A 57671-nucleotide genomic window follows, 5' to 3' on the forward strand; every position below is an offset into this window, starting at 1 on the left:
CTGCCTAGGTTTGTCTATGGATGGCGAAGGTGCATTAGAAATTGCCCGTCGAGCACGAGGAACACCTCGTATTGCTAACCGTTTATTACGTCGTGTCCGAGATTATGCGGAAGTTAAGGGTAACGGGCACATATGTGATGACACCGCAGACAAAGCATTGAATATGCTGGATGTTGACAATCAGGGCTTTGACTACATGGATAGAAAGCTGCTTCTCGCCATTATGGAGAAGTTTTCTGGTGGCCCTGTTGGTCTTGATAACCTTGCAGCGGCAATAGGTGAAGAGAAAGATACCATCGAAGATGTTATAGAACCGTATCTAATTCAACAAGGTTATTTACAAAGAACACCACGTGGACGTATTGCTACTGACCGCGCCTATCTGCATTTCGGTTTGGATAAATAAAGTTACAATTGTGTTTGATTAATTTGTAGTCATACGCTTTGTGATCGATATCACAATTCAAAAATCTTAAAAGGTTATAAAGGGTTATCAAAGTTTGTGTGCTTGTTAATCCTTTGTTCTTCAAAACTCCCTTCTTCTGATTATTTTTACCTAATGCTAACAATAAAGTTCACTTTCTGTTGATCTGGGACATTTTGTTGTTCTGTTGTCTAAAATTCACGCAGTTAATTTGATTTAAGTCAAAGCGCTTTTCTCTGAGAAATCTTTTGAAACGTAGGTTTTTTCTCAGTAGTATTAGCTCAAGCTATATTAGCTGTTACTTAACAATTAACTAACCACAAAAGTACATAAATGCAACAACTAGCTGTTAAATAGCAACATGTTGGCGTTATTCTTAACAGGTGTTGTGTTGTTGTAATATGTCATAAGGTGTCATTCAGCCGGCACAAAGGAGTTACTATGATTGACGTAGTTGATCTGTCGCGGTTGCAGTTCGCACTGACAGCGATGTATCACTTCTTGTTTGTTCCATTGACCCTCGGTATGGCTTTTTTACTAGCCATCATGGAGTCTCTATATGTAATGACTGACAAGCAGATCTACAAGGACATGACTAAGTTCTGGGGTAAGCTTTTCGGTATCAACTTCGCATTGGGTGTGGCAACAGGCCTGACAATGGAATTCCAGTTTGGTACCAACTGGTCTTATTACTCTCACTACGTAGGCGACATTTTTGGTGCACCTCTTGCTATCGAAGCCTTAGTAGCCTTTTTCCTAGAATCTACCTTTGTTGGCTTGTTCTTCTTTGGATGGGACCGATTAACCAAGCGTCAACACTTGGCGGTTACGTGGTTAGTAGCACTAGGTTCAAACTTCTCTGCACTTTGGATCTTGATCGCTAACGGCTGGATGCAAAACCCTGTTGGTGCTGAATTCAACTTCGAAACCATGCGTATGGAAATGGTGAGTTTCGCTGAAGTTGTATTTAACCCTGTAGCTCAGGTTAAGTTTGTTCACACCGTGGCTTCTGGTTATACGACTGGTGCAATGTTCATCCTTGGTATCAGCTCATACTACCTGTTGAAAGGACGTGACGTTGCTTTCGCTCGTCGTTCTTTTGCCATTGCTTCTTCTTTCGGTATGGCGGCAATTTTGTCTGTAATCGTACTGGGTGACGAATCTGGTTATGAAGTTGGTGAGGTTCAAAAAGTGAAGCTGGCTGCTATCGAAGCAGAATGGCACACAGAACCTGCTCCTGCAGCGTTCACCATGTTTGGTCTTCCAAACCAAGAAACCATGCATACTGATTACGCAGTTAAGATCCCATATGTAATGGGCATCATCGCGACTCGTTCATTTGATACTGAAGTAAAAGGTCTACGTGACCTTCGTGATGAGCACGTTGATCGTATTCGTAACGGTATGTATGCGTATGAACTTCTAGAAAAACTTCGTGCTGGTGATAAATCATCAGAAAACATGATGGCATTTGATGAAGTGAAAAATGACCTAGGTTATGGCTTGCTGCTTAAACGCTACACTGACAAAGTCACTGACGCGACTGAAGATCAAATTCAGGCAGCGGCAGATGACTCAATTCCAACAGTATGGCCTCTATTCTGGTCATTCCGTGTGATGGTGGGTGTTGGCTTTATCATGCTGTTTGTATTTGGTATGGCATTCGTACAGACATGTCGTCAAAAAATCGAACAGAAGCCTTGGGTTCTCAAAGCGGCACTGTTTAGTATCCCGCTACCTTGGATTGCAATTGAAGCTGGTTGGTTTGTGGCTGAATATGGTCGTCAACCATGGGCTGTTGGTGAAATCTTACCAACCAACGTCGCCGCTTCTGCGTTAAGTGCGGGTGAAATCTGGACGTCTCTGTTCGCGATTTTGGCTCTGTACACAATATTCCTGATTGCTGAAGTATATCTAATGGTTAAGTTTGCTCGTAAAGGCCCTAGTAGCCTGAAAACTGGTCGTTACCATTTTGAGCAAGACGCTAACTCTGTAGAAGACAAAGTTAGTCGCCAAGTAGAAGCATAAGCAAGGAGAGAACACATGTTTGATTATGAAATCTTGCGACTAATCTGGTGGGTACTAATTGGTGTATTGCTGGTTGGTTTCGCAATTACAGATGGCTTTGACATGGGCGTTGGTGCTCTTGTCCCTGTTATCGGCAAAAGTGACAATGAACGTCGCGTAATGATTAACTCTATCGCTCCTCACTGGGATGGTAACCAAGTTTGGTTAATCACAGCGGGTGGTGCTTTGTTTGCGGCATGGCCTTTGGTTTACGCAACGTCGTTCTCTGGTTTTTACCTAGCGATGATTGTGACTTTGGCGGCGCTTTGGTTACGTCCGCTGGGTCTTGATTACCGTTCAAAAATTGAAGAACCAAAATGGCGTAATACATGGGATATCTGCATCTCAATCAGTGGTTTTGTTCCGCCAATCATTTTTGGTGTGGCATTTGGTAACTTGCTACAAGGTGTCCCATTCCAACTGAATGAGTTCCTGATGCCAACTTACCATGGTTCATTCTTTGGTCTGCTAAATCCGTTTGCACTTCTGTGTGGTCTAGTCAGCTTGTTCATGATCCTTCTGCAAGGCGCTTCTTGGCTACAAATGAAGACTACAGATGCCGTTCATGCGCGTGCGCGTGGTGTGGCTCAGCTTATGGGTCTACTAACAACGGTTGCATTTGTTGCGGCTGGCTTCTGGGTTCAAGGTATTGAAGGCTATGTTATTGCTGGTGGCATTGATGGCAATGCAGTGTCTAACCCTCTAAACAAAGAAGTCGTGCGTGAAGTGGGTGCTTGGATGAACAACTTTGAGCAATATCCGTTAATGTGGGCTGCGCCTGCATTAGGTGTGGTAATGCCACTACTTGCCGCTTTAGCTTCTCGTTTTGAGAAAGGTGGCTTTGCGTTCTTGGCATCAAGCTTAGGTAACGCGGGTGTTATCTTTACTGCTGGTTTGGCTATGTTCCCGTTTGTAATGCCATCAAGCTTAGATCCGAAGAGCAGCTTAACCATGTGGGATTCTACATCGAGTGAACTGACTCTGAATCTAATGACGGGTGTCGCATTTGTAATGGTGCCAATTATTCTGGCTTACACTTCATGGACTTACTACAAGATGTTTGGTCGTCTTGACAACAAGTTCATTGAAGAAAACAAGAACTCACTTTACTAAGGAGCAAAAATTATGTGGTACTTTGCATGGATTTTAGGCGTATTACTCGCTTGTGCATTTGGCATCATCAATGCTCTTTGGCTAGAGCACACTGAAATGATGGATAAAGATAGTGAATAACTTGTCGACTCAGGTTGCCAAGTTCCACTCTCCAATGGATAAAGCCTTATTCAAGGCTTTATCCTTAGTTCTGGGTTTCTACCATCTGTTTTCTATTATGTGGAACCCAGAATCTTACGCTGACAGCATTGGTGGTTTTAATGCCATTGTTGCTCCATTGATCATTTGGGCCATGTGCTCGAGCATGGTGTATGGCGTAGGGTTTAAACCACGTTTTTGGGTTTGGCAGCTATTGTTTAGCCCTTACATTTCACTTCCGATACTGATTATTTTCACTGGGATACGACTTCTCAGTTAAGTGATTGAAATTGCAGTTGGTGAAGAATTAAACGAATTAGCGCTTTCTCTTTGAGGTAGCGCTAATTTTTTTGACACTCTGTTACGAATTACCTCATTCCCCCTTGTACTATCGACAATGAGTTGCGTTATAGTAAAACCTCATTCGGTAAATCAATTAATCCAAAATTATGAAAGCGTTTCATTGGCCAATCACCATTTACTACGAAGATACGGATGCAGGTGGTGTCGTTTATCATTCAAACTACCTCAAATTTTTTGAAAGGGCTCGCACTGAGATGCTGCGTGCAATTGGCGTATCTCAACAAGTATTGTTGGAACAACGCATAGGATTTGTTGTCAGACATGCCGACATCGATTTTATACAAGGTGCTCGATTGGACGATCAGCTTAATGTTGTCACGACTATTTCTGAACTAAAGAAAGCATCGCTAATATTCTGTCAGGAGCTCGTCAATCCTGATAACAAGGTGTTGTGTAAAGCAATAGTTAAGGTAGCATGTATCGACAATGAGAAGATGAGACCTAAGGCCATGCCTCAATTAATTATTTCGGAGTTAACCAACAGTGCAAGCTGATATTTCAATTCTCGACCTTTTCCTTCAGGCCAGTTTGTTAGTCAAAATGGTCATGCTTATTCTTTTGGGAATGTCGATTGTTTCGTGGGCGATGATCATCAAGCGTTATAAAATTTTGTCAAAAGCCACAAAAGACGCTGAGGCGTTTGAAGATAAGTTTTGGTCAGGTACAGATTTAGCTGTTCTTTATCAAGATGTGAAAAAGCGCAAAGATGAAATCATGGGTACAGAAGAGATTTTCTATTCAGGTTTCACTGAATTTGCTCGTCTACGTAAAACGAATGCTGACTCACCTGATTTCGTGATGGAAGGTACAGGCCGAGCTATGCGCGTGTCTGTAGCTCGCGAAGTAGAAGAGTTAGAAACAAACTTACCATTTCTAGCAACGGTAGGCTCTATCAGTCCTTACATCGGCTTGTTTGGTACAGTTTGGGGTATTATGCACGCGTTTATTGCGTTAGGTGCAGTAAAACAAGCAACATTAGCAATGGTTGCACCAGGTATCGCTGAAGCGTTAGTTGCTACCGCAATGGGTCTGTTTGCAGCAATTCCTGCGGTAATGGCATACAACCGTTTAAGTAATACAGTTGGCAAGCTAGAGCACTCTTACGCAACGTTTTCTGAAGAATTCCATAGCATTTTACACCGTCAAGCAATGGCGGGTAGGGAATAATCAATGGCCGGTTATCAGCCAAAAAAGCGTAAACTCACTGCTGAAATCAACGTTGTCCCTTACATTGACGTTATGTTGGTGTTGCTGATCATCTTCATGGTTACCTCACCGTTTGTTACGCAAGGTGTCGATGTAGAGTTACCTAAAACATCAACGGCTAAGCCAGCGTCTGAGATGGCTGGCGATAGTGATGCAAGCTTTATCATTGTAGAAATTGATAAAGAAGGTAACTTAGGCTTGAGCGTCAACGATGAAGAGGTGCAGCGAGGACTGTCGCTACAAGATATTATCGTCAGAGTGAAAGCAGAACTATCACTTAAGCCAAACTCTCCGGTTGCCGTAGGTGGTGATGCTGCCACACCGTATGCAGAAGTGGTACTTGTGTTAGATGAATTAAGTCGAGCCGGTATACCAAAAGTCGGGTTGTTAACGGATATCAAGGAATAGGCTTAACATCGTTCATGAAAGATCATAAGTCGAAAAAGAATTCATATACCAAGCCGATAGCGATTTCTGTCGGCCTTCATGCCGTTTTGATTGCCGCTTTGCTTTGGGGGACGGACTTCACTATGTCTAAACCTGAACCTTCTGGCCAAATGGTGCAAGCGGTAGTGATCGACCCAAATGTGGTCAAGCAGCAAGCGGATAAAATCCGTAGTCAACGTGAAGCTGCATCTAAAAAAGAGCAAGAGCGTTTGGATAAACTGCGCAGAGAAAGCGAGCAGTTAGAAAAGAATCGCAAAGCGGAAGAAGAACGCATTCGTAAGTTGAAAGAGCAGCAAGCCAAAGAAGCTAAAGCAGCGAGAGATGCAGAGAAGCGTCGTCAAGAGCAAGAAGAGCAGCAAAAGATTGCTGCAGAGAAAGCGCGCGTAGCAAAAGAACAAGCGGCGAAAGCAGAAGCAGAACGTAAAAGCAAAGAAGAAGCGGCGAAGAAAGCGGAAGCTGAACGTGTAGCGAAAGAGGCTGCGGCAGCGAAAGCAGAGCAAGAAAGAGTAGCGAAGGAAAAAGCAGCTCAGGAAGCTCAAGAAAAAGCGCGTCGTGAACGCGAGGCTGCGCAGAAAGCTGAACAAGAAAGAATAGCGAAAGAAAAAGCGGCAAAAGAAGCGGCTGAAAAAGCGAGACTAGAGAAAGAACGAGCAGAAAAAGCAAGGCTAGAGCGTTTGGAACAGGAAAAAGCACTGAACAGTATCTTTTCAGGCTTAGAAAGTGAAGCTCAGCAAAACACTTCAGCTCGTTCACAATACGTAATGAGTGAAGCCGAACGTTGGGGCGCAATATATACCCAGATGATTCAGCAAAATTTGTTACTGGAAGACAGTTTTAAAGGAAAAGAATGTAAGGTGAACTTACGTTTAATCCCAACAGGCGCAGGCGCAATAGTGGGTGAGTTATCGGTTATGAACGGTGATTCGCGCCTATGTTCTGCGACAAGACGTGCAGTAGCGAAAGTCGGAACATTTCCATTACCGAAAGAAGATTCTGACGTAGTCGAAAAACTGAAAAATATTAATTTAACCGTAGTACCTGAGTAAAAAGGATAAAGCTTGTGTTTAAGCGATTGATTTTAGGATGTGTACTTGTCATCACAAGTAGTCTGCAATTTGCCAATGCAGCGTTGGAGCTGGTTATTACCGACGGTATTAACTCTGCACGCCCAATTGCCATTGTTCCATTCAAATGGGAAGGTTCCGCTCCGTTACCACAAGACGTTTCGGCTGTTATTTCATCAGACCTACAAAGAAGTGGGAAATTCAGCCCAATTCCTACAAGCAAAATGCCGCAAACTCCGTACACTGAAACACAAGTGAAATTTGATGCTTGGACCAGTATCGGTGTCGATGCGCTGCTTACAGGAAGCATTACCCAAAATGCTGAAGGTAACTATGTTATCAATTATCAACTAGTAGACGTTGTACGTGGGCAACTGACTCAGGGGCAAGGTAAATCGTTGAGTTCAGATGGCCAGTTGGTTCTTTCTAAAGATCATGTACTGTTCAACAAGGTTGCGACCGTACCTGCGAAGCGACTACGTGAATACGCGCATAGAATTTCAGATCTTGTCTACGAACAACTCACCGGAGAAAAAGGTGCGTTTTTAACTCGTATTGCTTATGTGGTCGTGAACGATAAAGATCCGTACCCATATCAATTACGTGTTGCAGATTACGATGGTTACAACGAAAGACTGGTTCTTCGTTCTAAGCAGCCTCTTATGTCGCCTTCATGGTCACCGGATGGCAAAACACTGGCTTACGTTAGCTTCCAAAATGGTCAGGCAGAAATTTATCTGATGAACATCTACACCGGAACTCGTGAAAAAGTGACGTCATACCCACGTCATAATGGGGCACCAAAATTTTCTCCAGACGGAAAACAGTTGGCGTTAGTACTGTCTAAAACAGGCAGTCTACAAGTGTATACCTTGGATTTAGCTTCCCGTAAGCTGACGCAAATAACGAGTGGTCGCTCAAATAACACGGAGCCATTTTGGCATCCGAATGGTGAATCGCTCATATTTACATCAGATCGGGGTGGTAAACCACAGATATATCAAGTAAATTTGTCAGACCGTGCAACGACGCGTTTGACTTGGCAGGGCAGCCAAAATTTAGGCGGTCAGATTACTCCGGATGGTCGATTCCTCGTTATGGTGAATCGTTCAAACTCTGGCTTTAACCTGGCAAAACAAGATTTGGAAACGGGATCAGTACAAGTTCTTACAAAAACTTTGCTTGATGAGTCTCCAAGTATTGCGCCGAATGGTGGTATGGTTATATACAGTTCCATCTACAACAAGACCAACGTATTGTCGATGGTCTCAATAGACGGAAGATTTAAAGCTAGATTACCGGCAACCAACGGACGTGTACGCGCTCCTGCCTGGTCTCCGTTCTTATAGCGAAAAATACAAAATAAAGGAAAACAAGATGCAACTTAATAAAGTTCTTAAAGGGCTACTAATTGCGCTACCTGTACTAGCAGTGACAGCTTGTAGTTCAAGCGATGACGCAGCAAGCAACGCTGGTTCAGAAACAACTAACCAATCAACTTCAGGTTCAGCTAACCAAGTTGACACAACTGTTGTTTCTCCAATGGATCAAAACGGTCAGCTTTCTGAGCAAGAGCTTAAAGAGCAAGCTCTACGTGAAACTTCAACAATTTACTTCGCATTCGATAACGCAACTATCGCTGGCGACTACGAAGAAATGCTAGCGGCTCACGCAGCTTACCTAAGCAAAATGCCAAGCCTTAAAGTAACTATCGAAGGTCACGCTGATGAGCGCGGTACTCCAGAGTACAACATCGCACTTGGCGAGCGTCGTGCACAAGCAGTAGCTAAATACCTAGAAGCACTAGGTGTTCAAGCTGACCAAATCTCTATCGTTAGCTACGGTGAAGAGAAGCCTCTTCTTCTTGGCCAATCTGACGAAGTATATGCTAAGAACCGCCGCGCAGTTCTAGTATACTAATTCGGGGATGAACCTCATGTTCAGTAACTTAAAGCGCCTGATCACGCTTACGTTACTGGCAAGTGCAGCGAACAGTTCGTTCGCTGCACCAGCTCCAGTATCTGATCTCAGCAATAATTCATCTAGCCAAGCCTCTTCTACTCGAACAGCTTCTTCAGAATCGGAAGTTCAGCGATTAGAGCGTCTGCTTGAAACTCGTGCGCGCCTTCAAGTGCAAATGCAGCAGCAGCTAGACACCATGGCTCTCGAAATCAATGAATTACGTGGGCAGATAGAAAAAAATAACTACGATATGCAGCAGATGTTACAACGCCAAAGGGAGTTGTTTGTCGAGCTTGACCGTGTTCGTGGTGAAATGAAAAAGCCTGCACCTGCGGCGGCTGCATCTAACGATGAAGACGTTCCTCAAGGCACATTCAGCAGTGATGCAGATGAACAAGCGGCTTATCAAAATGCCGTAGACCTAATTCTGAAGAAACGTGACTACGCTGGTGCGATAGCCGCCTTCCAACAATTCCAAAAAGATTATCCAAACTCGAACTTTGCACCAAATGCGCATTATTGGTTGGGGCAACTGTACTTCGCTAAGAAACAAGATAAAGAAGCTGCGACCAGTTTTGCTGCAGTAGTTTCTTACAAAGAATCTAACAAGCGAGCAGATGCTTTAGTGAAGTTAGGCGATATTGCTAAACGAAACAATAATGAAGCTCAGGCTAAAAAGTACTATCAACAAGTGGTTGATGAATACCCAACCAGTGCTTCAGCGAAAGTCGCCAGTGAAAATCTGAAGTAATAAAGCAGATGATAGGAAAGAGGTTGCCAAACGGCAGCTTCTTTTTTCTTTCACTTTTAGCTAAAGCAACGGATATCGCTCTTGAGCCGGCAAATTTACTGTCGCTGCGCAAAAGAATCATTTTTGCCTATCTATTCTATGTCGGTGTACAATGCCCGAATTAAAGGAAGTTGCATAGAGCATGAGCAATGAGCCATATATTAGATAAAATCGATACGGTTTACCCATTCCCTCCAAAACCGATTCCATTATCGGCGGAAGAGAAGCAAACCTACCTTGCGAGTATTAAAGAGCTGCTAAAAGAGAAAGACGCAGTTTTAATCGCGCATTACTACACCGACCCAGAAATCCAGGCCCTTGCGGAAGAAACAGGCGGCTTTGTTGGTGATTCTCTGGAAATGGCAAAATTTGGTAACCGCCACCCAGCAAGCACATTGATTATCGCTGGCGTACGTTTCATGGGCGAGTCTGCGAAGATTCTTACCCCAGAAAAACGTATTTTAATGCCAACGTTAGAAGCAGAATGCTCGCTTGATTTAGGCTGTCCTGCTGATAAGTTTTCAGAGTTTTGCGATGCGCACCCAGACCATACTGTGGTTGTGTACGCGAACACTTCTGCTGCTGTAAAAGCGCGAGCTGATTGGGTAGTAACGTCGAGTATTGCACTTGAGATCGTAGAGCAACTTGAATCAGAAGATAAGAAAATCATCTGGGGACCAGACCGCCATCTTGGCTCTTATATCGCTAACAAAACTGGCGCAGACATGCTGCTTTGGCAAGGCGAGTGTGTGGTACATGATGAGTTTTCAGCAGATGCACTGAAGAAGATGAAGAGCCTTTATCCTGAGGCGGCAATTTTGGTGCACCCAGAATCACCTTCAAGTGTTGTTGAACTGGCTGATGCAGTAGGTTCTACAAGTCAGTTGATCAAAGCTGCGAAAGAACTCCCTCATCAGAAAATGATTGTCGCAACAGACAAAGGCATTTTCTTCAAGATGCAGCAGTTGGTTCCTGAGAAAGAGCTAATTGAAGCGCCAACAGCAGGTGCAGGTGCGACTTGTCGTAGTTGTGCGCATTGTCCTTGGATGGCAATGAACGGCTTAAAAGCGATTGAAAAAGCATTAAAAGATGGTGGCAGCGAACACGAAATTTTTGTTGATGAAGAGTTACGTGTTAAGTCTTTGATCCCACTAAATCGTATGTTGGATTTCGCGGAGCAGCTTAATATCAAGGTAAAAGGCAACGCTTAAGCGCGGCTAGCAACGAATTGATACGCCAATCAAAATGAAAGAAGCCAGCATAATGCTGGCTTCTTTGTTTCTCATAGAAGATGAGTACTACTGTGCCTCAGCAAGAGCAACACCGCGCTGAGTTAAGCCACATAGCATGACCGGAATCGCTGCGTAGATCTCTTCAAACTGATCTAAGCCTTCCATACCTTGTTCATTTAAAGTCGTCAGCGCTGTCTCTGGATCGTAAAGCATGCTGAGAGAAAGAAGAACGCCGCCCAGTAGGGCATTATCTTGGCTCTCTTCTGGCATTAGCACTTCCCAGTCATCGCGGGCAAGCTGCCAACCCTGCAATACACCTTCACAGAAATCACGTACTGAATCGGTAACGATTTCTTCTTCGTCAAGGTCATAACCTTCAGGCCAAACCCAAGTACCTTCTAAAAATGAAGAGCGATATTGGTTCCACATATCAATAATATGTTGGATGTAAGTTTCTAGTTGCTCACCATCACTAAAAGGTGCGACTTCTTCGCCCCCCAAAGGAAAGGTAACCATTCCTGCGGAGGAAGAATGTTTGGCGCACAGGCCATAGCAGCAACAAAGCCACGTGACTTAGCTTCGTTAAGCAACTTATCTTCAAATTCAGGTTGGGTAAGGATATCGTGTAAGGTCAAAATAGGGTTCCATACTTTACTGCAAAAATTAGCACTATCTTACCCTTAACCGTCTTTTGATGCGAGTTCACAGAAGACCCCGTTTTTTAACAAACAAAATGCGGTTTGGATTAACATTTGCAGCCTTCTTATGAGTAAATTCCCATATAATTTCACTATACTGTTGCTAAAGGATTTTTTATCAAAGGCTTATGGAAATACGTTCATCATTAAAGCGCAAGAGCATGTTCGCTCTCATCGTGTATTTGTGCTTTTTCCTGGCCACAATTGGCTCGCTGACTTATTTGGCTGTGGATTCCCCTTTCAGAAAAGAGTTGAAGCAGTATTTGGACTTGCGTGCTGAGCTTCTTTCGTCGCAAGTTTTAGACCCTCTCAATCGTTCGGTGGGCGTTCTGCAAAGTATAGTTAGTATTGCTCAAGCATCAGAAAGCCAAGAAGAGGCTTCACGCATGCTACGTTCGATATTTTCTACTGTCGATGACGTTGTCATCAGCGGTGGTATTTGGCCTAAGCCGTTCAGTGTTGACCCTTATATTAAGTACAAAGGCTTGTTCTTTAACAGAGCCACAGATGGCAAAGTCGACCAGCTCCACTCTTGGAATAATCCAGAATCAGGCGGATATGACAGTGAAGTTTGGTATGTGGCAGGAATGGAAGAACCAAGCGGTAGTATATTTTGGTCTCCTGTTTATGTGGATTCATTCACTCAGATCCAAATGATCACAGTGACTTCGCCGTATTATGTAAACGGTGAATTTGCTGGGGTAGCCACGGTTGATCTATCTTTGCAAAGTTTGACTGCACTGATTTCACTTCATGCAGAGAGATACCAACTGGGTGTTTCGCTGCGAGACTCATACGGTTCAACTATTACAGAGCATAATTTCCGGTTGCGGGATGGAGCGTATGTCAGTAAATACGCCTTTGGTGACTTTAACTGGAAGCTTGATGTAGTGAACTCGCATCGCTTGGTCGACGATGATGTGTTTGACTTAGTGATGAGTGTCGAGAAGGGGATCTTGCCACTACTACTTTTCTGTCTGATGTTGGGTTACTACTTAATTAATCGCTACCTGATTAACCCAATTGTGGTGATTGCACAAAAAGTCGATGATTCAAAAGAGGGTGGCATCATTGATGTTCCTTACCGCAGCCAGGATGAGATTCGTTATTTGATTGATACCTTCAATCAAAAGACTGTGTATTTGGAAGCGGAGAAAATCAAAGCGCAAGCCTCGACAAAATCTAAAAGTATTTTCCTTGCTACGCTGTCTCATGAGATTCGCACGCCAATGAACGGCGTTCTCGGTATGGCTCAGATACTACTGCGTGGGGACTTAAAACCTCAGCAACGTAAACAGTTGAAAAGCCTGTATGAGTCTGGCGAACACATGATGTCACTGCTTAATGAGATGCTCGATTTCTCTAAATTCGAACAAGGGCACATGGAGCTTGATAATAGCAAGTTCCCACTTGAATTTATTATTGGCAGTGTCACTAGTGTTTACTCCTCCCTTTGTCATGAAAAAGGTTTGCAATTTAAGGTCTACTCAGAAGTACCTGCAAATCGCTGGTACTTTTCCGATAAGGCGAGAATTCGTCAGATTTTGTTTAACTTGTTAAACAATGCGGTGAAATTTACCTCGCGTGGTTTTGTGGAAGTGTTTTTCAGCGAAGTGAAGCTCGATGGCCAGCTTTATCTCAGTATCAGAGTCCGTGACACTGGTATTGGTATCGAGAAGGCGGCTCAGGAGAAAATATTCCGACCATTTGAACAGGCCGAATCTTCAACCACCCGACGGTTTGGTGGCACAGGCCTAGGCTTAGCGATTGTTAAACAGATCGCTGAACTTATGGAAGGAACGGTTTCCGTTAACAGTAAGGTGGATATTGGCACCAGTTTTCAAGTGAATCTGAAGATTGATGTTTGTGAGCCTGAATTGGTCGAGAGTAATCACTCACGTCATTTAAGCTATTCTGGTTTGAAAGTATTGATAGTGGAAGATAACCGCACCAATACCATGATCATCGAAACGTTTATGAAAAATAAAGGTTTTGAATGTGAATGTGTCGAAAATGGTGAGCTTGCAATACAAGCAGTTGCGAATGGGCAATTTGACCTCATTCTTATGGATAACCACATGCCCGTCAAAGACGGCGTTGAAGCTATACATTCAATCCGCCAACTGGAAGGCCCTCAATCTCAAGTTCTGATCCTCGGCTGTACTGCAGATGTGTTTAAAGACACAAGAGAAAGCCTGTTGAATGCCGGAGCAGACTCGATAGTCGCGAAACCTATCAATGCAGGTGAGCTGGATGATGCTCTCTATAAGCACATTAACAAGCTTTACCAGTACCATTCAGAAATGCCTAAGTTGGCTTTTAGTGGCAGCGCTGAGGAGTTGTTAGTCAAACTCTATATTGCTATCGAAAATAAAGCCGTCGGTGAAGCGTTGGACATAGTTGAGTTATTAGAACATTCCTTGGAACTGCCTAGTGACAGCCAATTGGTCACAGCGCTGACAGCGGTAAAATCTCATCTAGAAGAAGGTGAGATTCCTCCTAAAGAATCTATCGATTTAGTAACCATATTGCTTTCAGATTATTAGGTCATTAGAAGAGACCCACGTTTTAAAATTTAAACCTTTAAGCATAGTTGAATCATTTGTTATAACTGTGTGAAATAAGAGAGAGATGCTACTTTGCATTTCATTTATGGTTGTTTATTTAGTAACTGAATAAAAATACGAGATCAAAAACTATATAAGTTGTGCTCTAATGGCGCCATTAACTGCCTGATCTTTTTATGGTGGTGATATGTGTTATGAGAGCGCTAATTTTGCAGTTTATTATCTTGTGAGGACATAAATGAAAGCTCGTGGCCCTTTTTGTATACGTCATGCTGCTGCGGACACTTTTGCAATGGTTGTTTTCTGCTTTGTATCGGGGATGATTATTGAAATATTTATCTCTCAGATGACATTCGAGCAGTCACTAGCGTCGCGAACTCTTTCTATTCCCGTAAATATCGCCATCGCTTGGCCATACGGCGTATTTAGAGATTTTATGCTGAGACAAGGTCGACGTATTTCAGAAACCAGTTTGATGAAAAACGTGTCAGATCTCGTGGCTTATGTGCTTTTCCAATCACCAGTATATGCTGCAATCCTATACACCGTTGGTGCTTCTACAGACCAAATAATGACAGCCGTTGCGAGTAACGCTGTGGTTTCTTGTGGTATGGGGGTGATTTATGGCTACTTCCTTGATATGTGTCGCCGCTGGTTTAAAGTGCCCGGTTATTATCGTGCGATGTGATACAGCGAAATAAACAAAACACAGTTGTAGGGAAAATATTCAATTTAGCCAATTAGTAAGCAAATAACTTAGTTAGAACGCTTTTTTTGGGATTTTTCCTTGACGATCATTAGCTGAATCATTAAATTAGCGCCTCGTTAGCCGTTATGGTTAACCTCCGGTGAGTTGTCCGAGTGGCTTAAGGAGCACGCCTGGAAAGTGTGTATACGGCAACGTATCGAGAGTTCGAATCTCTTGCTCACCGCCAAATTAATGTTAAAAGACGCCTGATGGCGTCTTTTTTCTTATCTGAAAAAGAAAGGTACGCATTGCGTACCTTTCTTTGTATCTAGCCTTTAGGTCTGCTTAACCTAAAAACGATATGTAGCCCTGCAGTATGATCAGGTTAACAATGTCGATGAAGAATGCGCCGACAATCGGAACCACCATGAACGCCTGGGGTGATGGTCCAAAACGGTTAACGATAGAACCCATATTCATCACCGCTGTAGGCGTTGCTCCTAAACCGAAACCGCAGTGTCCCCCCGAAATAACCGCCGCGTCATAGTTGCTGCCCATGACTTTAAACGTCACATAATAGGTAAATACCGCAAGCATGGCTGACTGAACCGCCAAAATGACTAAGAATGGAATAGCAAGGTCGAAAATGTTCCACAGTTTAAGGCTCATTAGCGCCATGGCTAGGAACAAGGCTAAAGATACTGTACCCAACATATCGATGGTTTCAGCGTCTAATTTTCGGATTTTAGTGACTTCTAAGAAGTTGGTAATGATGACACCAATAAACAAAGCGTAGACAAAGTCGGGAATCATCAGCCATGAGATTTCATAAGAGCTGACCCAAAGTTCCAAATACTTTGCTCCAGTCACGCAGATAAGTAGAAAGAACAGCTTCTCAATGACTTTCTTTGCTGTCACTTTATCTTCTTCATACTCATTGTAGGTAACCAATTCTGGGAATTTCTCGTGTGTTTTAGAACCTCTGCCGTACTCAGACTCAATATTATTCTTTTCCACCAGACGTTGTGCAACAGGGCTACCGATAATGCCGCCGATGATCAGACCAAAAGTAGCCGATGCCATTGCGATTTCGAGAACGTTATTCATGCCATAGACATCTTGGAAAGTCTGAGACCATGCTGCACCTGTACCGTGTCCGCCAGACAACGTGATTGAACCTGCTATTAAGCCCATTAGTGGCTCTAAACCCAAGGCCGTTGCCAGTGACACCCCCACGGCGTTTTGGATGATGATATAGACGGATGCGATAGCTAAGAAAATAAACACTTTTGCTCCGCCTTTCATCAGCTGTGTATAGTTGGCCGCAAGACCCACCGTGGCGAAGAACATCAACATGAATGTGTTTTGTAGTGGTAAATCAAACTCCAAATCGACGCCATAAAAATGCAGTACTGTAATAGCGCAGGCGATAATCAAGCCGCCAACAATTGGCTCAGGAATGTTAAATTTGTTGAGAATTGGCAACTTGGCATTAATGAAATGCCCTAGGAAAAGTACACTGATTGCAACTAAAAATGACTCAAGTGCACTTACTGATATCAAATGATTCATATTGCCCCTTATTCGTGGTTATATTCATCGTTCTTGAGGTGAGAGTGTTATGCGTCTTGTAGGGTAATAGCAAGCCCTTACCAGCATTTTCCGAAAAAATTGATGGCAAATGTAAGACTTTCATCGGTTTTATCATCAGATGAGAAGAAAGGAATCAATAAATGACCAGAGAAGAGCTTTTAAATGAACTCACGAACGCTGAATGCCTAGACTTGGTAAAGCTCTATCAAGCTAACCCTTCCCAACATTTTTACACTCTGGTCGAACAGCTATATACATTACGTGATGAACACGATTTAACTACTCGAATTTCGAGATTTAAAACAGACGTTGAGAAGCTAACCCAATCACTTGAAGATTTCAGTATTGCTCCAGAGCAGTTTAAGCAGATAGCTCAGTCGCTCGATCTTAATCAACGTACTCAAAAGGTGATCCGATTTATGCAAACCCAAGATAACCACATAGCTTTTGCTAAACCTGTCGAACTGGTGATGTATGGTGATTCCATAACAGAATGGGGGCCTTGGCACGATGGTATTCAAGGCGTGACGTTAGCAAACCGTGGTTTGAGTGGCGATACAACGGATGGAATGAAGTATCGAATCGAAAGCACCACCGCCTGTCAGCCGAAACTCATCTGCATGATGGCTGGAATTAACGATTTGTCTCAAGGCTATAGTGTTGACGAAATTATGGAGAACTATAGCCAGATGCTGAACTACTGGCATCAGAGAGATATCGAGGTATGGGTACAATCGACGTTATTTGTTGGTCAGCGACTAAACGAGTTAAATCCTCTGGTGGCACAGTTGAACCAAGAACTCATTAAACTGTGTAACAACACTGGAGCAAAGTACATCGATTTGAATGCGGTAATATGCCCGCAAGGTGTCTTGCCATTAACTTGCAGTGCAGACGACCTCCACCTTAACTCGTATGCGTATGGCAAGTGGCTATCACTATTAACGCCAATGCTGGACGATTACTTTGAGCATGTTTAGCAATGAAATCAGAATGAAGTTATCTCTGTGTTGAAAGTGGATAGAAGGTATTAGCTAATTAAAAATTTGCAGCAGTATCTAACTTCAGTGACTTGGATATATCACAATTGAGTAATCAAAGATTTCATCGATTTTTCGGTTAATGCTCTGTGTAATTATCCGGCTTTTCTATTAGTGAACAGGGATAAACAATGAAAAAAACGCTAGTGGCTGCTGCAATGATTCTTGCTTCAATGAGCCAAGTTCAAGCTTCTGATTGGGGATATCACGGGGAGCATGCGCCTGAGCATTGGGGTAAGGTTTCAGCGATATGTGCTCAAGGGCAAAACCAAAGTCCTGTCGACATCAGCGCTGTAATAAAAGCAGAACTGAAAAACCTTAAGTTTGATTATTCGGGTCAGGCAGTGTCTATCACTAACAATGGTCACACTCTGCAAGCATCTGTTTCTGAGCAGAATACATTGTGGGTTGATAATAAGGCTTTTGAGCTAAAGCAGTTCCATTTTCATACCCCTTCAGAAAACCACATTGATGGGCAGTCTTATCCGTTAGAAGCACATTATGTTCATGCTGATAAAGATGGTCACTTAGCGGTTGTTTCTCTGTTTTTTAAACTGGGTGAGCAGAATGCTGAGTTAGCAAAACTGCTGGCTGTAGCGCCGAAAGAAGAAGCAAAAGCGGATCTGTCGAAACCGTTTGACGTGACGTCTCTGTTACCAAAAGAAAAGCAGTACTACCGCTTTAATGGCTCATTAACTACACCGCCGTGTTCTGAAGGTGTACGTTGGTTGGTATTGAAACAGCCACTGACCATTTCAGCCGATCAGGTTGAGAAGTTTGAACAGTTGATGGGGCATAACAACCGTCCGATTCAAGCAATTAATGCTCGTGTAGTCATGGGGCAATAATTATCTCGAAGCCTACTTTGATCGGTTTGGTATCGAGTAGGCTTCTTCATCTCACACATTAATCACTCTTTGTGAGACTTCTTTTCATTGTTGAGTTGAACCCACTTTAACTGCCCGTTAGTTTCAAAGTTGTTTGCTGCTTGGCAAATCATGTATAGCTCTCCGACCTGCAATAGTGCACCTTCTGAATAAGCTTGGTCTTGATAGTAGCAAACGCGTTTACCTACATTGCCATCGACAACTACAGGGACGGGAGTCGCCGGAGTTGAGATCGTTTTAGCCATCGAGATAGGGCTAAAAAGTACTAACAATAGGGCAAAATATTTAGGCATAAAGCTGTTCCTTATAGGTCAAATTGGCGTTGGTAACGAGGAAGCATGCTCTCATTACCTAACAGACCACCCTGATGAATATAGATGAGTGCAGGGCGTTTTTCAGTTTGTATATCAGCGTTTGCAAATGACTCTTTTTGCAGCCAAGAGATTAAGCAGCGCCACATTAGAGGGTCATAGAGCAAATCAAACTCTACATGAGTTTGTTCATGAAGCTGTTGCCAGATATCAAAATCTTCACGATAGAGATGGCCAAAGTAGTGTTTGCTATCAAGTTGCAGTATCTCTGGATGGCTTGTTTCACCCAGCTCGTGGAACTGTTCCGTAAGGTATTCGGCACCACCGACACAAGGGCAGGTGACAACTTGGACTCCATGAGGTTGAAGTGCTTTGTGCAAAAAGAGCGCCGTAGTGCCTGTTCCCGAAGGAAGTGCGACACACCACTCTTGTTTAGGTTGCATGCGAATCCATTCCAGTATCTCTGATGCCAGTTGTTTGACACCGGCTTCGGCTAATTTTGAACGTCCACCTTCAGGTACAGACAAACAGCTTTCATCTGGCTGTCGAATCTGTTCAATATACTCTCTTGGATGCAGACCAAATGGACGGGTTTCTATGATGTTAGCGTTAAGTTCCAGAGCGCCACGGTAGTTGCCAATTGGGCGCTGTTTTAGCCATGCAGGAATATGGTCAACATAAAACTCTAGTTGCCAGCCACGAATGCGAGCTAAAGCTGCCATAGAGTACAACGAGTTAGCCTGCGCAGAGCCATAGCCAATCAGTGTTGTTACATGAGGCAAGTCAGCGTCCAGTAGAAACATGAATTTTCTGGCTTTATTACCACTAAACTGTGAGTGCAACTGGTCATCACGTTTGAGATAAAAATGATGACCGTTGAAATGGTGCTCAGTAATAGGGCTGTTTGCGAGTTTCATAACTCTTCCTGTTGCAATGAAATAGCCAAGGGAAGCGCATTATAACCTTAACAACTTCGCTCACACGTAAGTTTATTGCCCAAAACTGATTAAGGCTTCGCAGCCAGTAGTAGGACGATTCTTAATCGAAAAATGCCAGTGATATCGGCGACATAAGTCTTCTACTATCAGTAAACCTAAGCCATGCCCATCTTGATTTTTTGCTTGATTAAGACCGGGGCCATTGTCTCTGACGCACAAAGAGTCAGCAGAGACTTCCAGCGTGATCTCTCCTTGATGTGTGGCGGCTATGGCGTTTCGCAGCAAGTTTCCTACCACCATATTTAAAACAGCGGGTGCCGCTTTGAGCTGAGGCATTTGGTGGAAAACCAAAGCAATGTCGATATCTTTGTCTTTAGCCTGAGCACTGTTGAGTTCAATAATGGTTTCAAATTCAGTTTTACTCACTTCTCTGACAACGGCTTCCTCTTCACTGCGTTCATAGCGCACAAGGCCAAGCAAAGCGTCAACCATGGTGCTCATCTGAGCGGTGGCTTCATTGATACGCACGATTTGACGTTTCTGGAAATCATCAGAGGCATTGCGTTCCAACAATTTGCTAGCACCTTTTACTATGGTTAACGGTGTTCTTAGCTCGTGGCTGGCATAACGGGCAAATGCTTGCTCACGTTTGATTAGACTGTGAATTTCATGGCGATATTGATTGAGCTCGTCGGCTAGAATTTTAAATTCACTCGCACCGCCGCTAGGTATTTCAAATACGTGAGCAGCGTTGCCACTGTGTTCTGTCAGTTGCTGTGTGAGGTTATTAATTGGTTCAATCAAACGTTGCGAGAGTCGTAACAATAGGCCGCCAAAGATAAGCAGAAGTCCCGCGACACTGGTAACAACAATAAGACCTGAGAATAAGGTTTCATTTTTCCCAAACTCTATCTGGTTGATATCCGACAGTAAGATAACGGGTTTTCTTGAACCATCTTTATAGTAGTAGCTGAAAAACACCATACGTGAATCTGGGTCGCTTCCGACTTCACCGACAAAGCTATCTCTGCCTTCAAAATACTTATGGTATTCGGCTGGAACTAGGCTGATATCGTTATAGGCAGTGGTAAGGACATCAATGGTGATTTTGCCTTGTTCACCATTCATAAAGCGAGTGATGGCTTCGTTCTTATCTATCTCGATACGTCGTTCACCCACTTTGTCTTCTGACCAGTGCAGGGCGGTATAAAAAATAATGTAACTGGCTAAGCCCATAACTAAAGCAACACCAGTAAAAAATAGGGCCAACTGACCAGTAAGAGTACGGGTATTGGCAAAACTAATGGTGTTCATTATACCTTCTCCAAACGGAAGCCAATTTTAGGCACGGTGACTAGCATAGGAGACTCGAAAGGCTTATCTAACTGGTTACGTAGTTGGTAAATATGGCTACGCAGTACATCGTTGTTTGGCTCGTTATCCTGCCAAAGCATATCCGTAATTTCTTCGCGAGTGACTACATCGGGAGCACGTTGGCAAAGCAGTTCCAAAATGGAATAGGTGGTTGGATTTAATGAAAGCTTGATGCCGTCTCGATACGCCTGATGCGTTTTTTGATCGATGCGTAGGCTAGCGAATTCGAAAGACGTTTCAGTTACTGTCCTTCTATAACGCTTAATTAACGCGTGCAGGCGAGCTTCAAGAATTTCGAGATCAAAAGGTTTGGTCAGGTAGTCATCGGCGCCGTATTTAAAGCCGCTCAACATATCTTCACGGCTATCCAAAGCAGTCAGCATTAGCACAGGTGTGGTATTACCGGCCTCTCTGAGTTTCTCACAGACGGTTAATCCATCCATACGCGGTAGCATCAGATCTAAAATGATGGCGTCAAACGGGGTTTCTAAAGCCAGCTTGAGGCCTAGCTCGCCATTGTCGGCATAGTCGAGCTCCATCCCTTCACTTTCAAAGTAATCAAACAATATTCCTGCCACTTCTCGATTATCTTCTACCAGCAATATTTTTTTCATTTCAACGCTCGTTCATTTGCATCGCTTACCGCCTAAAGCAACAAGCCTAGACCTATTTGGTTCTATCTTGCATCTATTCATCGTTGAAGAAAAGTCATATCCCTTAGTGCATTTAACCCGTGGGTGTTTGAAATGAATAAAAAAAGCCCAGAACATAAGCGATCTGGGCGGATACAAAAATGGAGTTAAATATGAAAAGCAGTGGTGTTCGTGTTGTTAGAAGAAAAACAGTTTGACGGCCTGTGAAACTCTTAATGCGCTAACAACGGACACTAATTAGGACTATGCATTTTGGGTTTAGTTCCTTGGGGAATGAAAAAAGATTAAGTTTTTTGTTTTTCTCTATCGATGACAAGGGGATGCAAGGAAATGGCAAAGTAAGATCAAGAAGTGTGATGTTAATCTGTTGTTAATTTTGTGTATCAGAAGTATATTTCAAACAGGTGTTTGATTTAAGTGTTTCCTGTGAGTGATGAATGGCGTCGAGAAGTAGTACCAAAGAAAAAATACTGGATGTAGCTGAAGGGCTTTTCGCTGAACAAGGTTTTAATGATACCTCGTTAAGAACGATTACCGGCAAAGCCGGAGTCAATTTAGCTTCAGTGAATTATCACTTCGGTGATAAGAAAACTTTGGTTCGCGCAGTGCTGAACCGTTACTTAGAGGCATTTATGCCTGAAGTACACAAAGCTCTGATTGCGTTGAATCAACGTGAGTCTTACTCAATGGAGGAAGTGTTTGAATCGTTGCGTGAACCTTTGAAGAACCTAAACAAGGTCAGTACACACGGTACCAGCCGTTTTATGTTGTTGATCGGAAGAGGTTATACAGATGTGCAGGGGCATCTGCGCTGGTTTATCACCACTCGTTATCAAGATGTATTGAAATTGTTTACAGACTCGGTAATGAAAGCGAACCCTGAATTAACACGCGAAACTCTGTTTTGGCGTCTGCACTTTACCTTAGGCACATGTGTTTTCACTATGGCTTCAAGTAAGGCGCTGGCAGAAATCGCAGAAAATGATTTTGGAAGTAAGGTCGATGCAAAAGTCGTTGTTGACCAGATCATTCCATATCTTGCTGCTGGCGTTGCAGCGAAAATATAAGCTAAAAATAATAATAAAGTCCCGTGAACAAAAGGATCTGAACAATGAGCTCTCTACGACAAAAATGGATAAGTGACCCTGCCTTTAAGTTGTTTAAGAAGGTATTGCCACCGTTGTCTAGTACTGAAAAAGAAGCAATGGAAGCGGGCAGTGTTTGGTGGGATGGTGAGCTGTTTTCTGGTCAGCCAGATTTTCAAAAGCTTCACCATTACCCAAAACCGTCGTTTACTGCTGAAGAACAGTCATTTATGGATAACGAGCTGGAAACCCTGCTTGAAATGCTTGATGACCATAAAATAGTAAAAGAAGACCGCGACTTGCCAGAGGATGTCTGGACATTCATGCGCAAAGAGCGTTTCTTCTCTCTAAACATCTCTACTGAATATGGCGGTCGTGAGTTCTCTGCTTTAGCAAACTCAACCATCGTTTCACGCATTGCGACACGTTCAATTAGTGCAGCAGTAACCGTCATGGTTCCCAACTCTTTAGGTCCAGGTGAGTTACTTTCTCACTACGGCACTCAAGAGCAAAAAGGCTACTGGTTGCCGCGCCTTGCTGACGGTACAGACATTCCATGTTTCGCACTAACAGGACCAGAAGCCGGTTCTGATGCGGGTGGTATTCCTGACCAAGGCGTAGTGTGTTACGGCAAACACGAAGGTAAAGAAGTTCTGGGCATTCGTTTAAGCTGGAACAAACGCTATATCACGCTTGCACCCGTGGCAACAGTGGTTGGCTTGGCATTCAAACTGAGCGACCCTGAAAAGTTACTCGGTGACAAAGAAGATATCGGTATTACCTGTGCGTTGATTCCTGCGAGTCACGAAGGGGTAGAGATTGGTGAACGTCATGATCCGCTCGGGCTTGCGTTTATGAATGGACCAACACGCGGTAACGATGTGTTTATCCCTATGGATTGGCTGATTGGCGGCTCAGATTACGCAGGTAAAGGTTGGCGTATGCTGGTGGAATGCCTGTCAGCAGGTCGCGGTATCTCGCTTCCTGCATTAGGTACAGCGATTGGTCATCTAACAGCTCGTACTACAGGTGCTTATGCCTACGTTCGTAAGCAGTTTGGTATGCCGATTGGTAAATTTGAAGGTGTTGCTGAATCTCTAGGCCGAATTGGTGGTTTAACTTATCTGCTAGAGGCGACTCGAACACTGACGACCACTTCTCTGGATCTGAAAGAGAAACCGGGTATTGTTACTGCAATTGCAAAGTACCACATGACCGAAATCGCTCGTACCATTTTGAATGACTCTATGGACATTCATTCTGGTCGCGCAATTCAAGACGGCCCGATGAACTATCTGGCGAGCCATTACTTAGGTATTCCGGTCGCAATTACCGTAGAAGGTGCAAACATTCTTACTCGTAACCTGATGATTTTCGGTCAAGGTGCGACGCGCTGTCATCCATATGTATTGAAAGAGATGGAAGCGGCGGCGGACCCTGATGAAAAAGAAGGGGCGAAAGAGTTTGATAAGTTGCTGTTCAAGCATATCGGTCATGCAACGAAAAACTCGATTGGTGCACTTACTGCGGCGTTAACAGGTTCTGCATTTGTTAAAGCGCATATGAGTGGCCCAACAAAAATCTACTACAAACAACTTACTCGCCTAAGCCGCGTGTTGGCAGTGAGTGCTGATATGGCGATGTTAACGCTTGGCGGTGAACTGAAACGTAAAGAGATGATCTCTGCCCGTTTGGGTGACGGCTTGAGCTATTTATACATGGCGTCAGCGGTACTGAAGAAGTACGAAGATGACGGTCGTCAGCAGTCTGACCTAAACTATGTTCATTATGCAATGCAACACTGTTTGTACCATGCTGCGAAGTCTTTGAACGAAGTGTACCGAAACTACCCGACTAAAGCGGTAGGTAAGCTGCTGAAAGGTCTATTGTTCCCGCTGGGTAATCATTATCAAGCGCCTAGCAACGATTTAACGCTTGCTGTGGCTGAAAGCTTAATGATTCCAGGCGCTCATCGTGACCGCCTGACACATCTTTGCTATATCGGAAAGAGTGAGGATGACAGTGTTGGCTTGATGGAAAAAGCATTCCTGTCGCTTTACGCTATTCAAGGCCTTGAGAAGAAACTCTATCGCGGCGTGAAAGAGGGTAAAGTGGCTCGTAAAGGTTTACTCGCAGACCGTCTAATTCAAGCCAAAGAAGCGGGTGTGCTCACTGCTGATGAAATTGATGCCATTTTGGCGGCTGAAAAACTGCGTTATAAGGCGATTCAAGTGGATCACTTTAGCCATGATTTTTCAAAAGTTTTGACCAATCAGACAGTGAAACCTAAGCTAAACAACGTAGCTTAAGGATAAGAGTGATCACTTATATAAAGGCTTCCATAGTGAAGCCTTTTTTATGTCGCTTGGAAAATGTTGATGGAAAGTGATCCAACCACTTGCTAAATCGGACTATTTTTACAGAAATAGGGTGCGAATTGTGGTTGAACCTTTTATCCTAGCGAAGATTTTTGAAGGAAGTTGAATATGATCATCAAACCTAAAATTCGCGGATTTATCTGTACAACAACGCACCCAGTGGGTTGTGAAGCTAATGTAAAAGAACAAATTGCTTACACTAAAGCACAAGGTCCAATCAAGAATGCGCCTAAGCGCGTGCTTGTTGTCGGTTCTTCTAGTGGCTACGGTATGTCTTCTCGTATTGCTGCTGCGTTTGGCGGCGGTGCTGCAACCATCGGTGTTTTCTTCGAAAAACCGGGTTCAGAGAAGAAGACTGGTACTGCAGGTTTCTACAATGCAGCAGCATTTGACAAACTTGCTCACGAAGAAGGTCTATATGCGAAAAGCCTGAACGGCGATGCATTCTCAAACGAAGCTAAACAAAAAGCTGTAGAGCTTATTAAGCAAGACCTAGGTCAAATTGACCTAGTTGTTTACTCTCTTGCGTCTCCAGTTCGTAAAATGCCTGAAACAGGCGAAGTGGTTCGTTCTTCACTAAAGCCAATTGGTGAGACTTACACTTCAACAGCGGTTGACACCAATAAAGATGTCATCATTGAAGCAAGCGTTGAGCCTGCAACTGAAGAAGAAATCCAAGACACGATTACTGTAATGGGTGGTCAGGATTGGGAACTTTGGATGCAAGCGCTTGAAGAAGGTGGTGTTCTAGCTGAAGGCTGTAAAACAGTTGCCTATAGCTACATCGGTACTGAACTAACTTGGCCAATCTATTGGGATGGTGCGTTAGGTCGTGCGAAGATGGACTTAGATCGTGCAGCAGCAGCTCTGAACGAGAAGCTATCTGCAACAGGCGGTACTGCAAACGTAGCGGTTCTTAAATCTGTTGTGACTCAAGCAAGTTCTGCAATTCCGGTAATGCCTCTGTACATTGCGATGGTATTCAAGAAAATGCGTGAAGAAGGCATCCATGAAGGCTGTATGGAGCAAATCTACCGCATGTTCAGCCAACGTCTATATAAAGAAGACGGTACAGCGCCAGAAACAGACGAGAAAAACCGTCTGCGTCTAGATGACTGGGAACTTCGCGAAGATATCCAAAAACACTGTAGCGACCTATGGCCTCAAATTACCACTGAGAACCTAAAAGAGCTGACAGACTACGAACTCTACAAAGAAGAGTTCTTAAAACTGTTCGGTTTCGGTGTTGAAGGCGTGGATTATGATGCAGACGTTAACCCAGAAGTGGCATTTGACGTTATTGATATCTAATCCCTCGGATTCGAAATAAATAAAAGGCGCTTATTAAAAGCGCCTTTTTTCTTTCATCGATTTTTTTGTTTTGCATTCATCGTTTAGGTCATCGCTTTAAACCGCTGCCTAAGCAGCGGTATTTGAAAGCTAGAACAAGAGAATAACGATGGTACCTGTCAGTGTCATCAGAACGTTGGCAATCGCATAAGTGCCTGCATAACCCAGTGCTGGAATGGTCGACTTAGCGTAGTCGTTCACGATATCCATCGCAGGGGCACAAGTACGTGCGCCGATGATGGCACCGAAAAGAAGTGCTCGGTTCATCTTAAGCAAGTAAGCACCAACGAGATAAGCAAACACAACGGGTACAAAGCTAACCAAGAACGCAAGGCCAAGCACTTGCACACCTACTTCAGATAAATGCTGGAACATGTTTCCACCGGCGCTTAAACCTATGCCAGCCATAAAAAACATCAAGCCTAAGTCTTTCACCATGTTCAGTGCACCCTGCGGAACATACCCGAAGGTAGGGTGGTTTGCTCGTAAGAAGCCTAGCGTAATACCTGATAGTAAAAGACCGACAGCATTACCTAAACCAAATGAGACCTGACCGAAAGTCATGGTAACTAAACCGAACAGTATGCCCAAGATGAAGAAGCTACAGAATGCCAGCAAATCTGCCATTTGGCTGTGAATCGAAATGAAACCGATTTTGTCAGCTAAACCTAACACTTTGCTTTTTTCGCCACTCACCTGAAGGATGTCACCTTTGGCAAGCACGATATCTAAATCCATCGGCATTTCTACCTGCGCACGGACAACTCGGTTTAGGAAACAGCCGTATTCAGATAAATTCAAATCGGATAAACGCTTCTGAGCATATTTGTCGTTCTTAACCACGATTTCTTCTTCAGAAATACGCAAATCCAGCAAGTTACGGTCAAAGACTTCTTTACCTTCGCGGAAACTGGAATCAAGACGAGCGTGGCTATCAGGGTAACCAACCAGTGCAATTTCATCGCCTTCTTGCAAAATAGCTTCACCGTCTGGATGGGCTAGAATACCATTACGACGGATTCGTTCGATGTAGCAGCCTGTTTGACCATAGATGCCTAACTCGCGAAGGTTGCGACCATCTACCCATTTAATCAGTTCAGGACCAACTCGATATGCACGAATAATTGGTAGATAGACTTTGCGTTGGCTGTTACCGCCAATGCCTCGTTCTTGAGCAATTTGTTGTGCGGAGTCGGATAGGTTCTGCTTTTGCAGTCTAGGTAGCAGCTTGGCAAACAGAATCATACTGATTAAACCAATCAGATACGCCATCGCATAACCGACAGACATATTCTCCAGAATGGTTGATAGTTCCATATTACGTGGTGCGGTAGCTAACCCTGAGTTCAATGCGTCTTGAGCACCGACTAGCACGGGTGTAGAGGTGAGGGCGCCTGCCATCATACCGGCAGCGAGTCCAAAATCGAGGTTGAGATAATAACCGCCGAAATAGGTGATCCATGTTGCTGTCGTCAGTACGACGATACTGAGAATGAGATAATCTTTACCGTCGCGGAAGAAGATACCGAAAAAGTTCGGTCCAGCTTCAATACCGACACAGTAGATAAAGAGCATAAAACCGATAGTTAACGTTTCAGGGTTAATGTAAAACCCTAAATGTCCCATCAACAAAGAAGTGATGAGTACACCGATTGAGTTGCCTAACTGCAGGCTGCCAAAACGAATTTTGCCGATAGTTAAGCCAAGTGCTAATACGACAAAAATTAGCAATATCGGATTTTGTTCAAGTAAAAGGACGACGTCGATGTTCACAAATTATCTCAATTATTACATGTGCAACAGTAGAACTATAAAGTGTGACGATTCTAACGTAATAACAAAAAAATAAGTAAATTCTTGAGCAAACCTGTCGATTATCAATAAAAAAAGCCCGCTTAATATTGCGGGCTATTTAGTCATCGTTTTTATGCAGCAATTTGCATTGTTACTCGTCGAAAAGACCTAGGTGTTCTTTCGCGTAAGCTTCAAATTCTGTACAGCCACCAATGTGTTCTTGGTCAAGGAAGATCTGAGGAACCGTTTCTACTGGCTTACCTACAGTCTTTTCTAAATCTGCTTTTGAGATACCTTCCGCATGAATATCAACATAACGGTAGTTAAAATCGTCACGTTTTGCTTTTAGCGTTTCAGCGTGCTCTTTAGCACGAACACAATAAGGGCAGGCTGGGCGACCAAAAATAACTGCGAACATATCTTTCTCCTATAATTCATTTGAGACTACTATGCCCGATCCCACATAGAAAATAAAGCTGCATTTATCACTTGTTTTAATAGTTAAAACCTATCGAAAGAAGTGCGTTTTGAACGCGTTACTGATGAACTAAAAAAATGCCTAAAAAGACGACTTTTTACGATTAATTATTATTCTGTTAATGCAGAGCTGAAAGTAGCATTCACCATTGAGTCTTGGCATACGTGATTTGGAGCATATTCTTAGGTAAAAAAAGTGGTTATTGCTTATGAATTGCCCTGCGTCAAAAAAAACCGTTTTGGATAGGGGCAATCTAGTTGCAACTTATTGTAGCGGAATGGAGTTCCACTATGTTTCAGTTCATGACGTCCAGCCGAATTATCTTTGGGGAAGGGGCTCTCGAAAACTCCCTCTCATTGATTAAACAATTTGGCTACAGCGTTCTCTTAGTCTCTGGTAAGCAGAGTGAACGTGCTCGACCAATTGTCGACTATCTCAATCAACAAAAGCTCCGTTATCAGCATGTATCTATTTCGGGTGAACCGAATATTACCATGGTGGAAGAAACAGCCATCATCGGACGTCGTTTTTCTCCGAATCTCGTCGTCGCAATAGGTGGTGGTAGTGTTCTTGATATGGGGAAAGCGTTAGCGGCAATTATTCCCAATCAAGGCAACGTTTATGACTATGTTGAAGTGCTGGGTCGTTGTGTTCCCCTAAAAACTAAACCTCTACCTATGATTGCGATCCCCACTACCGCCAGCACAGGTTCGGAAGTCACGCGTAAAGCCGTTCTAAAGTCTGGTCAGGATAAGGTGAAAGTGAGCCTGCGTAGTCCGGATATGATCCCTGATGTTGCGATAGTGGATCCGACGTTAACCTACGGCACAGAGCCTCTGATTTCAGGACGCGGTGCGATGGAAACCTTCACGCATCTTATGGAGTCGTATGTTTGCGGAGACCCGAATCCACTTACGGATATGGTGTGTGAGGAGGGGATGCGCAAGCTTTCTCGGGCTGTGCTACCTGCATGTCTACAAGATGATAGAACTGCTCGTGCTGATCTTTCTTTTGCTGCCATGTTGGGCGGGATGGCATCAACCAATGCTAAGTTGGGTGCTGCTCACGGGTTAGCGTCGGCACTGTGTGGCAAGTTGGAAGCTCCGCACAGCGTAATTACTGCTCGTCTTTCGCCGTATGTCATGCTTGAAAACATCAATGCTGCGCGACTAGCTGGCCGAGATGACATTCTTCATCGATACACGCACTTAGCGGAACTGCTTACAGGCAACAGTCAGGCAAAAATAGAAGACGGAGTTGCCTGGGTTGAAGATATGCTCGACACGTTAGGATTGCCGTTACTAAGTAGCTTTGGTGTATGCAATACCTCTTTTGAAAAAGTGGCTCAAGATGCATTGAAATCCAATTCGATAAAGGGAAACCCGATCCCACTGACCAAAGAGCGTTTGGTGTATATTTTGAATCAAGTTTGTGAGTGCAGTGGTGTTTGCCAAGAGCCAGCTGAGGTTCAGATGAGTGGCAAGGTTGAACTGCTCTACAATTCTATGAGAGAAGAAGGTTCAAAAACGGAATAGTTAATGCAATCAAGGGAAAGAAAAACGGAGCCTAAGCTCCGTTTTTTTTAGAATTGTGAAGACTTGTCATAACGAGAGTCTTTCAGTACTTCTTTTACTCTCTTCAAGTTTTCGCGGAAACCTGAGCCTCTGCGTAATGTAAAGCCTGTAGCCAAAACATCGATGATCGTCATCTGAACAACGCGACTCGCCATCGGCATATACACATCAGTATCTTCTGGAATATCCAGACAGATAGATAAAGACGCCGCTTTATCAAGAGGTGAATCTTTTGCTGTAATCGCAATAACAGTTGCGCCATTTTCACGAGCGAGATTAGCGATCTCAACTTGGCTCTTTGTTCTGCCAGTATGCGAGATAAGAACGATAACGTCATTATCAGTACAGTTAATGCAGCTCATACGTTGCATTACAATGTCTTCAAAGCAGCTGATCGGAATATTAAAACGAATGAACTTGTTTTGCGCATCACGAGCGACTGCTGACGAAGCCCCTAATCCGAAAAACGAAATACGCTTCGCCTGTGTCAGAAGGTCAACGGCACGATTAATTTGCATTGGCTCTAAGCTGTTTTTCGCTACATCTAAACACGCCATAGTTGATTCGAAAATCTTATGGGTATAAGCATCCGGACCATCGTCTTCTTCAACATTACGATTGACGTAAGGTGTTCCGTTAGCAAGGCTTTGCGCTAAATGTAGTTTGAAATCAGGAAAACCTTTTGTGTCTAGGCGACGACAAAAACGGTTTACAGTCGGTTCACTCACATCAGCCATTTTCGCTAATGTTGCAATGCTAGAGTGAATGGCAGTCTGTGGTGAAGCCATAATAACTTCAGCGACTTTGCGCTCTGACTTGCTAAAATTTTCCAGATTTTTTTGAATTTTTTCTAATGTATTCATAGTGTTCACGCAGGCATAGAGAACAACTTGTTGGCTTCATGGATAAACCATTTAAAAATAAGGAAATAATAAATTTCCTAATACCAACGCCATGACGTCAGTATAAACCTAAGCTGTAGGAATCCCGAAACGAAAAATCCACGGGATGATGAGAATATGACAAGCCTCAAACTAAAAATTAAAAAAAACTACAGTTTTTAGCTGTGATTTATCGATATTGGAGAATATTAGCGAGTGAATGATGAGAAAGTTACAGCAAATCGAAAGTAATTTTCAATTTCACTGTAACTTTCAAAGCTTTTACGCGCTTAGGATACTTTGCGCCATCTGTTCAATTTGACGCATTAAGTTAGGCGCCTGTTGAACTATCTTACGTTGTTCATCTAGCACCGAATGCAGAATATCATGCGTCGTTAACGGATTTGCTAACACCACACGGAAAACGATCGTATTAAGTTGATCCCAACATTTTGGATTTAACTGAGTACGTGATACGAATGATTTACCCGTTTCACGTTGAGTTTTTTGCACAAACTTGGTCAACTCATTGAGCAATTCATTAAGAGCGAGCTTCTGCTTAGCATCCGCTTTTTCTAATGCCTGTTTAATATGTGCTGGCAAATAACGATATGTCAGAAGGCATAGTTCTGGTTCTGATACCAACTCAAAATCCGGTTGAGCTTTAATTAAATCAGCAAAATAGCGTGCTTTAGCGATACTTTGGTCGATCAGAAGTTCATAACCAGCTCGGCTAATAATGTGCATGCTTGCATAAACCAGCATTGCCATACCCGAGCGAGAACCTTCTAATGTATGACTACCGAGATCTTTTGAGCCTTTACGCAAGATATATTGAGCGTGGTGTTCAATCGACTTCATCGCGTCAGGGTCTTTAAACAACACCATACCCGCCCCCATAGGGATGTAGAGCTGTTTATGGGCATCAATCGTTACTGAATCCGCCAGTTCGATACCGTCGAGTAGGTGACGGTGGTTATTCGACATTAATGTCGCGCCGCCCCAAGCTGCATCGATGTGGAAGTGGCAGCCTTCGTCTTGGCAAACTTTCGCAATTTCTCTTAATGGGTCGATATTACCTGTTTCGGTCGTACCAGCGACACCAATAACCGCAAACGGTTTGATGTTTTGTTGTTTAAGCTGGGCGATTTTATCTTGTAGGTCTTTAGGGCAGATGCGGTTGTTATCCGCAGTTTTTACGGACACTAAGCCTTCTTGCCCGATACCAAGAACATCTGCTGCCTTCTTGAGAGAGTAGTGACCACGTTCGGAAACGAGAACAGCCAAGCCTTCATAACCATAATGCTTCATGGCTTTGAACAGCCCTTCTTTTTCTACGCCTTTAAAGCTGCCTTGCGCTTTTAATGCTTTGTTGCGTGCGACCCAAAGTGCAGTGATGTTGGCGATGGTTCCGCCAGAGCAGAAAGCACCTAAAGAATGTTCTGCACTGTGCATCCAAGAGGAGTAGAAGCCGTCATCACGGTTGTAAATCAAGCGATGTAACATACCTAAAACCTGACGCTCTAAAGGCGTGAAAGCTTTCGATGTTTCAATTTTTACCAAGTTTTGGTTTAAGGCAATCATGATTTTTGACAGCGGCATTAAGAAGTAAGGCAAAGCCGACGTCATATGACCAATAAAACTTGGTGAAGCGGTATGAACAGAGTGAGACACAAGGGTGTCTAGCAGATGTTGCGTATGATCAGACACAAATTCCGGCTGCTCCGGAATGTGAGCATCGGAGAAATCTTTTTCGATATCTTTGAGAGATTTCTCTTCGGCAACGATATGCTCTCGCAAAAACTTGTTTAAATTGCGTGAGAGTTCTTCTTCTATTCTGGTCAGCGTTGAGTCTGGCCCTTCTGGTACGGTGAAGATTCGAAGCAGAGATTCGAAATTCGCATCAGCGGTTCTTTGTTCTGATACCATGTCGCGTCTATATATAGTTGTAGTTTTAGGGTTGCAGCGGGACAATCTAAACGAAAACGGGACTAATGTCCCGTCTTAATTCGGAAAGCCTAAATTACGAAAATTATGAGCTAAAAAATGTACTTTTACTTACATTCAATTTTTTCTAGTTTCGCAATCGCATTATTGTAACGGTTAAGCGCAGTGTCGATTTGTTTCGGGTGGCTTAAAAGCTCTGCAAATGCGGAACGTAACTCATAATTTTTTTCGTGCGGTTTTGATTGGCGATCATCGAAGGTGGTTTTGGCGATTTTTCCTAGCTCATCACTGCGTGATGCCAGTACTTTAATGTCGTGTTGTTCAAGCTTTAACCAAGCTTCAACAGGTTGGCTTGTTGCTACTTTTGATGCATCGTTATCCAGATAGTAGTGTACTGCTGCACGGTTAAGCTCGAAGTGGTTTTTACGACCTTCTAGAAACCATTGGCTAACATCCGCCAGCTCTGGGTAACTATCTGTAGTGAGTTGTGCAAGATCCTCATACCACCCTAAAGAAGCATCAATGTATGCGTCATACTTACCAGCGAAGCACTGATTATCTGCGGCAGCCGCACTTAGAGAAGTAGCGGAAAGAAGTAGTGTGGATAGAAGGCGTTTCATAACTGTTCCTTTGTTAACTATTGTTATTATGCTCTCGCGGGCCTTGTTTTGACGCGCTGGCATTTCTTTTTTATGTTGGGCTGACAAATTCGTCTTTTATAAGCGTTGCATAATGTACATAAATTCTCATGCAATTAGTGCGAGAGAGATACAAAAAATAGCATCAAAACTGGAACGAGCAAGCTTAGTATAAATCCGCTGACGATAGCGACAGGAACACAACGAACTCCCCCGGTAGTTTGAATCACCGGAAGCGTAAAGTCCATCGCCGTTGCGCCAGCATATCCAATCGATGTGCAAGGCATACGGCCAATAAACATAGGGATAAGAACTAAAGATATCAGTTCGCGCAGCAATTCAATCAGGAAAGATGCACCACCAAAAACAGGGCCGAATGCATCGCCCATCAGAATGCCTGCTAAAGAATACCAGCCGAAACCTGATGCCATCGCAAGCCCTTGGTAGAGAGAAATATCCAAAATGAATGAAGCGATTACGCCGCCAACAAGGCTAGTGACGACGATGACACTGGCGATAACCATGCCATGTTTATTCAGCAAAATTTGACCAAGCGATAAGCCACTATTTCTTAACTGAATGCCAATAAAGAACAGCAGAACAAATAGAATCCACTCACTTGCGGTGTCTACCCAACTCAGATCAAAGCCAAGTACGATACCTATGACTAATCCTCCTCCGACAACTAAAATCAGCTTTGCAGATTCCAGAGCCATTCGGGATAGAGGTAATTTGGTGTGGCTAACATCGGTTTCTAATGGCAGAAGTTTATCGACAAATGGCAAAACAGCTAGGTTGCAGCTACCAATCACGAGGAAGAACACCGCTGTATATTTAATGATGAGCTGTAAGTTGTCACCCAGATTGTCTAGAGATGCAAGACTTAATCCCATAAGGAATAAGATGACATAAACAAGCGATGCAGTCGCACTGTTGAGTTTTGCTAGCCAATTTTTATTGTCAATAGAGAACAGATACCCCACCACAAGTGGGGCAAAGATAAACAACATCCCTGAAAGCATACATTCCTCGAAATAAGGTCTAGAAACCGCTGGCGTTTATAACCGCTCTAAGTTTTGAATTAAATTCCATATCGCTAAGATTGCTCAGGTTAAAGAGAACTTCCGCACCAGTCGTATTGATTTCTACTTCGTGATCATCAATAGCATCGTCTTGTTTTCTAAACATAAGCAAGTGGTTTGATATTCGTGCTACATCAAGGTAACTGACTTCGAAAGAATGTTCCACACTTTGTTTGTTGCAACATACGTCTAAAAAGTCAGCATCGAAGCCCCAATGCTTTAATACCAAATGACTGGTGTCTGAACAGCGGGAGTGAAAAATCTGTAGAGCAATGTCTTGATTAAGGTAGTTACCGTTTTCCAGATACTGATGGTACTCGTTGACCAAGCAAAACAATCCAATGTCAGCCAGTAAACCAACAAGCAGGGATTTTTCCTGCTCCAGATGATGATAGTGTTCCGGGTCGAGTTCTTTAAAGGCCTGTGTTACCAACACCATGGTCGCACCCAACTCCCGAGAAACGGTAGCACTGTGGATCAATATGTTGTTGCACTCTTTACTCAAGTTTGTGGCGTGTTTTAACTGCTCAATAGCTTGAGCTGTCACGATATCTCTAACGCGCAAAATACCTAGTCGTGAAACGGCAGTGGTCAAGTCATTGCAGGTAATATTACGGCGGTTAAAAATCACGGAGTTCGCAATGCGAATCACAACGGCGGCAAGGCTAGGATCATCGGCAAGGCAATTTGCTACATCAGAAACTGTGGTCGATTCTTGTGACGACATTTTTTGTATTTGCAATACCACATCTGGTATCGGTGGGAGGGTAATTCTCCCTGTATTGATCGAGGTTTCTACAAGTTTCGCAAACTCGCTCTCGACTCCCTTGATCAGAAGTTGTTTGTTGTCTGGAAGCCAGTAAAAAGATAAGTGATTCATAAAAATTATTAGTAGGCAGAAGTCGGCATATTTTAACTTTCGCTAATGTGTATAAGCAACCGATTCCCTCTCAGTGCCGCTAATTTCTTCTATTGCAAGTCGAAAATCGGAATGTGGAAGGAATTTTTAAATCTTAAATACTTAAAAACGTACCAATGCGAGTCGATTCTCATTTTTGATAAATAAAAAGTGGTCGAGTGTGAGATATGCCCTGACTTAATTCGCTTCGTTAACTATCATAGTCAAATAACAAAGTAGGTATCCTCATAGCTATGAGGTGCTAATAATTAAATCATTAATTTTATTCGCTAAATTGTACTGCTATCTGGTGATCTTTCTTAATCGGGGAATTTGATTAAAGGGTCAATGACTATGGTAGAGCGAACATTTTTCGACTATGTAAATAAGTTTGGTGAAAGCCAACAGCGTTCAATGTTTGGTGGTATAGGTTTATTCCAAGAAGATGCTATGTATGCGTTGTTAACTAACGATTGCATATATATCCGCGGTGGAGAGGAGTTAGACGATCAGTTAACCGCGTTAGGTTGTGAAAAGTACCGTCATGTGAAGAAGCAAACTGTAGCGACAGTTAACTACTATGACATCACAGACCTTTACTCGAGTAATTATCAAGAATTAGATGCCATTGTTGGCACGTCAATTAAAAACGCAGTTTCTCAACGTGTTGTGCAAAAGTCGTCGCTGAACCGTCGTCTGCGCGATTTGCCTAACATGCAGCTTACATTGGAGAGAATGGTTAAAAAATCCGGTGTCGATGATGTAGATACATTTATAAAGCTAGGTGCTCCAACGGTGTTTAATAAAGTTTGTCAGACCTATGGTAATGACGTTGATATTAAACTGTTGTGGAAATTTGCTGGGGCGATTGAAGGGATTCATTGGAAACTACTGCAAGAGCCTCGTAAACGTCAGTTATTAGAGAGTTGCCAGCGTTAATCCAATTAAAAAGCCGAAGTGTTAAACTTCGGCTTTTCTTTTTCATGTGGCTACTAGATTCAAATTAAAGCTTGAAGCGAGTAGTAAACATAATTTGGTCACCATAAGAGTCGTTGAAACGAGCTTCAGCACCAATTGAGAATAACTCTGTTGAGTGGAATCGTGCGTAGAAAGAAGCAATCCAGTCATCGTTGTCTTCAATTGAAACGTAACCGCCTTTACCACCCACTTCAAGTTGTGGACCTAACCATTGGCGAATACCCAAATTTAGCTCCATACCAGTATCTGCACTTGCGCCGTCTTTTTTATCTTCAATGCGGAAAAGCATTTCACCAGTGAAATCAGCCCAGTTATTTACTGGTGCATGGAAGCCAAAACCGGCAGCGGCAGCGTAATCGCTCTCAAGTTCAGAATCGATTCGGCCAATTACGTGAGCATTTGGGTGAATTGATTTGCTGATACCAGCACCAAAAGTCATTGGGCTCGCACCAATTCGAGCTTCTGCATAGTCATAACTAAAGTTGCTCATAATTGATGGGCTGTTACGGTCAACTTCGGCTAAGCTTTGTCCCGAAGCAATTAGTAGTGCTGCTGCAATGATTGTTTTACGCATAGTTACGGTAAACCTGTTTTTATCGTTAATTCCATGGTTTTAAAGAAGGATTCACACTTGCTCCTGAATCCAGCTTCAACTCTTTTGACATCATAAAGCATTGATGTATAGAGAAACCATCAAAAAATGTCATAGTTTTGTCGTTTGTAGAATTCTAGCAATTTAAATGCCAGCTTATTAGAGAAGGTTACTCTCCAAAATCCATACGCTTCTCTGCGATAGCGTTGAGTATTTTCTCGGTATCCAGAACTCTCACCCAAGGCATAAGATCTTTCTCATTTTCAATTACATAGTGGGTAAGCTGTTCTTTAACTACTTGTCTCAGTTGTTCGCCCATCCATGGCTTAGCAATAAAAAAGTCTAGACTTGCATGGTTAACCGCTTCTACGGTGTCGTTGAGTCCGGCTTGCCCTGTTAACAAAACCTTACGAGTTTTTGCTGTATCTGGTTCATCATTCAGTTCAATTAAAAAACTAATTCCGGTCTGTTCTGGCATGATGTGGTCACATAGGATCAATGCTAATGCGACTTCTTGCTCGCGGTAGTCTTCAATAACTGACTTGGCTTCGCTAACAGACTGTGCTGCTTCAACAATGAAGTTTTCTTCAAAGCAATCAATATCCTGCATGACGCTATCAAGTACTTCTCGTTCATCATCGACACATAAAATCATGAATTTGTTCATGTTATTTTCCTTATTAATCAGTGCTGGCGAGGAGTAAAGGAAGCCATACTCGCATGTTTGTGTATTCGCCGAGCTTAGACTCGACGTCAATCCAGCCGTTATGTTGATGCATAATTTGCTGGCAAATAGAAAGCCCAATACCTAAGCCAAAATTACCTTCACGTTTCGTTGTGTAATTGAGTTCGAAAATCTTTTCTCTGGTTTCTTCTGAAATACCGTGCCCGTTATCTTTGAAGCTAACAACGGCATAGGTTTGCCCGTCTTTCTCTCCTAAATAAGAGTGTATTTCTAACACTCCTCTGTCAGGGAAAGCGTCTATCGCGTTAGAAATCAAGTTCGTCCACACTTGTTGAAGTGCAATTGGTAGGCAGCGCACGGGCGGGATAGATGAATACTCTTTAACTAATTTATGAAGTTTCAATCGGTTTTCAAAAATGACCAGCGTATCCTCGATACCTTCATGGATGTCAACCACATGGAAGGTTTCATCATCCGCTCGTGCATAGCCTTTTAGGCTCTTAACCATATCGGTAATTCTTTGCGCGCACACCTTGATGGAGCGAAGAGTGCTGCCCGTCAGATGGTAGCGCTCTAATGATTCCAAGTTCTTCAACATGGCATCCGGATTTGATTTGGCCTGTTTGATGGACTCTTCGTTATTATTAAGGCCAAGTTTAACCATTTTCTTAGCGAGAAGACGGTTGTGTATTTGGTTTTCCAGCAGTTTAGCGAGCTCACGTTCTTCTGAAGTCGACATCGGTTTTGCCGCCAGAGCTGCTTTGAGCATTTGTGAGCCTTGGTGATTGGTTGCTGAATCAGCGTATGACTCGACAATATTTTCAATATTATTGGAGAGAGTGTCGGTGCCGCGCAAAATTGCTGACACTGGGTTATTGAGTTCATGGGCAACACCGGCGACTAACTGCCCAAGCATCGCCATTTTTTCACCTTCAATTAATTGTTGATGCGCAGATTCCAGTGATTCGAGGGTTTCTTGTAACTGTATTTTGGTGTTGATGCTTCTTTGTAAGCGTCGATTGAAGTGACGCAATAACAGGTTGGTAAAAAGCGGCAATAAGCTGGTGTTGGTGTGCATGACTTTGGCAAATACATCTCTGTCTAGTTTAATCACCTCAGTTTTAGTCAACGTGATTGCGGTAGAGAAGGAGTTTTCGCCAGTCACAAATGACATCCCTCCAACGATATTCCCTTTTTGGTGCCTAACGACCTCGCGCTGTTGACCATGTTTATCTTTTTTATAAAGAGCAACTTCTCCTTCAGTGATAAACCATAAAAAGCGGTTTTCCTGACCTTCGACAGTGAGCAAGTGCTCGGCGGAATATGTCCGACAAGCCTTAGTGTCATCGTGCTTATCAAAAAACTGATATAACGCGCCAATGACCTGATCAGCGAGTTCAGCGTCGGTTAACTGATGGTACTCAGAGATAAAACCTTGCCGGTAAGAGTGCATTTTGTTGTCGATATGTGAACGCAAAAGCCTTTGCTGATCAAGAACACTGCTGTAGTGAAGCGCGTTATCTTTGTCATTTTCTAACACATAGGTGGTGAGTTCTTGGACGACAGTTTTATAAAGCACGTTATCTTGCAGGGGCTTAGTTAAGCAGTAATCCAGTCGACCTTCATTGACAGCACTGACGATCGCCTGAATATCTTGACCGCAACTGATTAGAACTTTACGAGCAGTCTTGGTGTTGTCCATTCTGTCCAGATGAATCAAAAAGTCCGCACCGTTTAAATTCTCGTTATGGCTGGCGATGACTAACGCTACCGTTTGATTCTGAGATTCCAGATACTCCAGCGCCTGCTGAGCTTCTTCAAAAGAATCGGCGGTATGAAGGTCAAACTTAGTGGCGAACGAGCGCAGTTCATGTCGCCATTGTTCGATACTAATAGGGTTGTTATCTAAGCAGAGTAGGGCGTATTGATTCACGTTGCTCTCATCATATTGAAATCTGACAGCATTACTCTATCAAGTGAGCGCAAAACGAACTGAGAGCGAGGTTTTAGAATGCTAAATCAGCGGCAACTATCGACTCATATTCTGGAAGGACAAACACTTTTACAATCAATTCACTAAGTGCCGCCTTGAGCTCGTTGAACCTTGTCGGTAGACTGCATGAAACAGGATAGGAACCTACTTATATGAAAAAACTAAAATTAATTGGTGCAGTTGGTGGCGCAGTCTCGCTGGCGTTATGTTGGCCTCTAGCTGTGGGACAAATTGGTCAGAATGTGATTAGCGATGGCTTAAAACACGTCAGCAATAACGATATCTCTGCAGAACTGATCAGTTATGACCGTGGTTACCTGTCTTCGCATGCGCAAACACGTTTTACTGTTACCAACCCGGTTCTTAAACTGCAAATGCAGCACGAAGGTTTACCAACAGAAGTTATCGTGGACAGCGATATTCGACATGGGCTGGCGAGTATTTCATCTGTGTCGACGTTTCCTGATTATCCAGAGTCGCCGCTGGTGGTTAACAGTACCACGCAACTGAATGGAAACACCCGTTTCTTTTCCACACTAGATAACTGGCATTATCAAAGTGAAGGCCCAGATTCTGTAGCGATTTCTATTCTATCTTCTCAAGTAACGGGCACTGTTACAGCTTTGGGACAAATGGATTTCAACGTTACTATCCCGTCTATTGCTTTGAATTTTGAAACTGGCGAGAACATGTTGATTTCTGATTTCTCAGGCCAAGGTAATGGTAAACAAGATTCAGGATTTTGGATTGGAAAGCAAAACATCACACTCGGAAGTTTAAATGTTGACGATGGTCTGGGTTCGACTCTGTTTTCTGCCGAGAGTACTTCATATCAGTTTGAGTCTGAGTTCAACACTGAAAAATCGCGTTTTACCAGCAATCATAAGATGAATGTTGGCAAGGTTATGGTTGATGACGGTGAAGTGAACAATGTTCAACTCGATTTCACTTTGGGTGACGCAGACCGTGAGGCTTTCCTTGCACTGTCAAACATCTATCAAAGTAATCCCTATTTAGAAGCGGAAGACCTTGAAAAAGCGATGCCACACGTTGATTCACTATTTTCTAAAGGGTTCTTTGTTAGCATCAAACCTTTTGCTCTTAATCTTGGCGAGGGGGAGTTTTCGTCAAAAATGACGCTTAACATTCCTGAAGGCACCAATGACGTACAGAAAGACCCGAGTGTGATTATGTCTGCGTTAACGGGTGATCTTGAAGCGTTTGTATCGAATCAACTGGTTGAAGATTACCCTTCTATCCAACAGGGCGTGGATGAGCTACTTATGATGGAGATGATGACGCAAGACGACATTGGCTATCAATTAAAAGCAGATATAAAGGAAGGGAATATTGTTTTCTCCAATGGTCATAAGGTTCCTCTTTTTGCTCTGTTTATGTATGGAATGATGGCGCGTTAATCCGTTATGACATTCTAAAGTCTTTGAAATTTAGATTAGTTGAAGAAAAGAGGTCGAAAGACCTCTTTTCTTGCTTTTTATCCGATGAAAAAAGTGGTATTAATCACACTCATCATCGATAGCAGGAGCAAGGAACACATGGAGCCGAAAACGGACACTGTTTACAACTTTAGTGCTGGTCCAGCAGCGTTACCAAAAGCCGTGATGGAAAAAGCACAGGCTGAGTTTGTTAATTGGAACGGCATGGGCGTTTCGGTTATGGAAATTAGCCACCGCAGCAAACCTTTCATTAAGGTGGCAGAAGAAGCAGAGCAGGATTTGCGCGATCTTCTAAATATCCCAGACAACTATAAAGTACTATTTTGCCAAGGTGGCGCACGTGCACAATTTGCAGCTGTGCCTCTGAACCTGATGGGTAACGCGAAGAAAGCAACCTATATTGATGGTGGATACTGGGCAGAAAGCGCAGTTAAAGAAGCAAAAAAATATTGCGAAACAGATGTTTTTGACGCGAAAGTAGAAAAAGACGGCAAAATTGCTATTTTACCAGCAAGCGAGTGGAAGATTGATCCAGAAGCGGCATATGTTCACTTCTGTCCAAACGAAACCATTGACGGTATCGAGATTAACGATTTACCAGTAACGGATAAACCAATCGTTGCTGACATGTCTTCAACGATTCTTTCTCGTGAAATTGATGTCTCGAAATATGGTGTTATCTACGCGGGTGCGCAGAAAAATATTGGCCCTGCGGGTATTTGTATCGCGATTGTACGAGATGATTTGCTAGAGCTAGCAAGTGACCTTGTTCCAGGCATCCTGAACTACAAACTGTTGGCAGAACAAGATTCAATGTTCAACACGCCACCGACTTACGCTTGGTATCTATCAGGCTTGGTATTCAAGTGGTTAAAAGAGCAGGGTGGCGTGAAAGCGATTGAGAAAATCAACCGTGAAAAAGCAGCACTGCTTTATGACTATGTTGATTCATCTGATTTCTACCGCAACGGGATTCACCCAGACAACCGTTCTCTAATGAACGTGCCATTCCAGTTAGCGAAGCCTGAACTAGACGGTACTTTCCTTGAATTAGCTGAAGCTCGTGGTTTAACTTCACTGAAAGGTCACCGTGTTGTAGGTGGTATGCGTGCATCAATCTATAACGCAATGACGCTTGAAGGTGTTCAAGCACTTGTTTCGTTTATGAAAGAGTTTGAAGAGCAGTACGCGTAATTCGCGTTAGTTTCTGCTTATAAAAACCAACAGATAATTGACTAAAAAGCGCAGCCTGAGAGCTGCGCTTTTTTATGCTTTGCTGTTCACCAACGCTTTATTGCGTACGTTGAGAAGGTCGGTTCTGCCCTTTGCCTTTGTTTGCATTTGGTCGAGCGCTGCTTTGCGGGCGGCCGTTACCTTGACCTTGTGGACGACTGCTGCCTTGTGAACTGCCGTAGGAACCTTTTGCACCGGATTTGTTGTTGCCCGATGCTTTGTTTCCTCGTGGGTTATCGCCACGATTGTTCTCTTTACGGCCATTTTCACCACGACCGCTATCACCACGACTATTGTCACCACGAAGTGCATCAAATCCCGGTTGTGACTTGGTATGCTTAGTAGCAAATCGGTTTGAACCGTGACGACCTGACTTACGACGTTGTGCTGGCGTTAATTTGTCACCATCTTCAGCAGGGACTAAACAGTTAGGTTTATCACCAATCAAATGTTTCTTGCCCATGTTGATTAGAGCTTCGCGGATCAGCGGCCAGTTTAGTGGGTCGTGATAGCGAAGAAGCGCTTTGTGCAAACGTCTTTGACGATCACCTTTCGGTACAGTGACATCTTCACGTTTTTTGTATTTCACACGTTTTAAAGGGTTCACTTCAGAGTGATACATCGCCGTCGCGTTACACATTGGTGATGGGTAGAAGTTCTGTACTTGGTCACACTCGTAATTATGGCTTTTTAGCCATAGCGCCAAGTTCACCATATCTTCATCTTCTGTACCTGGGTGAGCAGAGATGAAATAAGGAATTAAGTATTGCTTCTTGCCAGCTTCAGCACTGTATTTATCAAACATTTCTTTGAAACGGTCGAATGTACCCATACCCGGTTTCATCATCAGATCAAGCGGGCTCTTTTCCGTATGCTCTGGAGCAATTTTCAGATAGCCACCTACGTGGTGAGTCACAAGCTCTTTGACATATTCAGGTGACTCAATGGCGAGGTCGTAGCGAACACCAGACGCAATCATCACTTTCTTAATGCCTTCCACTTTACGCGCTTCACGATATAAATCGATGGTGTGCTTGTGGTCGGTATTGAGTTTATGACAGATGCCCGGGAACACACAGGAAGGTCGACGACAGTTGGCTTCCGCTTTAGGATCTGAACAACCTAAACGGTACATGTTTGCTGTTGGGCCACCTAAATCCGAGATAGTGCCAGTAAAGCCCGGTACTTTATCGCGGATCTCTTTGAGTTCGTTGATGATCGATTCTTTCGAACGGTTCTGAATGATTCGACCTTCGTGTTCCGTAATAGAACAGAAAGAACAGCCACCAAAACATCCACGCATAATGTTGACTGACGTTTTAATCATGTCATACGCAGGGATCTTATCTTTGCCGTATTTAGGATGCGGTACACGTGCATACGGCAGATCAAACACATAATCCATCTCTTCGGTGGACAATGGGATTGGTGCTTGGTTAACCCAAAGCTCACGGTTGCCGTGGCTTTGAATCAGAGCACGGCCTGAATACGGGTTAGTCTCTAAATGCAGTACGCGGCTTGCATGAGCATAAAGAATACGGTCATTAATCAGTTTCTCGTAAGAAGGCAAACGCACAGCTGTGGTTTTTGAATCATGACGGGAAGGGCGAACGGTAATCGGCTTCGCTTCTTCTTCCTCTTTCTTGGTTTCACATTGTGTTTCAACTTCGTACGGGTTAGTCGGTATAAATGGCGTACTTGGTTTATCAATTCTTGATGAATCAATAACCTTGAAACCTTCAGGTACTGACGCAAGGTTTATTGCTGTGCCGCGTACGTTAGTCAGATCGCTGATTGATTCGCCGTCAGCTAAGCGGTGTGCCACTTCTACCAGAGCGCGTTCTGCGTTACCAAATAACAGAATGTCGGCTTTCGCATCAAATAGCACTGAACGGCGAACTTTGTCTGACCAATAGTCATAGTGCGCAACACGACGCAGGCTTGCTTCAATACCACCCAGTACAATTGGCACATCTTTATAAGCTTCACGACAACGCTGAGAGTAAACCAGTGTTGCACGATCAGGACGCTTACCGCCTTCATTGTTCGGAGTGTAGGCATCATCATGACGCAATTTTCTGTCTGACGTGTAACGGTTGATCATCGAGTCCATGTTGCCTGCTGTAACGCCGAAGAATAAGTTCGGTTTACCCAGCGCCATAAACGCGTCTTTATTTTGCCATTCTGGTTGCGCAATGATGCCGACGCGGAAACCTTGTGCTTCCAACAGACGACCAATGATAGCCATACCAAAACTTGGGTGATCAACATAAGCGTCACCGGTCACAATGATAATGTCGCAGCTATCCCATCCAAGCGCATCCATCTCTTTACGGCTGGTAGGTAAAAAGCGTGCGGTACCGAAGCATTCTGCCCAGTACTTTTTGTGTTGATGGATAGGAGTAATATCGCTGTACATATTTTGACCTTGTATTTGAGAGGTGCGCATTATAGCGGCTTGAAGATGGAGTATCTAGCGGAACATCACCTCATCTTTGTTGGGGATTTTGTTAAGTCTACAGAGATAGGAAAGAGAACTGCGCTTTGCTATTATCGCCCTCTATTAAAACTTGGCTCACTTATTTGAAATTATGGTTTATTCACTACTTTCTGTTTTCGCTCCTATGCTTTTGGGCGCTCAAATTATTCTGACGATGATTTTGGTCAAAGGTGATATTTGTCCGGGTCAACGTGGGCGCATACATAAGATATTGCCTTCAATAGGTGTGCTTTGGTTGGCCATCGCTTCGATTAAGATTGAAGCATTTTTAGTGGTATTTGCCATTTTTTACTTCTATTCCCGAGTGCAGACGACCAAAACTCGTGATGAAGGACCTATTTGGGTTCTTTATCTGGCTAACGGTTTATCACTGGCATATGTCGGTGTATTGATTAGTGAAGCGGCAAGCTGGAGTGCTTCTTTATCACTGTTCATGATGATATTTCTGCTTGGCTCGGTATTCGCGAACATGCTTTTGTCCATTGCTCGTAGCCGACTAGATGCGTTTCATCGTATTCTGCCTGTGGTAGGAATTTTGTCTGCAATGGCTACAACGTTGTGCATTGTTCCATTTGCTTACTCACTTGAAAGCGAACAGTTAGCCGAGTTAACCATGCCATTGATCATCAGTTTCAGTTTACTGATTGCCGGTATCGTTTTTTGGAGCTGGCATATTATTACGGCCAAGAAGCCGGAGAAAGGTCAGTTAGCGGTCGCATTTTTGCTGGTGTTGTTGGCGAGCACAGGTTTTCACAGTCTCTATCTGATTCAATAATCAGAATTTAGCTCCCTGGAGCAAAATCACTTTTCTTGTGTGAAATCCCGACTAGGCTTAATAGGTGGGTTTTGTTCAAAGGAGTGCTGATATGGATCTGAGCAATGTTAATAAGCTGGACAGTATTATTCTCTTAGGCATAGTGAATGAGAAGCTACGCTTGGAGTGTGACAGCTTAGATGAGCTGGTTTCCACTTATGAAATGGATGTTGAAAGCGTGGTTGGTAAATTGAGTCATCTTGGCTTTCGCTATGATCCATTAACCAACCAGTTCAAATCATCAGGTCGTTAAGTTTGATCGCATTTTTAAGCCATCTTGATTCCGTCAAGGTGGCTTTTACATTGCTGTTTTGCCGTTGCAAAGAATGTTTGTAAGTAGCGTTTGTCTTTATCGCTATTACGCACCGCCGCAAACAGTCGACGCCATAAGCCATTGCCCAATGGTTTACTGGTGATCAATCCCTGACGCGAAAACTCGCTGATGGCCCAATTAGGTAGAGCAGCAACGCCTAAGCCTGCCGACACCATCTGTACCAACATCAATGTATTATCTGCTTGTTTCCATTTTGCTGGCTCTACACCTGCGGGGTGTAAGAAGTGTTTCACTACATCTAAACGCTGCTTCTGCACTGGGTAGCTCAACAGTGTTTGTTCTGCCAAATCTTCTGGTGCAATAGACTCTTTGATGGCGAGAGGATGGTTGGTTGCAGTGATTAAGCGCATTTCGAAATCAAACAGAGGCTCATAGTGCACTTCTGAGCGCGGAAGAATGTCGGAAGTAATCACTAAGTCCAGTTCGCCAGCAAGCAGTGCCGGCAGAGGCTCAAAACCGAAGCCAGATGAAAAGTCTAACGCGACACTTGGCCAAGCCACTTGATACTCTCTTAACGCGGGCATAAGCCATTGGAAACAGGAATGGCACTCAATCGCCATATGCAGCCTGCCGTTCACGTCTTCTTTTAAGCTCGCTAGCTCATTTTCCCCTTTGGCGATTCTCGGCAGAATATCATCGGCAAGCTTTAACAGTATTTCACCCTCGGAAGTAAACTTTACCGGTCTTGTTTTTCGTAAGAAAAGTTGGCTACCAAGTCTCGCTTCCAGGTCTTTAATCTGATGAGAAAGGGCTGATTGAGTCAAATGGAGTGAAGTCGCTGTTGACGTCAATGATCCTGTGTCTCTCAGCGAAGCAATCGTTCTTAAATGTTTTAGCTCTATCATGAGATTTCCTCATCATTCCGTAAGCATCATGAATTTAAAAACTAACTTACGCCCTTTCTTTGGAGCTGTAAACATCTAGACGTCTATTTTAAATTTAAATGGCATGTCAGTTAAGGCTGTAAGCGTGTAGGTTTTGCATTGTGAGGCTTTTCTTATTTTGCTGTCATCCTAGAGGTTTGAGTTTATGTGGTTGAAATAAAGTAAAATAAAAACAATTAGTTAAGTTTGTTTTTGGGTGGTTTTGATATTTTGCTGAAGTTAGGTTAATCGGCAGTGCTTCAGTTAACATCCGCCTTCGCTCCTATTTAGTTGGTTTTTTATCTTAAGGTTACACACATGACTAATACTTTGATGAAATTTGCTGTTGATGATGGTTCAACAAACGTAAAAGTAAGTTGGTTGGCTGACGGTGAAATTAAAAGTTTGGTGTCACCAAACTCATTTAGAAAAGATTGGAAGAGTGCAGCGTTAAGAAACGATAAAAAAGTCTACAACTACACTATTGATGGCTTTAAATACACTTACGATGCAACGTCTGATAAAGCATTAGAAACAACGCACGTTGATTATCAGTATGATGATTTGAACTTACTGGCGGTGCATCATGCACTTCTTCAAACAGGTTTAGAGCCTTGTAACGTTTCTCTGGTTGTGACTTTACCGATCACTGAATACTACCGTTTTGAAGATTGCCAGAAGAATGAGAAGAACATTGAACGTAAACGCCAAAACTTGATGCGTGAAATATCACTCAACAAAGGTAAAACGTTCAACGTGGTTGAAGTAGAGGTGATGCCGGAAAGTTTACCTGCGGTGTTATCAACACTCGTAAACTCTAACTGCAATGAATTTACGCGCTCTCTTGTGATCGATTTAGGCGGTACAACCCTGGACATGGGTATTGTTGTCGGTGAGTTTGACGAAGTGTCAGGCGTATATGGCAACAACGAAATCGGCGTATCTATGGTGACCAACACCGTTCGCAAAGCATTAGCGTTTGCAGACAGTGACTCAAGCTACCTTGTAGCAAATGAACTTATCCGCCGTCGCCACGATGATGAATTTGCGTCAGAAGTGATTAACGATGAATCTCAAATCGAGATGGTTCGTGAAAAAATGAATGCTAAAATTCATGAGCTTGGTAAGCAAGTTGTTACTGAAGCGAAGAAGTTTGCTAAAAATCCGAACCGCGTTTACCTCGTGGGTGGCGGTGCAACCCTCATTTATGATGCAGTGAAAGGTGCGTATCCAACATTAGGTGACCGAGTCATCCTTGTTGATAACGCTCAGTCCGCGTTGGCTCAAGAAATGTGCTTGTATCATGCAGATGAAAACAACAGCAACGTAGAGGAAGCTGTTGATGAATAAGCGCTTCAAACGCGTATCTCTGGCGATCTACCTCGACCCGCTGCAATCTATCCCTGATAGTTTTGCCTACAATACGTTTATTGGCTGGTCGAAAAAACGTAAAGAACTCGCGGCGGATTCTACCGCTGCGATGGAGCTGCACCAGTTAGTCCACATCCATAAAGATATTTATATGAGTGGCATGTTTCTGCATTGTTTAAAACCAGAACTGGCGACCAGTTTTGCGATGGCATTGTCTAACGATTCAATTACCGAGCAGTCGCTTCTGGACATTCTGAAGGTGCATCAGATTCAACCTCATGGTGTCCAAAGTCGAGTGGAAGAAGGCGCGTCAACGGAAAGCATGACTTTTGATGTTGATTCAGTGATTGATAATGTTTCATCTAAGATTGAACATTTGCTTGAATTGAAACTGTCAGAGCATTTCTCTCAGATAGATTTTTCTGCCAATGCCACACCGTCCGTCCCTGACTTCACTCATATTACTGAACATATGAGTTCTCAGTTGGCGCAGCATCAGCAATCATTAGTCGAGCATATTGCTGCTCATTCCAACACTCAGTTTGAAAGCAAGATAGACGCACAGGCGTTAAGCCAAGAAATTGTCAACTCGATGAGTGGCAAATTCGCAGAGAATGAAAAAGCACTTCGTGACCTGATCACGCTAATGCCGAGTTCAAGCTCAAATGACATTGATACTTTGGCACTGAGCCAAGATATCGCTTCCATCATTAGTAGTCAGTTAATTGAACACCAAAAGCAGCTGATGGGCGGTTCCTTATCAAGTTCCCAGCTAGCTTCTGTTGATCAACAAGCTCTCAGTCATGATATTGCGAAAGCAATTGGCGATAAACTCGATCACAGCCAGCAAATTGCCGAGCTTAAGAGCGTGGTGACTCAGCAAAACACACTGATTAATCAGTTGATGCAACAGATTAAACAGCAGGGCGGGTTAGTTGCAACACCTGCCAATTTTGCTGAACCTCAGGAGTCTGTAGAGGAACGTTTGGAGAAAGTACAACGCCTGAAAAAGAAAGGCGTGTTTTAATCTCTCCCATCTTAAAGTCGCGTTAATACTAAAAAGCCAGCCTGTGAGTGCTGGCTTTTTGCTGTCTGCTCGAAACCAACTCAGATGGTGGTGACGGATGACAACAAAACGACGCGAGTATTTAAAGGCGAATAGTCTAATAACGAATAACTTAATAGCGAATATTTTCAGGAATTGTAAAGCTTGGTAGCTTGTTTGGTTTGGCTTGTTGGCCCTTGCGCCATGCTTGTAGTTGTTGAACGTATTTCAGGATTTGTGCCACAGCAAGATATAACTGATTTGGAACCATCTGGTTGACTTGCGTTGTGTGGTAAATAGAACGAGTGATTTCGGGAACGACTAACACTTCAATTTCATGTTTGTCTGCCAAAGAGCGAATGTAGAACGCAACTTCGTCTTTGCCTTTGGCGACGACAAACGGAGCTTCTGCTTTTTCGATATCGTATTTAAGCGCGACAGCATAATGAGTCGGGTTCATTAATACTACGTCCGCAGTTGGTACCATTTTGTTGGCTGAGTTGCGAGCGTATTGCATTTGAATTTGACGTCTGCGCCCTTTGACTTCTGGGCTACCTTCTTGCTGCTTATGCTCTTGTTTTAACTCTTCTTTGGACATCATCATCTGCTTGCTAAACGTCATTTTTTGATAGGGGACGTCGATCAAACCGAAAATCACGGCAACGGAAATCAACATGATGACAAGCGTTATTAGGTTACCAAAAGCAATTTGTGTCACCGTCTGAAATGACGCTCTGACAAGGCCACTAATAATCCCGACGTTGTTGTTAAGTGTGGTGTAGAGCAGGAACAAAATGATGGCGATTTTTACCACACTCTTGAGAAACTCAACGAAGGTCTGTTTAGAGAAAATACGTTTAATACCAGAGGCCGGATTGATCTTAGAGAACTTCGGACTGATTTGTTTGAAGTTGAAGTTGAAACCGCCAAGAACACTACTTGCGCCGACAGCTGTCAGTGTTATGAACAACATCATTGGTGCAAACAACTTAATAATAACGAACAAGGATTGGGCCAGAAGTTCTAGGCTAGGCTCTATGTCGAATATGGTTGTTGAATCAAAGGTAAAAGCCGTTTCAAACAGCAGAAAGATAGAGCGCTTGAGCTCTGCGCCATACATATAGAAATAGCTGACGCCGACGATCATACAAATCGCAGTCGTAAACTCTTTGGCTCGTGCAATTTGGCCTTCTGCGCGCGCTTTGGTGAGCTTCTGGCTACTGGCCTGTTCGGTTTTATCCCCTTGACTCATTTATAGACTCAACACGTAATTCATGTGGTCACGCATTTCGCTGACCAGATCAAAGAAAATATCACCGACACCAAAGATAGACAGCATCAAGGCAAACATGCCCAGCAACATGGTCATCGGGAAACCTAATGTAAAAATGTTCAATGAAGGCGCAATCTTGCCCAGAAAACCAAAAGTAACGTTACTTAGCATCATGGTTAACATGGCAGGGATGGCAATAATCAGCGCAGAAGAGAACATCCAGCCGAACATGGTGAGTACATGCTTGATGCCTTCAAATGGATACACGGTATCAAATGGCCAGTGACGGAAACTATCGACAAAGATATCCAGAATGATCAAATGGGCGTCCAAAGAAAGCAATAACAACATTGCTGTGATATTGAATATACGAGCGGTGATTGGCACACTGGCGCCGCTGCTAGGGTCGTTCATCACTGCCATAGCAAGACCCATTTGCATAGAGACCGCCTGCCCGCCAATACTGAATATGTTCATGAACAGCAATACAACCATGCCCAGAATGAAGCCAAAGCTAAACTGGTAAATGGCAAACACATAGGCTTGGATAGAAAACGGATTGAATGACGGAACGCTATCAATAATGCCGGCACACATGATCGAGAAGATCATGGGAAGCAGAATTCTTACCATGACAGGAATACGTGTGTCGCCAAAGAAAGGCACCACCAGAAAGAAGCCGGCAAAGCGCACGAATGGCCACCAAACAAAGCCAAGCCATTCCGTAATCTGCGTGAAGGTAAGATCGAGCATACTAGAGCCGCGCTTTTACTGAGCCAGAGTCGGCACAGTGAAGAAAATGTACTCGAAAAACTCAGACACTTGCATCAGAAGCCAATGGCCCGCAAAAATGATGCTCAGCATAGTAATAATCAGACGCGGAAAGAAGCTGAGCGTTTGCTCGTTGATCTGAGTGACGGCTTGCAAAACAGCAACCAGTAAACCGACTAACAGACTCGGTACAATCAGTACCGATACCATAGAAACAACAACCCATAATGCTCGTGCGACAATGGTTACTGACATTTCAGGAGTCATTATCTAGCCTCCTATCCAGAAGCTTTGTGACAAGCTACCCAGCAACATTCCCCAGCCATCAACGACAACAAATATTAGCAGTTTAAATGGTAGTGACACGATCAATGGTGAAAGCATCATCATACCCATAGACATCAATACGGATGCCACAACAAGGTCGATGATTAGAAATGGCAAAAACACCATAAAGCCAATCTGGAATGCAATTTTCAGTTCACTCAGTACGTAAGCCGGTAGCAGCACCAAAAACGGAATGTCTTCAGGTTTATCTGCTAAAGGTTCGTCTGCGATTTTGGTGACTTGTTCAAGAGTTTGGGTTTGCGTTTGCGCTAACATATATTCACGCAAAGGAACGCTGCCTCTTTGTAGAGCATCGACTAAGGTGATTTCATTATTGGCATAAGGTTGGTAGGCATTGTCGTAAATGTCTGTCCAAACCGGACGCATAATCAGAATACTAAAGATCAAAGCAAGGCCGACCAATACTTGGTTTGGTGGCGACTGCTGCAAACCGAGCGCTTGTCTTAAAATACCCAATACAATGATGATGCGTGTAAAGCAGGTACACATGATGATAAATGCTGGAATAAAGCTCAGCATCGTCATCAAAATGAGGATTTGCAGTTTTACCGAGTATTCACTGGAGCCTGAAGCATCATTGATGGTAAACAGGCTCAGTTCTGGCTCTGCTGCTGCTATGTTAGGCAACAATAAAAAAAGGATGACTGTTAGCCATCCTAAAAGCTTTTTATTCATGGCTTCCACTATCGACTAGAGACAAAACTTGAACACCGTATTTGCCATCCTTAGTGATAATGCTTCCTGTACCAAATAAAACACCGTTGATCTTGATATCAACGGGTTCGCCTTCATGCTTATCCAGCATGACAACAGAAGAAGGTTCAATTGCCATCACTTCTTTCAAAGGAAGGCTGCGTCTTGAAACTTCTACTGTCACTTCAACAGGAATGTCGCGAATCATACCAATGTTTGACTTGCTTGTTGGTGCATCTAACGTGTTAGGTGCTTTATTCGATGTTAACGCTGAATCCTGTGCATCGAAATCCAGGTCATCGTTTAGCAGGTCAAGATCATCTAGTTGGTCTAAATCACTCATACTTCACTCCAAATTGAGCATGTTCATCAATGACAAGTTGACCTTTAAATAGAGTGTTGCCACTTACTTTCACGTCAATTTGTTCAGGTTTTTGCAAATCGATAACGTCCCCGACAGAGATGGTATCAAGTGCATCAATAGATAATTCTGTTTTCATCAGAATGGCGCTGATATCAACGGGCACTTGATTCAATGTTGCGACGACATCTTTCTGTGTAAATGGTTTGTATTTTCTTAAACCATTTGAAAAATATTTCAACGATTCTTCACTGAAGGTAATAAACATGTCTTCATGTATATTACCGACAATAAGTTCGCAATTAATTCTAATGTCATTGTGTTTAATCTTTTCACATTGAATTGTTTTTATCTTTTCGTTAGGAAATAAACAATTAATTATTTTACTTACAAAACGTTCAAAAAATTTACTGTGTGAAATTGTAATTGAGTTTATGCCCACATTACTATCTGAACTATTTGTAGGAATATTCAGATGTTTGCAAAATAATATATCCAAAGCACTGATGGATAAAGAAAAAGAAATAATGCCGATATTACTTATATCAAGGCATATTTCGTGTAAGTCTTCTTCAGAAGAGCCTTCCTCTCGTGGCTCAACTTCGACGGATACACCATTAAAGGTACCACGTAGCTGACGTTTAATTACGTTCGCATGTTCTTGAAGAAACTCAATAATCCTTTTTTTATGGCAATTTTCGGATTGCCAATATCGGTTATTGCGATATGTTGCATGAAAATACTCCAAAGAACTAAACCGAATTATAGGGTTCGGTAATAGGCGGGCGATTATACATAAGCGCAATATTACTTCAAATGAAAAACAGCCCATTATTCTTAATATATTGCTATGTAAGGATTGTTAGGAAGATCTACGAAGGAGTTTGGGACTATTCCTACATTCGAAATGATTCCATTTATTTATAATGCAGATCATTAATGTTGAATGTTTTATTTTCAGGTTATGAATGCATTGCAGAAATAACCATGAATGCATTATTAGGATTTTATTGTAGCGCCATGATTAGTTTAGACGATGCTTTAGGGATACACCCTACAATGCTGCAATTTCGAACTGAACGTACCTCGGTACTTGCTTCGAATATTGCGAACGTAGATACGCCTAATTACAAAGCAAAGGACGTTACGTTTAATGCGGTAATGTCTGAAATTGGCGGCGTATCTTCGACCCGTATTCAAACCGATACGATGTACAGAATACCAGTGCAACGTTCTCGAGACGGAAACACAGTAGAGCTTCAATCTGAACAAGCTCGATTTGCTCAAAACAGTATGGAATACCATCAGAGTTTGCAGTTTTTAAAGTCGAAAGTATCAGGCTTAAAACGAGCGATTGAAGGTCAATAAGGTTCTGAAACAGAACCATAAGTAATTTATTTAAGGGGCACCATGTCTTTTAACGGCATTTACGAAACATCCGGTTCAGCTATGACGGCTCAAACCATTCGTTTGAATACAATCTCTAGTAACTTGGCGAACGCTGATTCGGTCGCAAGTAACCCAAACGATGTGTACAAGCCATTAAAGCCAGTTTTTTCTGCAGCGTTTAACTCGCTGTCTGCAGCACAAAAAGATCAAGGTCTGGTACCTGTAAAAATTGCAGATGTGATTGAGTTGGATGGTCTGGCACAAACTCGCTATGAGCCAAATAACCCTTTGGCCAATGATCAAGGATACGTTTACCACACGGGAATAAACGTGGTGAATGAAATGGCAGACATGATGTCCTCAACACGCAGTTTTGAAGCGAACGTTGAAGTGCTTAACAACGTGAAATCAATGCAGCAATCTTTGATGCGTATTTGGGAGGTGTAATCGATGGCAACTGTAGTAGCTGGTGCAGACACTAGCGTCACCGTTCAATCGGCAACAACTTCCGCTTCCGCTGTTGTAACCAATCAGAACAGCGCGGATGCATTGTATAACCAATTTATTACCTTAATGGTGGCACAGGTTCAGAACCAAGATCCGTTGAATCCTGCTGACGGTACGGAATACGTATCTCAGCTAGCGACGTTTGCTCAGGTGCAAAGTACTGAGAACATGGTGACGATTCTTAACAACAACGCCATCATGATGGACAACTTACAAGTACTGACGACCGCAGATTTGGTGGGGCAAACTGTGTCTGTCCGCACGGATACACTACAAGCGGATGGCAGCACTGTTTACGACGGCTCTATTGAGCTGACATCGCCATCTAACACGGTAACGCTTGAACTGACTGATGAACAAGGCAACGTGACCAACATTGCTTTGGGCAGCCATTCTTCTGGCAAAGTCGATTTTTCTATTGATACAGCTGAGTTAGGTCTTGAAGGCAAGTACAGCATGAATGTACTGCTCGATGAAGGCCAAACTTACACACCTAATATTACGCTAAACGGAACTGTTGAAATGGTCTCTATCCCATCTACGGGTGGTGCTAGTGTCTTGACTATCAACGGCATTGGCGACATTCCATTTTACGAAATTGCCTCTTTTGGGCAGAAAAGTAACAACAGTTAATTAAGAGAGTATTTTATGAGTTTTAATATTGCCCTAAGCGGTCTAAATGCCTCTAACCAAGAGCTAAATACCATTTCAAATAACATCGCTAACTCATCAACGACGGGCTTTAAAGAGTCTCGTACCGAGTTTGGCTCTGTATATAACGGTGGCCAAGCGGGTGGTGTGCAAGTGAATGGCATCAGCCAGAACTTTGATTCTTTAGGCTCAATCGCAGGTACTGGTCGTTCGTTAGATATGGCGTTAACGGGCGGCGGCTTTTTCGTTATCCAAGAAGGTAACGGTCAGATGAGCTATACCCGTAACGGCGCATTCTCTATGGATGCGAATGGCTACATTGTTTCCAATACTGGCGGTAGCCTACAAGGGTATCAAGTGGATGGAAATAATAACTTACTAGAAGGTTCAGTGGGTAACCTGAAGATTGACAGTGCTTCACTGCCAGCGAAAGCAACGGATAGCATGACATTTACGTCAAACCTGGATTCTCGCTCAGAGGTTGTTGATACGGCGACTTATCCGTTTGACCCTTCAGATTCAAATTCTTACACCAACTCATATACGACTCCAGTTTATGACTCATTGGGTAACGAGCACACACTGACTCAGTATTTTGTAAAAACTGCTGACAACGAATGGTCGATTCACTCTGTTGTTGATGGTGATACCACGAATGTCATTACTGAATCACCCGTAACCTTTGACACTACAGGTAAGCTGACATCAAACCCGTCATACACAGTGACGGCAAATGCAGCGGGGGCAAACCCACTGGATATCACTATCGACATTTCAAAACTCAGCCAGTACGGCAGTGACTTTGTGGTTTCTCAAAACAGCGCGAATGGTTACACCGCTGGTGATTTTGCGGATATCCGTATCGAATCAAACGGTATGGTTTATGCGACATATAGCAATGGTCAGTCTCTGCTTCAAGGCCAGTTAGTTCTTGCAAACTTCACTGCGCCGCAAGAACTACTACAAACATCAAACACGTCTTGGACGCAAACTTTCGCGTCAGGCAATCCTGTGTACGGCGTACCAGGTACCGGTCAATTTGGTGAACTTGCTTCTGGTGCGCTTGAAAGCTCAAACGTTGATTTAACTTCTGAGCTGGTAAGCCTGATGACCGCGCAACGTAACTACCAAGCGAACACCAAAACGATTTCTACATCAGATCAACTGATGCAGTCGCTATTTAACGCGGTTTAATTATGAATCCAATTCTGTTCACCGCAGCGAAAGGTGCAGAGCGCGTAATGTTGGCTCAAGAAGTTCGAGCCAACAACCTTGCTCAAGTTAATACCGTCGGCTTTAAAGCGATCATGGAACACTCAACACCAATGAAGATTAATGGTTCTGGTTTTGAGTCATCAACAACAACACGCACAAACTCGGCTTCTAACAACTTTGCACACGGTACGGAAATTCGTACTGACCGCCCTCTGGACGTACAAATTAACGGTACGGGCTTTTTTGCTTTGGAAGGCAAACAAGGTGAACCAGACGAGCTGTATACCCGTGCGGGTAATTTCAATCTCACACCAGAAGGTAACTTAATGGTGGGCGATCGTCAGGTGCTAAGTGATGGTGGTGCTATTGTCGTTCCCGAGTATCAAGCGATTAACGTCTCTAAAGATGGTGTTCTGAGCATTACCCCTCCGGGAGGCGGCGCGGAAATGGAAATCGCAACCTTGAAACTGGTTAACCCAGATTACTTCGATATGACGTTGGATAAGTCAGGCCTGTTCGTTGCGAAAGATGGCAACACCTTGATGGCTGATCCAGACGTCTCTGTTCGTTCTGGTTATCTGGAATCGAGCAACGTTTCAAGTTTGGAAGAGTTGGTCAGCATGATGTCGCTTTCTCGTCAGTACGAAATGCAAGTAAAGGCGATGGCAACCGCATCAGAGATAGACAAGCTTGGCAACCAGTTGCTGAAAGCGTAATAAGAATTTAGTAGGTAAGTTATGCATAGCGCATTAATGATTTCAAAAACAGGTATGGCGGCTCAGGACTCAAAAATGACCGCGATTTCCAACAACCTAGCGAACGTAAACACAGTCGGTTTTAAGCGTGACCGAGTGGTATTCGAAGATTTGTTCTACGCAGTAGAAAAACAAGCCGGAACAGGTACCGATGACCTTAACGTACACCCTACGGGTATTCAG

At 43.3% G+C, this 57671-nt stretch carries 57 protein-coding genes, 1 tRNA gene and 1 pseudogene (2 of these 59 running past the window's edge); 35 read left to right on the forward strand and 24 right to left on the reverse strand.

Annotation, left to right across the window (positions count from 1 at the left end):
• The 13 genes from ruvB to nadA form a co-directional block, all read left to right on the forward strand.
• Positions 1-406, forward strand: partial view of a Holliday junction branch migration DNA helicase RuvB gene (gene ruvB / locus P4S58_RS04755; protein WP_042486624.1) — the final stretch only. The gene continues 599 nt to the left of window position 1, outside the view; only the last 406 of its 1005 coding nucleotides appear in the window; its start codon lies beyond the left edge, outside the window; its stop codon occupies positions 404-406.
• Positions 407-865: 459 nt separating this feature from the next.
• Positions 866-2452, forward strand: coding sequence for a cytochrome ubiquinol oxidase subunit I (gene cydA / locus P4S58_RS04760; RefSeq protein WP_042486621.1), 1587 nt, complete (start codon positions 866-868; stop codon positions 2450-2452).
• Positions 2453-2467: 15 nt separating this feature from the next.
• Complete coding sequence (gene cydB, locus P4S58_RS04765; protein ID WP_102968160.1) at positions 2468-3604, forward strand: cytochrome d ubiquinol oxidase subunit II; 1137 nt, start codon at positions 2468-2470, stop codon at positions 3602-3604.
• Positions 3605-3616: 12 nt separating this feature from the next.
• A complete protein-coding gene (cydX, locus tag P4S58_RS04770) occupies positions 3617-3724 on the forward strand; it encodes a cytochrome bd-I oxidase subunit CydX (RefSeq protein ID WP_000270285.1) in 108 nt (35 codons plus the stop codon).
• Entirely contained in the window at positions 3717-4022 is a 306-nt protein-coding gene (ybgE, locus tag P4S58_RS04775; RefSeq protein ID WP_102968161.1) for a cyd operon protein YbgE, read from the forward strand. The genes cydX and ybgE overlap by 8 nt, the downstream gene beginning before the upstream one ends.
• Before the next feature lie 169 nt (positions 4023-4191).
• Positions 4192-4599 carry a tol-pal system-associated acyl-CoA thioesterase gene (ybgC, locus tag P4S58_RS04780; protein WP_102940625.1) on the forward strand — a complete coding sequence of 136 codons (408 nt, stop codon included), beginning with the start codon at positions 4192-4194 and terminating at the stop codon, positions 4597-4599.
• Positions 4589-5272, forward strand: coding sequence for a protein TolQ (gene tolQ, locus P4S58_RS04785; protein WP_102954754.1), 684 nt, complete (start codon positions 4589-4591; stop codon positions 5270-5272). Before ybgC ends, tolQ begins: the two co-directional genes overlap by 11 nt.
• A gap of 3 nt (positions 5273-5275) precedes the next feature.
• Positions 5276-5719 (forward strand): protein TolR, encoded by a 444-nt coding sequence (gene tolR / locus P4S58_RS04790; RefSeq protein WP_102962672.1) that lies wholly within the window; start codon positions 5276-5278, stop codon positions 5717-5719.
• A gap of 14 nt (positions 5720-5733) precedes the next feature.
• Positions 5734-6804 carry a cell envelope integrity protein TolA gene (gene tolA, locus P4S58_RS04795; protein ID WP_102962671.1) on the forward strand — a complete coding sequence of 357 codons (1071 nt, stop codon included), beginning with the start codon at positions 5734-5736 and terminating at the stop codon, positions 6802-6804.
• Between the two features lie 14 nt (positions 6805-6818).
• Entirely contained in the window at positions 6819-8171 is a 1353-nt protein-coding gene (tolB, locus tag P4S58_RS04800; RefSeq protein ID WP_102962670.1) for a Tol-Pal system beta propeller repeat protein TolB, read from the forward strand.
• A 28-nt stretch (positions 8172-8199) separates the two neighbouring features.
• The gene (gene pal, locus P4S58_RS04805; protein WP_042486596.1) at positions 8200-8742 is read left to right on the forward strand and encodes a peptidoglycan-associated lipoprotein Pal; all 543 of its coding nucleotides are present in this window, start codon (positions 8200-8202) and stop codon (positions 8740-8742) included.
• 16 nt (positions 8743-8758) lie between these two features.
• Positions 8759-9535 (forward strand): tol-pal system protein YbgF, encoded by a 777-nt coding sequence (gene ybgF, locus P4S58_RS04810; protein WP_102962790.1) that lies wholly within the window; start codon positions 8759-8761, stop codon positions 9533-9535.
• Positions 9536-9723: 188 nt separating this feature from the next.
• Positions 9724-10785, forward strand: coding sequence for a quinolinate synthase NadA (nadA, locus tag P4S58_RS04815; RefSeq protein ID WP_102940619.1), 1062 nt, complete (start codon positions 9724-9726; stop codon positions 10783-10785).
• Positions 10786-10872: 87 nt separating this feature from the next.
• Here the strand turns inward: nadA and P4S58_RS04820 are convergent.
• Positions 10873-11444: pseudogene (locus tag P4S58_RS04820) on the reverse strand (UPF0149 family protein).
• 188 nt (positions 11445-11632) lie between these two features.
• Here P4S58_RS04820 and P4S58_RS04825 point away from each other — a divergent pair.
• The 3 genes from P4S58_RS04825 to P4S58_RS04835 all read left to right on the forward strand — a co-directional run bounded on the left by P4S58_RS04825 (position 11633) and on the right by P4S58_RS04835 (position 15006).
• Entirely contained in the window at positions 11633-14050 is a 2418-nt protein-coding gene (locus P4S58_RS04825) for a hybrid sensor histidine kinase/response regulator (RefSeq protein ID WP_219726085.1), read from the forward strand.
• A gap of 259 nt (positions 14051-14309) precedes the next feature.
• Positions 14310-14759, forward strand: coding sequence for an L-alanine exporter AlaE (locus P4S58_RS04830; protein WP_042486582.1), 450 nt, complete (start codon positions 14310-14312; stop codon positions 14757-14759).
• 159 nt (positions 14760-14918) lie between these two features.
• Positions 14919-15006, forward strand: a tRNA-Ser gene (locus P4S58_RS04835).
• Between the two features lie 98 nt (positions 15007-15104).
• On the opposite strand, the gene gltS is transcribed toward P4S58_RS04835, so the two are convergent.
• Positions 15105-16331 carry a sodium/glutamate symporter gene (gene gltS / locus P4S58_RS04840; protein WP_042488227.1) on the reverse strand — a complete coding sequence of 409 codons (1227 nt, stop codon included), beginning with the start codon at positions 16329-16331 and terminating at the stop codon, positions 15105-15107.
• 161 nt (positions 16332-16492) lie between these two features.
• Here gltS and P4S58_RS04845 point away from each other — a divergent pair, with 161 nt between their 5' ends.
• Both P4S58_RS04845 and P4S58_RS04850 read left to right on the forward strand, forming a co-directional pair.
• Positions 16493-17332 carry an SGNH/GDSL hydrolase family protein gene (locus tag P4S58_RS04845; protein WP_102968163.1) on the forward strand — a complete coding sequence of 280 codons (840 nt, stop codon included), beginning with the start codon at positions 16493-16495 and terminating at the stop codon, positions 17330-17332.
• 191 nt (positions 17333-17523) lie between these two features.
• Positions 17524-18240 (forward strand): carbonic anhydrase, encoded by a 717-nt coding sequence (locus tag P4S58_RS04850; RefSeq protein WP_102968164.1) that lies wholly within the window; start codon positions 17524-17526, stop codon positions 18238-18240.
• 62 nt (positions 18241-18302) lie between these two features.
• On the opposite strand, the gene P4S58_RS04855 is transcribed toward P4S58_RS04850, so the two are convergent.
• The 4 genes from P4S58_RS04855 to P4S58_RS04870 all read right to left on the reverse strand — a co-directional run bounded on the left by P4S58_RS04855 (position 18303) and on the right by P4S58_RS04870 (position 21516).
• Complete coding sequence (locus P4S58_RS04855) at positions 18303-18572, reverse strand: DUF1496 domain-containing protein (protein ID WP_102968165.1); 270 nt, start codon at positions 18570-18572, stop codon at positions 18303-18305.
• Positions 18573-18583: 11 nt separating this feature from the next.
• Positions 18584-19507 (reverse strand): 1-aminocyclopropane-1-carboxylate deaminase/D-cysteine desulfhydrase, encoded by a 924-nt coding sequence (locus P4S58_RS04860; RefSeq protein ID WP_102968166.1) that lies wholly within the window; start codon positions 19505-19507, stop codon positions 18584-18586.
• Between the two features lie 72 nt (positions 19508-19579).
• Positions 19580-20842 (reverse strand): sensor histidine kinase, encoded by a 1263-nt coding sequence (locus P4S58_RS04865; protein WP_102968167.1) that lies wholly within the window; start codon positions 20840-20842, stop codon positions 19580-19582.
• Positions 20842-21516, reverse strand: a complete 675-nt coding sequence (locus tag P4S58_RS04870) for a response regulator transcription factor (RefSeq protein ID WP_042488245.1) — start codon at positions 21514-21516, stop codon at positions 20842-20844. Before P4S58_RS04870 ends, P4S58_RS04865 begins: the two co-directional genes overlap by 1 nt.
• A gap of 476 nt (positions 21517-21992) precedes the next feature.
• On the opposite strand from P4S58_RS04870, the gene P4S58_RS04875 reads away from it, so the two are divergent.
• The 3 genes from P4S58_RS04875 (at position 21993) to fabV (ending at position 26329) form a co-directional block, all read left to right on the forward strand.
• A complete protein-coding gene (locus P4S58_RS04875) occupies positions 21993-22622 on the forward strand; it encodes a TetR/AcrR family transcriptional regulator (RefSeq protein ID WP_042488247.1) in 630 nt (209 codons plus the stop codon).
• 44 nt (positions 22623-22666) lie between these two features.
• A complete protein-coding gene (locus tag P4S58_RS04880) occupies positions 22667-24949 on the forward strand; it encodes an acyl-CoA dehydrogenase (RefSeq protein ID WP_102968168.1) in 2283 nt (760 codons plus the stop codon).
• 177 nt (positions 24950-25126) lie between these two features.
• The gene (gene fabV, locus P4S58_RS04885; RefSeq protein ID WP_042488251.1) at positions 25127-26329 is read left to right on the forward strand and encodes an enoyl-ACP reductase FabV; all 1203 of its coding nucleotides are present in this window, start codon (positions 25127-25129) and stop codon (positions 26327-26329) included.
• Positions 26330-26458: 129 nt separating this feature from the next.
• Here the strand turns inward: fabV and P4S58_RS04890 are convergent, their stop codons facing one another.
• The gene (locus P4S58_RS04890; protein WP_042488254.1) at positions 26459-28141 is read right to left on the reverse strand and encodes an aspartate:alanine antiporter; all 1683 of its coding nucleotides are present in this window, start codon (positions 28139-28141) and stop codon (positions 26459-26461) included.
• A gap of 172 nt (positions 28142-28313) precedes the next feature.
• Positions 28314-28580: a GrxA family glutaredoxin gene (locus P4S58_RS04895; protein WP_042488255.1), complete on the reverse strand. Its 267-nt coding sequence runs from the start codon at positions 28578-28580 to the stop codon at positions 28314-28316.
• A gap of 350 nt (positions 28581-28930) precedes the next feature.
• Here P4S58_RS04895 and P4S58_RS04900 point away from each other — a divergent pair, with 350 nt between their 5' ends.
• On the forward strand, positions 28931-30175 hold the full coding sequence (locus tag P4S58_RS04900) for an iron-containing alcohol dehydrogenase (protein ID WP_102968169.1): 1245 nt from the start codon (positions 28931-28933) through the stop codon (positions 30173-30175).
• A gap of 47 nt (positions 30176-30222) precedes the next feature.
• On the opposite strand, the gene P4S58_RS04905 is transcribed toward P4S58_RS04900, so the two are convergent.
• From P4S58_RS04905 to P4S58_RS04925, 5 genes are all read right to left on the reverse strand, one after another.
• Positions 30223-31077, reverse strand: a complete 855-nt coding sequence (locus tag P4S58_RS04905) for a MurR/RpiR family transcriptional regulator (RefSeq protein ID WP_042488260.1) — start codon at positions 31075-31077, stop codon at positions 30223-30225.
• Positions 31078-31377: 300 nt separating this feature from the next.
• Positions 31378-33024, reverse strand: a complete 1647-nt coding sequence (gene panP / locus P4S58_RS04910) for a pyridoxal-dependent aspartate 1-decarboxylase PanP (RefSeq protein WP_042488263.1) — start codon at positions 33022-33024, stop codon at positions 31378-31380.
• Between the two features lie 125 nt (positions 33025-33149).
• Positions 33150-33662, reverse strand: a complete 513-nt coding sequence (locus P4S58_RS04915; protein ID WP_042488266.1) for a hypothetical protein — start codon at positions 33660-33662, stop codon at positions 33150-33152.
• 134 nt (positions 33663-33796) lie between these two features.
• Positions 33797-34702 (reverse strand): lysine exporter LysO family protein, encoded by a 906-nt coding sequence (locus P4S58_RS04920; RefSeq protein ID WP_042488269.1) that lies wholly within the window; start codon positions 34700-34702, stop codon positions 33797-33799.
• A gap of 19 nt (positions 34703-34721) precedes the next feature.
• Entirely contained in the window at positions 34722-35642 is a 921-nt protein-coding gene (locus tag P4S58_RS04925) for an HDOD domain-containing protein (protein ID WP_102954776.1), read from the reverse strand.
• Between the two features lie 372 nt (positions 35643-36014).
• On the opposite strand from P4S58_RS04925, the gene P4S58_RS04930 reads away from it, so the two are divergent.
• On the forward strand, positions 36015-36599 hold the full coding sequence (locus P4S58_RS04930) for a TfoX/Sxy family DNA transformation protein (protein ID WP_042488274.1): 585 nt from the start codon (positions 36015-36017) through the stop codon (positions 36597-36599).
• Positions 36600-36663: 64 nt separating this feature from the next.
• On the opposite strand, the gene P4S58_RS04935 is transcribed toward P4S58_RS04930, so the two are convergent.
• The 3 genes from P4S58_RS04935 to P4S58_RS04945 form a co-directional block, all read right to left on the reverse strand.
• The gene (locus tag P4S58_RS04935) at positions 36664-37212 is read right to left on the reverse strand and encodes a hypothetical protein (protein WP_042488276.1); all 549 of its coding nucleotides are present in this window, start codon (positions 37210-37212) and stop codon (positions 36664-36666) included.
• Between the two features lie 187 nt (positions 37213-37399).
• Positions 37400-37897, reverse strand: coding sequence for a response regulator (locus P4S58_RS04940; RefSeq protein ID WP_102955199.1), 498 nt, complete (start codon positions 37895-37897; stop codon positions 37400-37402).
• A 13-nt stretch (positions 37898-37910) separates the two neighbouring features.
• Positions 37911-39848 (reverse strand): ATP-binding protein, encoded by a 1938-nt coding sequence (locus tag P4S58_RS04945; protein ID WP_102955200.1) that lies wholly within the window; start codon positions 39846-39848, stop codon positions 37911-37913.
• A 212-nt stretch (positions 39849-40060) separates the two neighbouring features.
• On the opposite strand from P4S58_RS04945, the gene P4S58_RS04950 reads away from it, so the two are divergent.
• Both P4S58_RS04950 and serC read left to right on the forward strand, forming a co-directional pair.
• The gene (locus P4S58_RS04950; RefSeq protein ID WP_337163049.1) at positions 40061-41326 is read left to right on the forward strand and encodes a DUF945 family protein; all 1266 of its coding nucleotides are present in this window, start codon (positions 40061-40063) and stop codon (positions 41324-41326) included.
• A 138-nt stretch (positions 41327-41464) separates the two neighbouring features.
• On the forward strand, positions 41465-42559 hold the full coding sequence (gene serC, locus P4S58_RS04955) for a 3-phosphoserine/phosphohydroxythreonine transaminase (RefSeq protein WP_180980122.1): 1095 nt from the start codon (positions 41465-41467) through the stop codon (positions 42557-42559).
• Positions 42560-42656: 97 nt separating this feature from the next.
• Here serC and P4S58_RS04960 read toward each other — a convergent pair whose 3' ends face one another.
• Complete coding sequence (locus P4S58_RS04960) at positions 42657-45017, reverse strand: YgiQ family radical SAM protein (RefSeq protein ID WP_102965580.1); 2361 nt, start codon at positions 45015-45017, stop codon at positions 42657-42659.
• Between the two features lie 172 nt (positions 45018-45189).
• Here P4S58_RS04960 and P4S58_RS04965 point away from each other — a divergent pair, with 172 nt between their 5' ends.
• Together P4S58_RS04965 and P4S58_RS04970 are read left to right on the forward strand one after the other, a co-directional pair.
• Positions 45190-45873 carry a hypothetical protein gene (locus P4S58_RS04965; RefSeq protein ID WP_102969327.1) on the forward strand — a complete coding sequence of 228 codons (684 nt, stop codon included), beginning with the start codon at positions 45190-45192 and terminating at the stop codon, positions 45871-45873.
• 91 nt (positions 45874-45964) lie between these two features.
• The gene (locus P4S58_RS04970) at positions 45965-46165 is read left to right on the forward strand and encodes a DUF4250 domain-containing protein (RefSeq protein ID WP_042488289.1); all 201 of its coding nucleotides are present in this window, start codon (positions 45965-45967) and stop codon (positions 46163-46165) included.
• 14 nt (positions 46166-46179) lie between these two features.
• On the opposite strand, the gene metR is transcribed toward P4S58_RS04970, so the two are convergent.
• The gene (gene metR / locus P4S58_RS04975; RefSeq protein ID WP_042488292.1) at positions 46180-47091 is read right to left on the reverse strand and encodes an HTH-type transcriptional regulator MetR; all 912 of its coding nucleotides are present in this window, start codon (positions 47089-47091) and stop codon (positions 46180-46182) included.
• A gap of 336 nt (positions 47092-47427) precedes the next feature.
• Between metR and parM the strand changes: the two genes are divergently transcribed.
• On the forward strand, positions 47428-48459 hold the full coding sequence (gene parM, locus P4S58_RS04980) for a plasmid segregation protein ParM domain-containing protein (protein WP_102969326.1): 1032 nt from the start codon (positions 47428-47430) through the stop codon (positions 48457-48459).
• Positions 48452-49507, forward strand: coding sequence for a hypothetical protein (locus tag P4S58_RS04985; RefSeq protein WP_258006782.1), 1056 nt, complete (start codon positions 48452-48454; stop codon positions 49505-49507). Before parM ends, P4S58_RS04985 begins: the two co-directional genes overlap by 8 nt.
• A 151-nt stretch (positions 49508-49658) precedes the next feature.
• Here the strand turns inward: P4S58_RS04985 and flhB are convergent, their stop codons facing one another.
• From flhB to P4S58_RS05015, 6 genes are read right to left on the reverse strand one after another with little or no spacing between them, the layout of a single operon-like run.
• Positions 49659-50777, reverse strand: a complete 1119-nt coding sequence (gene flhB, locus P4S58_RS04990; RefSeq protein ID WP_102969325.1) for a flagellar biosynthesis protein FlhB — start codon at positions 50775-50777, stop codon at positions 49659-49661.
• Positions 50778-51551 (reverse strand): flagellar biosynthetic protein FliR, encoded by a 774-nt coding sequence (gene fliR, locus P4S58_RS04995; RefSeq protein WP_102969324.1) that lies wholly within the window; start codon positions 51549-51551, stop codon positions 50778-50780. It lies immediately after the preceding gene.
• A 15-nt stretch (positions 51552-51566) separates the two neighbouring features.
• Positions 51567-51836, reverse strand: coding sequence for a flagellar biosynthetic protein FliQ (locus P4S58_RS05000; RefSeq protein ID WP_102969323.1), 270 nt, complete (start codon positions 51834-51836; stop codon positions 51567-51569).
• A 3-nt stretch (positions 51837-51839) separates the two neighbouring features.
• Positions 51840-52592, reverse strand: coding sequence for a flagellar type III secretion system pore protein FliP (fliP, locus tag P4S58_RS05005; RefSeq protein WP_102965584.1), 753 nt, complete (start codon positions 52590-52592; stop codon positions 51840-51842).
• A complete protein-coding gene (locus P4S58_RS05010; RefSeq protein WP_102962650.1) occupies positions 52585-52953 on the reverse strand; it encodes a FliM/FliN family flagellar motor switch protein in 369 nt (122 codons plus the stop codon). The genes fliP and P4S58_RS05010 overlap by 8 nt, the downstream gene beginning before the upstream one ends.
• A complete protein-coding gene (locus tag P4S58_RS05015; protein WP_337163055.1) occupies positions 52946-53719 on the reverse strand; it encodes a FliM/FliN family flagellar motor switch protein in 774 nt (257 codons plus the stop codon). Before P4S58_RS05015 ends, P4S58_RS05010 begins: the two co-directional genes overlap by 8 nt.
• Positions 53720-53991: 272 nt before the next feature.
• On the opposite strand from P4S58_RS05015, the gene P4S58_RS05020 reads away from it, so the two are divergent.
• The 6 genes in view from P4S58_RS05020 to flgG are tightly spaced (at most 42 nt apart) and all read left to right on the forward strand, a layout consistent with a single transcriptional unit that may run on beyond the window.
• The gene (locus tag P4S58_RS05020; protein WP_102969381.1) at positions 53992-54339 is read left to right on the forward strand and encodes a flagellar basal body protein; all 348 of its coding nucleotides are present in this window, start codon (positions 53992-53994) and stop codon (positions 54337-54339) included.
• 42 nt (positions 54340-54381) lie between these two features.
• Positions 54382-54807, forward strand: coding sequence for a flagellar basal body rod protein FlgC (gene flgC / locus P4S58_RS05025; protein WP_102965586.1), 426 nt, complete (start codon positions 54382-54384; stop codon positions 54805-54807).
• 3 nt (positions 54808-54810) lie between these two features.
• Positions 54811-55500, forward strand: coding sequence for a flagellar hook capping FlgD N-terminal domain-containing protein (locus P4S58_RS05030; RefSeq protein ID WP_102962646.1), 690 nt, complete (start codon positions 54811-54813; stop codon positions 55498-55500).
• 15 nt (positions 55501-55515) lie between these two features.
• Positions 55516-56712 carry a flagellar hook protein FlgE gene (flgE, locus tag P4S58_RS05035; protein ID WP_102962645.1) on the forward strand — a complete coding sequence of 399 codons (1197 nt, stop codon included), beginning with the start codon at positions 55516-55518 and terminating at the stop codon, positions 56710-56712.
• 2 nt (positions 56713-56714) lie between these two features.
• On the forward strand, positions 56715-57449 hold the full coding sequence (locus P4S58_RS05040) for a flagellar basal body rod protein FlgF (protein WP_102962644.1): 735 nt from the start codon (positions 56715-56717) through the stop codon (positions 57447-57449).
• A 21-nt stretch (positions 57450-57470) separates the two neighbouring features.
• Positions 57471-57671 carry the 5' end (the start) of a flagellar basal-body rod protein FlgG gene (flgG, locus tag P4S58_RS05045; protein ID WP_102962643.1) on the forward strand. 585 nt of this gene lie beyond the right edge of the window, so 201 of the gene's 786 nt are visible here — the first part of the coding sequence; the start codon lies at positions 57471-57473; its stop codon lies off the right edge, out of view.

Source organism: Vibrio sp. Hal054 (assembly GCF_037162405.1).
Classification (GTDB): domain Bacteria; phylum Pseudomonadota; class Gammaproteobacteria; order Enterobacterales; family Vibrionaceae; genus Vibrio; species Vibrio diazotrophicus.

Coding starts and splice junctions, on each gene's coding strand:
- cydA (WP_042486621.1), top strand. CDS start 866: ATGATTGACGTAGTTGATCTGTCGCGGTTGCAGTTCGCACTGACAGCG.
- cydB (WP_102968160.1), top strand. CDS start 2,468: ATGTTTGATTATGAAATCTTGCGACTAATCTGGTGGGTACTAATTGGT.
- cydX (WP_000270285.1), top strand. CDS start 3,617: ATGTGGTACTTTGCATGGATTTTAGGCGTATTACTCGCTTGTGCATTT.
- ybgC (WP_102940625.1), top strand. CDS start 4,192: ATGAAAGCGTTTCATTGGCCAATCACCATTTACTACGAAGATACGGAT.
- tolR (WP_102962672.1), top strand. CDS start 5,276: ATGGCCGGTTATCAGCCAAAAAAGCGTAAACTCACTGCTGAAATCAAC.
- tolA (WP_102962671.1), top strand. CDS start 5,734: ATGAAAGATCATAAGTCGAAAAAGAATTCATATACCAAGCCGATAGCG.
- pal (WP_042486596.1), top strand. CDS start 8,200: ATGCAACTTAATAAAGTTCTTAAAGGGCTACTAATTGCGCTACCTGTA.
- ybgF (WP_102962790.1), top strand. CDS start 8,759: ATGTTCAGTAACTTAAAGCGCCTGATCACGCTTACGTTACTGGCAAGT.
- nadA (WP_102940619.1), top strand. CDS start 9,724: ATGAGCCATATATTAGATAAAATCGATACGGTTTACCCATTCCCTCCA.
- P4S58_RS04825 (WP_219726085.1), top strand. CDS start 11,633: ATGGAAATACGTTCATCATTAAAGCGCAAGAGCATGTTCGCTCTCATC.
- P4S58_RS04830 (WP_042486582.1), top strand. CDS start 14,310: ATGAAAGCTCGTGGCCCTTTTTGTATACGTCATGCTGCTGCGGACACT.
- gltS (WP_042488227.1), bottom strand. CDS start 16,331: ATGAATCATTTGATATCAGTAAGTGCACTTGAGTCATTTTTAGTTGCA.
- P4S58_RS04845 (WP_102968163.1), top strand. CDS start 16,493: ATGACCAGAGAAGAGCTTTTAAATGAACTCACGAACGCTGAATGCCTA.
- P4S58_RS04850 (WP_102968164.1), top strand. CDS start 17,524: ATGAAAAAAACGCTAGTGGCTGCTGCAATGATTCTTGCTTCAATGAGC.
- P4S58_RS04855 (WP_102968165.1), bottom strand. CDS start 18,572: ATGCCTAAATATTTTGCCCTATTGTTAGTACTTTTTAGCCCTATCTCG.
- P4S58_RS04860 (WP_102968166.1), bottom strand. CDS start 19,507: ATGAAACTCGCAAACAGCCCTATTACTGAGCACCATTTCAACGGTCAT.
- P4S58_RS04865 (WP_102968167.1), bottom strand. CDS start 20,842: ATGAACACCATTAGTTTTGCCAATACCCGTACTCTTACTGGTCAGTTG.
- P4S58_RS04870 (WP_042488245.1), bottom strand. CDS start 21,516: ATGAAAAAAATATTGCTGGTAGAAGATAATCGAGAAGTGGCAGGAATA.
- P4S58_RS04875 (WP_042488247.1), top strand. CDS start 21,993: ATGGCGTCGAGAAGTAGTACCAAAGAAAAAATACTGGATGTAGCTGAA.
- P4S58_RS04880 (WP_102968168.1), top strand. CDS start 22,667: ATGAGCTCTCTACGACAAAAATGGATAAGTGACCCTGCCTTTAAGTTG.
- fabV (WP_042488251.1), top strand. CDS start 25,127: ATGATCATCAAACCTAAAATTCGCGGATTTATCTGTACAACAACGCAC.
- P4S58_RS04895 (WP_042488255.1), bottom strand. CDS start 28,580: ATGTTCGCAGTTATTTTTGGTCGCCCAGCCTGCCCTTATTGTGTTCGT.
- P4S58_RS04900 (WP_102968169.1), top strand. CDS start 28,931: ATGTTTCAGTTCATGACGTCCAGCCGAATTATCTTTGGGGAAGGGGCT.
- P4S58_RS04905 (WP_042488260.1), bottom strand. CDS start 31,077: ATGAATACATTAGAAAAAATTCAAAAAAATCTGGAAAATTTTAGCAAG.
- panP (WP_042488263.1), bottom strand. CDS start 33,024: ATGGTATCAGAACAAAGAACCGCTGATGCGAATTTCGAATCTCTGCTT.
- P4S58_RS04915 (WP_042488266.1), bottom strand. CDS start 33,662: ATGAAACGCCTTCTATCCACACTACTTCTTTCCGCTACTTCTCTAAGT.
- P4S58_RS04920 (WP_042488269.1), bottom strand. CDS start 34,702: ATGCTTTCAGGGATGTTGTTTATCTTTGCCCCACTTGTGGTGGGGTAT.
- P4S58_RS04925 (WP_102954776.1), bottom strand. CDS start 35,642: ATGAATCACTTATCTTTTTACTGGCTTCCAGACAACAAACAACTTCTG.
- P4S58_RS04930 (WP_042488274.1), top strand. CDS start 36,015: ATGGTAGAGCGAACATTTTTCGACTATGTAAATAAGTTTGGTGAAAGC.
- P4S58_RS04935 (WP_042488276.1), bottom strand. CDS start 37,212: ATGCGTAAAACAATCATTGCAGCAGCACTACTAATTGCTTCGGGACAA.
- P4S58_RS04940 (WP_102955199.1), bottom strand. CDS start 37,897: ATGAACAAATTCATGATTTTATGTGTCGATGATGAACGAGAAGTACTT.
- P4S58_RS04950 (WP_337163049.1), top strand. CDS start 40,061: ATGAAAAAACTAAAATTAATTGGTGCAGTTGGTGGCGCAGTCTCGCTG.
- serC (WP_180980122.1), top strand. CDS start 41,465: ATGGAGCCGAAAACGGACACTGTTTACAACTTTAGTGCTGGTCCAGCA.
- P4S58_RS04960 (WP_102965580.1), bottom strand. CDS start 45,017: ATGTACAGCGATATTACTCCTATCCATCAACACAAAAAGTACTGGGCA.
- P4S58_RS04965 (WP_102969327.1), top strand. CDS start 45,190: ATGGTTTATTCACTACTTTCTGTTTTCGCTCCTATGCTTTTGGGCGCT.
- P4S58_RS04970 (WP_042488289.1), top strand. CDS start 45,965: ATGGATCTGAGCAATGTTAATAAGCTGGACAGTATTATTCTCTTAGGC.
- metR (WP_042488292.1), bottom strand. CDS start 47,091: ATGATAGAGCTAAAACATTTAAGAACGATTGCTTCGCTGAGAGACACA.
- parM (WP_102969326.1), top strand. CDS start 47,428: ATGACTAATACTTTGATGAAATTTGCTGTTGATGATGGTTCAACAAAC.
- P4S58_RS04985 (WP_258006782.1), top strand. CDS start 48,452: ATGAATAAGCGCTTCAAACGCGTATCTCTGGCGATCTACCTCGACCCG.
- flhB (WP_102969325.1), bottom strand. CDS start 50,777: ATGAGTCAAGGGGATAAAACCGAACAGGCCAGTAGCCAGAAGCTCACC.
- fliR (WP_102969324.1), bottom strand. CDS start 51,551: ATGCTCGATCTTACCTTCACGCAGATTACGGAATGGCTTGGCTTTGTT.
- P4S58_RS05000 (WP_102969323.1), bottom strand. CDS start 51,836: ATGACTCCTGAAATGTCAGTAACCATTGTCGCACGAGCATTATGGGTT.
- fliP (WP_102965584.1), bottom strand. CDS start 52,592: ATGAATAAAAAGCTTTTAGGATGGCTAACAGTCATCCTTTTTTTATTG.
- P4S58_RS05010 (WP_102962650.1), bottom strand. CDS start 52,953: ATGAGTGATTTAGACCAACTAGATGATCTTGACCTGCTAAACGATGAC.
- P4S58_RS05020 (WP_102969381.1), top strand. CDS start 53,992: ATGATTAGTTTAGACGATGCTTTAGGGATACACCCTACAATGCTGCAA.
- flgC (WP_102965586.1), top strand. CDS start 54,382: ATGTCTTTTAACGGCATTTACGAAACATCCGGTTCAGCTATGACGGCT.
- P4S58_RS05030 (WP_102962646.1), top strand. CDS start 54,811: ATGGCAACTGTAGTAGCTGGTGCAGACACTAGCGTCACCGTTCAATCG.
- flgE (WP_102962645.1), top strand. CDS start 55,516: ATGAGTTTTAATATTGCCCTAAGCGGTCTAAATGCCTCTAACCAAGAG.
- P4S58_RS05040 (WP_102962644.1), top strand. CDS start 56,715: ATGAATCCAATTCTGTTCACCGCAGCGAAAGGTGCAGAGCGCGTAATG.